This window comes from Pseudomonas sp. QD4 (genome assembly GCF_049199125.1).
In the GTDB taxonomy this organism is placed as follows: domain Bacteria; phylum Pseudomonadota; class Gammaproteobacteria; order Pseudomonadales; family Pseudomonadaceae; genus Aquipseudomonas.
Map to the genome: position 1 here is coordinate 2,313,672 of NZ_JBLZOM010000001.1, position 56,199 is coordinate 2,369,870.

Here is a 56,199-nt window from a genome sequence, read left to right on the forward strand (position 1 = left end):
ACGCTGTCCTTGATTTCCTGCGGCAGGCCGGCGTAGTTCAGCAGCGCCTTGGGGTGCACGCCGATCATGCGGTTGATGATGAACTCCAGGCGGGCCAGGCCGACACCGGCGTTGGGCAACTGGGCGAAGTCGAAGGCGCGATCCGGATTGCCGACGTTCATCATGATTTTGAATGGCAGGTCAGGCATCGCATCGACCGAGTTCTTCTTGACGTCGAAGCCCAGCTCGCCTTCAAAGATGTAGCCGGTGTCGCCTTCGGCGCAGGATACGGTGACGCCCTGGCCTTCCTTCAGCAGTTGGGTGGCGTTGCCGCAACCAACGACCGCCGGGATCCCCAACTCGCGAGCGATGATCGCCGCGTGGCAGGTACGGCCGCCACGGTTGGTGACGATGGCGCTGGCGCGCTTCATCACCGGCTCCCAGTCCGGGTCGGTCATGTCGGACACCAGGACGTCGCCGGGCTGGACTTTGTCCATCTCGGAAACGTCTTTGATGATCCGCACCTTGCCGGCACCGATGCGCTGGCCGATGGCACGGCCTTCCACCAGCACAGTGCCGGTTTCCTTGAGCAGGTAACGCTCCATCACGTTGGCCTGGGTGCGGCTTTTCACGGTTTCAGGACGGGCCTGAACGATGTACAGCTTGCCGTCGTCGCCATCTTTGGCCCATTCGATGTCCATCGGGCACTTGTAGTGCTTCTCGATGATCATCGCCTGCTTGGCCAGCTCGCTGACTTCCGCATCGCTGAGGCAGAAACGGGCGCGTTCGGCCTTGTCGACATCGACGGTTTTCACCGAACGGCCGGCCTTGGCTTCGTCGCCGTAGATCATCTTGATGGCCTTGCTGCCCAGGTTGCGGCGCAGGATGGCCGGGCGACCGGCTTCAAGGGTGTTTTTGTGGACGTAGAATTCGTCGGGGTTGACCGCGCCCTGGACCACGGTTTCACCCAGGCCGTAGGCGCCGGTGATAAACACCACGTCACGGAAGCCCGACTCGGTGTCGAGGGTGAACATCACGCCGGCAGTGCCGGTTTCCGAACGCACCATGCGCTGCACGCCGGCAGACAGGGCGACCAGTTTGTGGTCGAAGCCTTGGTGCACGCGGTAGGAAATGGCGCGGTCGTTGAACAACGAGGCAAACACTTCCTTGGCGGCGCGAATCACGTTCTCGACGCCACGGATGTTGAGGAAGGTTTCCTGCTGGCCGGCGAAGGAGGCGTCCGGCAAGTCTTCGGCCGTCGCAGAGGAGCGTACGGCTACGGCGATATCGGGGTTGCCGGCCGACAGCGCGGCGAAGGCGGTGCGGATCTCGGCGTTAAGTTTCTCGGGGAATTCGGCTTCCATGATCCATTGACGGATCTGTGCGCCGGTCTTGGCCAGGGCGTTGACATCATCGACGTCCAGGGCATCGAGTGCCGCATGGATCTGGTCGTTGAGACCGCTGAGTTCAAGAAAATCACGGTAGGCCTGAGCCGTCGTGGCGAAGCCGCCGGGGACCGATACGCCGGCGCCCGCGAGGTTGCTGATCATCTCGCCCAGGGATGCGTTCTTGCCCCCCACATGCTCTACATCATGGACGCCGAGCTTATCGAGGGAAACTACGTACTCTACCAAGGTGATCTCTCCACTAACTGTGTTGGAAAAGCTCAGAAGCCGGCTGCTCGAAGGAGCAATTGCCCGCTATATGGCCTGGACCTGGAAAATAAGTGAGAATGCGGGCCATTCCAGGCCGGCAAATCGCGCCTATCATATCCAAGATTCGTCACTAGCTTAAGGCCCAAGGTGCAAATGAAACGATCTGCTTTCTTTATTTCCGACGGCACCGGTATTACGGCCGAAACCCTCGGCCAAAGCCTGTTGGCGCAGTTCGAAAACATCACCTTCAGCAAATTCACGCGGCCGTACATCGACAGCGTGGAAAAAGCGCGGGCCATGGTACAACAAATCAACATCGCCGCCGAAAAGGACGGATTTCGCCCGATCATCTTCGACACCATCGTCAATCAGGACATTCGTGAGATCCTCGCGACCTCCAATGGTTTCATGATCGATATTTTCTCGACCTTCCTCGCCCCACTGGAGCAGGAGTTGAGCGAGCACTCGTCGTACTCGGTCGGCAAGTCCCATTCCATTGGCCACAACTCCAATTACATGGAGCGCATCGAGGCGGTGAACTTCGCCCTCGACAACGACGACGGCGCCCGCACCCACTATTACGACAAGGCCGACCTGATCCTGGTGGGCGTTTCGCGCTGCGGCAAAACCCCGACCTGCCTGTACATGGCCATGCAATTTGGCATTCGCGCGGCCAACTACCCGCTGACCGAGGACGACATGGAGCGCCTGCAACTGCCAAACGCCCTGCGCGCGCACCAGCACAAGCTGTTCGGCCTGACCATCGACCCCGACCGCCTGACCGCGATCCGCAACGAGCGCAAACCCAACAGCCGCTATTCGAGCTACGCCCAGTGCGAGTTCGAGGTGCGCGAGGTGGAAAACCTGTTCCGTCGCGAAAATATCCCCCACATCAACTCCACGCATTTTTCGGTGGAGGAGATTTCGGCAAAAATCCTCGTCGAAAAAGGCGTGGAACGCCGCTTCAAGTAAGCCCCTCCCCCGTGGCGAAGGCGTTTGCGCCTTAGCCACGGCGATTTACCAGGCGCTCGCCCCGTCGCCCTGCCCCAGCGCCCGGGCCAAGGCGCCAAACCCCGCCACCAACAACCGATCATCGTCCGAGGTGTTGCAGACGCTGGCGCGAATGTATTGCGGCACGGCCGCCTGCCCCACGGCAAACGCTTCGGCGGTGGCGATCAGGTAGTGGTTGCGCTTGAGTTCAGCCTCGATTTCCGAGGCGCGCCATGGCTCGGGGACCTTGATCCAGAAATGCGGGCTACCGGGTGGACTGCGCCACTCCAGCCCCGCCAACAGGCCTTCGACCAAGGCCTTGCGCCGGCGGATTTCAGCGATCTGCTGTTGCCGCAGGGCCTCGGCCACCGGGCTTTCGATCCAGACACAAGCCAGCTCAAGGGTCAACGGCGTGGCCATCCAGCAGGTCGCGCGTACCGCCGCCGCCAAACGGTCCACCAGCGCCACCGGCGCATGCACGAACCCTACCCGCAACCCGGCCGCCAGCGCCTTGCTCAGGCTGCCGATCAACACCGTGCGCTCGGGGGCGAAATGACTCAGGGGCGCCGGGCGCTGGTCCATCAGCACCGCATGGGCCTCATCTTCGATCAGCAGCAGATTGTGCTGGCGACCCAGTTCGGCGATGGCCTGGCGCCGGGCTGGCGACTGCACCGCGGTGGTCGGGTTCTGCAAGCTCGGGGTGCAATACAGAGCCACCACCCGATGGTTGCGGCAGGCCTCATCCAGGGCCTGCGGGAGCAGGCCCTGCGCGTCCATCTCCAAGCCGATCAGCTTGATCCCGAGCATGCGCGCGGTGCTGATCAGGCCAGGGTAGGTCAATTGTTCGGTGACCAGGGTGTCCCCGGGCTTGAGCAGTGCCATCAACGTAATGTGCAGCCCGTGCTGGGCGCCATTGACGCAAATGACCTGCTCGGCCTGCGCAGTAAAATCCTCTTGCGATAGCCAGCGTGCGCCCGCCGCACGATGACGCACCAGGCCGGCCTCGGCGCTGTAGCGGCTGAGGTCATGCAAAGTCGCAAGGTCCTGGGCCAAGGCGTGCAGCCCCTGCGCCATAAGAGCAATTTCCGGCCCGGGGATATGGGTGTTGCGGCTCATGTCGAAGCTGGCCGGCGGTTCATCGCTGACGTTGCGAAAGCCCGCATCACGCTGGCGCTCCATGCCCTGCTGGCGCACGTAGGTGCCATCGCCGACCCGCGCCACCACCCGCCCCAGACGCTCCAGCTCGCCGTAGGCGCGGCTGATGGTGCCAATGGTCACTCCCAGGCTGTCCGCCAGCAGGCGATGGGGCGGCAATTTGCTGCCCGGGGCAATGGTTCCCTGGGCAATGCCGTCATCGATAGCGCCGGCCAGGCGCTGGTACTTGGGGCCGACCTCCGATTCGAGTGCGGATCGGATCATTGACACCATGTCAATACTTACTTTGACAGCCATCATTTTCCCTAATAGCGTGCTTTACAGGTTCAATTACCGGAACAGACCCGCTCAATATAGAGGTCAATTCCGCTTCATGAAAGGAATCCCAGGTTGACTACCTCAACAGCCATACACAGCAACACCCGTGTCTCGAAGCCCTGGCTGGCCGGTCTGATCACCAGCGTGCTGTTTCTGATCGTCTGCCTGAGCTGGGGCACCACCTGGCTCGGCATCAAGATCGCCGTGGAAAGCGTGCCGCCCCTGACCGCCGCCGGCCTGCGGTTTCTGATCGCCTTTCCGCTGTTTCTCGGCTTCGCCCTGGTACGCCGCGAGCCGATCCTGTTTCCCCGCTCCAAGCGCTGGTTCTTCGTGTTCGTCACCCTGTGCTACTTCAGCCTGCCCTACTACCTGCTGAACTACGGCGAGATGCACGTTTCTTCCGGGCTCACGGCCTTGCTGTTCAGTTGCATGCCGGTGTTTATCCTGATTTTTTCCGCGATCTTCCTGCGGGAGAAAATCTACACCTCGCAGGTAGTCGGGATCGCCATCGGCTTTGCCAGCCTGTACATGATCATCCGCAGTCAGGGCCTGCACCTGGACCACGCCGAGCTGTTTGGCGTGGTGGCGATTCTTACCGCCGCGGTGCTGCACGCCTTGTGCTACGTCATCACCAAGCAGCAAGGCAGCGCCATCAGCGTTATCACCTACAACACCCTGCCGATCGGCATTGCCGGGCTGATGCTGTTTGTGATCGGGCTGTGTGTTGAGAGCCCGAGTTTCGGCACGATCAGCCCGCGCTCCTGGGGCGCGCTGCTGTACCTGGGGCTGGTGGCATCGGTGGGCGGGTTTATCGTGTATTTCCTGCTGCTCAAGCGCCTGAGCCCGATCATTCTGTCGTTCGTGTTTATCATCTTCCCGGTGTTCGCGGTGATGATCGGCGCCTGGTACGAAGGGCAAAGCCTGTCGCGGGAATTGCTGATGTACTCGGCGGTGTTATTGACCGGGTTTGCCATCACCAAATTGCCGGTGGAGAAGTGGTTGTTTAAGGCCAAAGCGCCTCTGTAGCCACCGCCGAGAGGCTCGGGCCGCGTTCGGACGCTGGCCATCTTCAACGCCGTGGGTACACCAGACACGCCACGGCGTTAGGTCGGGCCAGCGCAGCCTCGCAGGCTAGGCATCAGCTACAGGGTGGATGGGCGCAGGTCAGATCACGAACAGGTCGACGAAGCGCTGCACCGGTGTGGCTTCGAGCTGTGCCTGGTCCTTGCACAGGGCGAAGATCTGCGCCGAGCGCTGGGCGGTGAAGCGGGTGGCGAGGTTGGCCTTGAACTTGTCTTCCAGCAGCGGGATGCCTTCGGCGCGGCGCCGACGATGGCCGATCGGGTATTCCACCACCACCTGCTCGGTGCTGGAACCGTCCCTGAAAAACACCTGCAAGGCATTGGCAATCGAGCGCTTGTCGGCCTCCAGGTATTCGCGGGTGTAGCGCGGCTCTTCGACCACCTGCATTTTCTCGCGCAACTGATCGATGATCGGGTGCGCGGCGTGGAATTCATCTTCGTACTGCTCGGCCACCAGGTTGCCAAACGCCAAGGGTACGGCGGTCATGTACTGGATGCAGTGGTCGCGATCCGCGGCATTGGCCAGCGGCCCGACCTTGGAAATGATGCGGATGGCCGATTCGTGGGTGGTGATCACAATGCGCTCGATCTCGTGCAGGCGATTGCGCACCAGCGGGTGCAGGGTCACCGCCGCTTCACAGGCGGTCTGGGCATGGAACTCGGCCGGGAAGCTGATTTTGAACAGCACGTTTTCCATCACATAGCTGGCGTATTTCTGCGACAGGCTGAACCGGCGCTGGCCCTCGGGCTTGAGCGCCAGGTCCTTGTTGGTATGGCTGAACAGCACGTCATAGAACCCCCACTGCGGCGCGCTCAGCACCCCGGGAATCCCCATCTCGCCACGCAGGGCGATATCTGCCAGGCGCACGCCCCGGCTGGAAGCATCCCCCGCAGCCCAGGATTTGCGCGAACCGGCATTCGGCGCATGGCGGTAAGTGCGCAGTGCCTGGCCGTCGACGAAGGCGTGGGACAACGCCGCCAGCAACTGCTCGCGATTGGCACCCATCAACTTGGCACTCACCGCAGTGGAGGCCACTTTGACCAGCAGCACATGGTCCAGACCCACCCGGTTGAAGGAGTTTTCCAAAGCGATCACGCCCTGGATTTCATGGGCCATGATCATCGCCTCCAGCACCGCCCGCACGGTCAGTGGCGCCTCGCCATTGGCCACGCGCTTTTGCGACAGGTGATCGGCCACGGCGAGGATGCCACCGAGGTTGTCCGAAGGGTGCCCCCACTCCGCTGCCAGCCAGGTGTCGTTGTAGTCGAGCCAGCGCACGATGCAGCCGATGTCCCAGGCCGCCTTGACCGGGTCCAGGCGATAACTGGTGCCCGGCACCCGTGCGCCGAAGGGCACCACGGTGCCTTCGACGATCGGCCCCAGGTGCTTGGTGCACTCCGGAAAACGCAGGGCCAGCAGGCCGCAGCCCAAGGTGTCCATCAGGCAATTGCGGGCGGTGTCGAGGGCTTCGGGCGAGTCGACGCGGTAGGTCAGGACGTAGTCGGCAATGTCCTGCAGGACCTGGTCGTAGTCGGGACGGTTGTTGAGGTCAACGTTGGCGCTCATGAGCGATTCACTCCAGTTACAGGGTCGAATGTAGGGTCGATTCCTCAGGCACAGGTCAGGTCAATAACGGCATCGCAGGTCTGCGCCTGCTCAGCTACTCGATAACAACATCACTATCAGCAATCGTGGCGAGGGAGCTTGCTCCCGCTGGGCGGCGTAACCGCCCGTAAGGCGGCCCATGCGTTGCAGCAGGTAAATCGCGTGCTCAGGTTTTACGACCGCTGCGCGGCCGAGCGGGAGCAAGCTCCCTCGCCACGGCAAGCTTCCCCCATCCAAACTCCTCTGCTCTTAGAAACTGTCGCCCGGCACCCGCACCCAGCCTTCCATCAGCACCCGGGCGCTGCGGCTCATGATGGCCTTGACCACCGTCCACTCGCCATTGGCCTGGCTGGCTTCGGCGCCGACCCGCAGGGTGCCCGAGGGGTGGCCGAAACGCACCGCGCTGCGCGCACCGCCACCGGCCGCGAGATTGACCAGGGTGCCGGGGATCGCTGCCGCCGTGCCGATGGCCACCGCCGCAGTGCCCATCATCGCGTGGTGCAGCTTGCCCATGGACAACGCCCGCACCAGCAGGTCGACATCACCGACTTTGACCGCCTTGCCGCTGGACGCGGTGTAGTCGGCCGGCGGCGCGACAAAAGCCACCTTGGGTGTGTGCTGGCGCGTAGCGGCTTGATCCAGGTGCTGGATCAGCCCCATGCGCAGGGCGCCGTGGGCGCGGATGGTCTCGAACATCGCCAGCGCCTTGGGATCGCCGTTGATCTGGCCCTGCAGTTCGGTGCCCTGGTAACCCAGGTCTTGCGCATTGATAAAAATGGTCGGAATCCCGGCGTTGATCATGGTCGCCTTGAACGTGCCGACACCCGGCACTTCGAGGTCGTCAACCAGGTTGCCGGTGGGGAACATCGAACCGCCCGCGCCCTCTTCCTCGGCCGCCGGGTCCATGAACTCCAATTGCACTTCGGCGGCGGGAAAGGTCACGCCGTCGAGTTCAAAATCACCGGTTTCCTGTACCGCACCGTCGGTGATCGGCACGTGGGCGATGATGGTCTTGCCGATGTTGGCCTGCCAGATACGCACCACGGCCACGCCGTTTTGCGGCACCCGGGCTGCGTCCACCAGCCCGCTGCTGATGGCGAAGGAACCGACCGCCGCCGACAGGTTGCCGCAGTTGCCGCTCCAGTCGACGAAGGGCTTGTCGATGGCGACCTGGCCAAACAGGTAATCGACGTCGTGATCGGCCTTGATGCTTTTCGACAGAATCACCGTCTTGCTGGTGCTGGAAGTCGCCGCGCCCATGCCGTCGATCTGCTTGTCGTACGGGTCGGGGCTGCCGATCACCCGCAGCAGCAACGCATCACGGGCCGCGCCGGGCAACTGCGCCGCTTCGGGCAGGTCCTGCAGGTTGAAGAACACACCTTTGCTGGTGCCGCCGCGCATGTAGGTGGCGGGAATCTTGATTTGCGGTACGAAAGCCATGGAAATCTGGTCCTGATAAGGCCGGGGGCGCGACCTTGCAGTCGGCCCCCGGCGCGCCACTTAGGCCGTAGCCGATTCGAGGAAATCCTGGGCAAAGCGCTGCAACACGCCGCCCGCCTCATAGATCGATACTTCTTCTGCGGTGTCGAGGCGGCAGGTAACCGGAACTTCCAGTCGCTCGCCGTCACGCCGGTTGATCACCAGGGTCAGGGTCGCGCGCGGCGTACGCTCGCCGATCACGTCGAAGGTCTCGGTGCCGTCGATGCCTAGGGTCTTGCGGTTGGTGCCCGGCAGGAACTCCAGCGGCAACACGCCCATGCCCACCAGGTTGGTGCGGTGGATACGCTCGAAACCTTCGGCGGCAATCGCCTCGACCCCCGCCAGGCGCACGCCCTTGGCCGCCCAGTCGCGGGACGAACCCTGACCGTAGTCGGCGCCGGCGATGATGATCAGCGGCTGCTTGCGCTGCATGTAGGTTTCAATGGCTTCCCACATCCGCGTGACCTGGCCTTCGGGCTCGATCCGCGCCAGGGAACCCTGCTTGACCTTGCCGTTTTCCTGGACCATTTCATTGAACAGTTTGGGGTTGGCAAAGGTCGCGCGCTGGGCGGTCAGGTGGTCGCCACGGTGGGTGGCGTAGGAGTTGAAGTCCTCTTCCGGCAGGCCCATTTTCGCCAGGTACTCGCCAGCGGCGCTGTCGAGCATGATGGCGTTGGAGGGCGACAGGTGGTCGGTGGTGATGTTGTCCGGCAGCACCGCCAGCGGGCGCATGCCGCTCAGGCTGCGCGCGCCGGCCAGGGCCCCTTCCCAATACGGCGGGCGCCGAATGTAGGTGCTCATCTCGCGCCAGTCGTACAGTGGCTCGACCTTGGGCCCGGTGTCTTCGTGGATGGCGAACATAGGGATGTACACCTGGCGGAACTGCTCCGGCTTGACCGAGGCCTTGACCACCGCGTCGATCTCTTCATCGCTGGGCCAGATGTCCTTGAGCCGCACTTCGTTGCCCTGGGTGTCCAGGCCCAGCACGTCCTTCTCGATATCGAAGCGGATGGTGCCGGCAATCGCATAGGCCACCACCAGCGGCGGCGAGGCGAGGAATGCCTGCTTGGCGTACGGGTGGATACGCCCGTCGAAGTTGCGGTTGCCCGAGAGCACTGCCGTGGCATACAGGTCGCGGTCGATGATCTCTTGCTGGATCACCGGGTCCAGGGCCCCGGACATGCCGTTGCAGGTGGTGCAGGCAAAGGCCACCACGCCGAATCCCAACTGCTCCAGTTCCTTGGTCAGGCCGGCTTCGTCCAGGTACAGGGCCACGGTTTTCGAGCCCGGCGCCAGGGACGACTTGACCCAGGGCTTGCGGGTCAGGCCCAGCTTGTTGGCGTTGCGCGCGATCAGGCCGGCGGCGATCACGTTGCGCGGGTTGCTGGTGTTGGTGCAACTGGTGATGGCGGCGATGATCACCGCGCCGTCGGGCATCTGCCCCGGCACGTCATCCCACTGGCCAGCAATGCCCTTGGCTGCCAGGTCGCTGGTGGCCACCCGTGCATGGGGGTTGCTGGGCCCGGCCATGTTGCGCACCACCGCAGACAGGTCGAACTGCAGGCCACGCTCATAACGCGCGGTCTTCAGACTCTCGGCCCAGAGGCCGGTGTGCCTGGCGTAGCTTTCCACCAGTTGCACCTGCTGCTCTTCGCGGCCGGTGAGTTTCAGGTAGTCGATGGTTTGCTGGTCGATGTAGAACATCGCTGCAGTGGCGCCGTATTCCGGGGCCATGTTGGAGATGGTCGCGCGGTCGCCCAGGGTCAGGGCCGACGCACCTTCACCAAAGAATTCGAGCCAGGCGCCCACCACCTTCTGCTGCCGCAGGAACTCGGTCAGCGCCAGCACCATGTCGGTGGCGGTGATGCCTGGTTGCAGCTTGCCGGTCAGCTCGACGCCGATGATTTCCGGCAGGCGCATCCACGACGCTCGCCCAAGCATCACGCTCTCGGCTTCCAGGCCGCCAACGCCAATCGCGATCACCCCCAGGGCATCCACGTGAGGGGTATGGCTGTCGGTGCCGACGCAGGTATCAGGGAAGGCCACGCCATCGCGCACCTGGATCACCGGGGACATTTTCTCCAGGTTGATCTGGTGCATGATGCCGTTGCCCGGCGGGATCACGTCGACGTTCTTGAACGCCTTCTTGGTCCAGTTGATGAAGTGGAAACGGTCTTCGTTGCGCCGGTCTTCGATGGCGCGGTTCTTCTCGAACGCCTCGGGATCGAAGCCGCCGCGCTCGACCGCCAGGGAATGGTCGACGATCAACTGGGTCGGCACCACCGGGTTGACCAGCGCCGGGTCACCGCCCTGGTCGGCGATCGCGTCGCGCAGGCCGGCCAGGTCCACCAGCGCGGTCTGGCCGAGAATGTCGTGGCACACCACCCGCGCGGGGTACCAGGGGAAGTCGAGGTCGCTCTTGCGTTCGATCAGTTGGCGCAGCGAGGCGCTCAAGGTCGCCGGATCGCAGCGGCGTACCAGGTTTTCCGCCAGCACCCGCGAGGTGTACGGCAGGCTGTCGTAGGCGCCGGGGGCGATCTGATCGACCGCCGCGCGGGTGTCGAAATAATCCAGGCGGCTGCCGGGCAGCGTTTTGCGAAATTCAGTGTTCATCGTCAGGACTCGGTCACGGTAGTTTCAAAGGAAGCGTGCGGCGCTGCATGGAATGGAAGCCTGCCCCCACGGGACTCCCGGCTCATTCAATATCAGCGCCGACACGCTGCCGGTCAGCGACGCTCGATTGGCACGAACTTGCGCTGTTCAACGCCGATGTATTCGGCGCTTGGACGGATGATGCGGTTGTTGGCCCGCTGCTCGAACACGTGGGCGGCCCAGCCGGTCAGGCGCGAGCAGACAAAGATCGGCGTGAACAGCTTGGTCGGGATGCCCATGAAGTGGTACGCCGAGGCATGGTAGAAGTCGGCGTTGGGGAACAGCTTCTTCTGCTCCCACATGGTCTTGTCGATGGCTTCGGAGACCGGGAACAGCACCTTGTCGCCTACTTCGTCGGCGAGCTTTTTCGACCAGCCCTTGATCACCTCGTTGCGCGGATCGTTGTCCTTATAGATCGCGTGACCGAAGCCCATGATCTTGTCCTTGCGCTCGAGCATGCCGAGGGTGCCCTCGACCGCGGCCTGTGGCGAGCTGAAGCGTTCGATCATCTCCATCGCCGCTTCGTTGGCGCCGCCGTGCAGCGGGCCGCGCAGCGAGCCGATGGCCGCGGTGACGCAGGAATACAGGTCGGACAGGGTCGAGGCGCAGACCCGAGCGGTAAAGGTCGAGGCGTTGAATTCGTGCTCGGCGTAGAGGATCAGCGACACGTTCATGACCTTGACGTGCAACTCGCTAGGCTTCTTGCCATGCAGCAGATGCAGGAAGTGGCCGCCGATGGAGGGCTCGTCACTCACGCAATCGATGCGTTTTGCATCGTGGCTGAAGCGGTACCAGTAGCACATGATCGCCGGGAACGCGGCCAACAGGCGGTCGGTGACATCGTGCTGTGCGCTGAAGTCCTTCTCAGGCTCGATATTGCCCAGGAACGAGCAGCCGGTACGCATCACGTCCATCGGGTGGGCGTCGGCCGGGATCCGCTCCAGCACTTCCTTCAGCGCCTGGGGCAGGTCGCGCAGCTTGCCCAGCTTGGCCTGGTAATCCGCCAGTTGGGCCTTGGTGGGCAGTTCGCCGTACAGCAACAGGTAGGCCACTTCTTCGAACTGGGCATCCGCCGCCAGTTCACGCACGTCATAGCCGCGATAGGTCAGGCCGGCGCCCGCCTGGCCCACGGTGGACAGTGCGGTCTGCCCGGCAACCTGGCCACGCAGGCCCGCGCCACTCAATACTTTTGCTTCGGCCATTGCTCTCTCCAATCTTGAATTTGTTAGGGACTTGGCAACTTCATCAACGGTTTGTTCGTGGTTGGCTAATCAACCTTTCTTCTGTGCAAACAGCGCATCGAGTTTTTGCTCGAAGACGTGGTAGTCGATGCGGTCGTACAGCTCCATGCGGGTTTGCATGGTGTCGATCACGTTCTGCTGGGTGCCATCGCGACGGATCGCGGTGAAGACGTTTTCCGCCGCCTTGTTCATGGCGCGGAACGCCGACAGCGGGTACAGCACCAGAGACACGCCCACGGAGCCGAGCTGCTCGGTGGTGTAGAGCGGGGTCGCGCCGAATTCGGTGATATTGGCCAGGATCGGCGCCTTCACCCGATCGGCAAAAATCCGGTACATCTCGAGTTCGGTGATGGCTTCCGGAAACACCATGTCGGCGCCGGCTTCGATGCAGGCGGCGGCGCGATCCAGGGCCGATTCCAGGCCTTCGACCGCCAGGGCGTCGGTGCGCGCCATGATCACGAAGCTGTCATCGGTGCGCGCATCGACGGCGGCCTTGATGCGGTCGACCATTTCCTGCTGCGAGACAATTTCCTTGTTTGGGCGATGGCCGCAGCGCTTGGCGCCAACCTGGTCTTCGATATGGATCGCCGCCGCGCCGAACTTGATCATCGACTTGACGGTGCGCGCCACGTTGAACGCCGAGGAACCGAAGCCGGTGTCCACGTCCACCAGCAATGGCAGGTCGCAGACGTCGGTGATGCGGCGCACGTCGGTCAGCACATCATCCAGGCCGGTGATGCCCAGGTCCGGCACGCCCAGGGAGCCGGCAGCCACCCCGCCACCCGACAGGTAGATGGCCTTGAAACCGGCGCGCTGGGCCAGCAGGGCGTGGTTGGCGTTGATGGTGCCGACCACTTGCAAGGGGTGCTCGCTGGCGACCGCCTCACGGAAACGCTGGCCTGGAGTGCTTTTGTTAGTGGAGCTCATGACTCACCTCTCTAGGGCGCGGACTCTGGAAAGTGACGCGCAATGTTGCGTTTGGAGGCGCCGATATGTCGGCGCATCAGTAACTCGGCCAATTCACCGTCGCGGTCGGCGATGGCATCGAGAATCCGGTGGTGCTCGGCGAACGCCTGGCGCGGCCGATTGGGCGTGGCGGAAAACTGGATGCGGTACATCCGCACCAGTTGATACAGCTCGCCACAGAGCATTTGCGTGAGGGTGCGGTTGCCGGCGCCCTGGATGATCCGATAGTGGAAGTCGAAATCCCCTTCCTGCTGGTAGTAGCCGACGCCGGCCTGAAATGCCGCATCGCGCTCGTGGGTGTCGAGCACCCGGCGCAGCTCGTCGATTTCCTCGGTGGTCATGCGCTCCGCCGCCAGGCGGCAGGCCATGCCTTCCAGGGATTCACGGATTTCGTAGAGTTCGATCAGCTCGGCGTGGCTGAGGGACACCACCCGCGCGCCGACGTGGGGCACCCGTACCAGCAGGCGCTGCCCTTCGAGGCGATGGATGGCTTCGCGCAACGGGCCGCGGCTGATGCCGTAGGTGCGCGCCAGCTCGGGTTCGGAGATCTTGCTGCCGGGGGCGATCTCGCCCTTGACGATCGCCGCCTGGATGCGCCGGAAAACGTTCTCGGACAAGGTCTCGGAATCGTCCTGAAGCAGAACCGGGGGATCGAGTTGATCCAGCATATTGTCGACACCTTTGAAATCAATGTGACAAAAACTAGCCAATTACCCCATTACAGTCAAAGGAAAAATAGACATTGTCGACAATCGTCTAATAACCCTTTGCACCAAAACAACTCAAATGGCCCGCCCCCGGCGCTGGCGCCATAAAACCAGCGTGCTAGAATGCCGCCCGCATTTGCCTGTCATCTTTATATGGCAGGCACACGAGGGAGTTTGCGCAGCAATGCCAGTCGCCTTGAACTGAAGAACCCATGCGACACATCAGGATTTATGAGACTCAAGGCCTTTTCCCTATTGCTCTGCCTCTTGTGCCTGCCCGGCGTGAGCGCTGCCGCCGAAAAGACCGTATACGGTCTCAATGAATACGCAAGGCTGGCCGGTATCGACCTGGAAGTCGCGGCCAAGCTCGACACCGGGGCCAAGACCGCCTCCCTCAGCGCCCGCGACATCAAACGCTTCAAGCGTAATGGCGAGTCCTGGGTGCGTTTCTACCTGGCCATCGATGCCGCCCATTCCCACCCGATCGAACGGCCGCTGGCCCGGGTCAGCAAGATCAAGCGCCGCGCCGGCGACATCGATCCCGAAGACGACAAGAAATACACCTCGCGCCCGGTCATTACCCTTGATGTGTGCATGGGCACGGCCCTGCGCAGCATAGAAGTGAACTTGACCGACCGCAGTGCATTCCAATACCCGCTGCTGATCGGCTCCGAAGCCCTGAAACGCTTCGACGCGCTGGTCGACCCCAGTCTTAAATACGCTGCTGGCAAACCCGCCTGCGCCATCGACGTTCAAACCGCAGAGTAATTCCAATGCGCTCTCTTACCCTTCATCTGAAAGTCCTGATCGCCATCCTGGTGGTGTTGGGTATCTCGATCACGGCCTACCAGATTTTCGTGCTCGGTATTCCGGTGACCGAAGACGCCACCGACGACCTGTGGAACATCGACGCCAAGGTCGAGTTTGTCGCCAACGCCAAGGACCCGATCAAGATCCAGATGTTCGTGCCGCCCCTGAGCCGCGATTACGTCAGCCTCAACGAAAGCTTTATCTCCAACAACTACGGGGTCGCGGTGAACCGCGTCGATGGCAACCGCAAGGTCACCTGGTCGGCGCGCCGGGCCAAGGGCAACCAGACCCTGTACTACCGCCTGGTGCTGACCAAGCGCTACACCGGCGAGAAAGCCAAGGTCAAAGGCCCCACCTTCCGTGACAGCATTGCCGTCGAAGGCCCGGAAAAGATCGCTGCCGAAGCCCTGCTCGCACCTATTCGCCAGCACTCGGCCGACGTCGAGACCTTCATTGGCGAAGCCATCAAGCGGGTCAACAACCTCAACGACGACAACGTGAAACTGCTGCTGGCCGGTGACCCGTCCACCCCGCACAAGGCCAAGGTCGTCGAACTGCTGCTGTCCATCGCCCACGTACCGATCGAAAAGGTGCACACCATCCGCCTGGTGGCCGACCAGCCGCAAACTCCGGAGCTGTGGCTGCGCAGCTTCAATGGCAACGATTGGCTGTACTTCAACCCGGAAACCGGTGAGCAAGGCCTGCCCACCGACCGCCTGCTGTGGTGGACCGGCGACGACAACCTGATCACCGTCGATGGCGGCAAGAAAGCCAACGTCACCTTCAGCCTCAACAACAGCGAAATGAACGCCATTCGCCTGGCCAAGCTGACCGACGAGAACACCGACGCCAACTTCCTCGAGTATTCGCTGTACGGCCTGCCGCTGCAGACCCAGCAGACCTTCATGATCATGGTGATGATCCCGATTGGCGTGCTGGTGATCCTGATCCTGCGCAACCTGATCGGCCTGCAGACCCTGGGCACCTTCACTCCGGTGCTGATCGCCCTGGCCTTCCGCGAGACCCAGCTGGGCTTTGGCATCGTGCTGTTTACGGTGATTACGGCGCTCGGGCTGTCACTGCGCTCCTACCTCGAACACCTGAAGTTGCAGATGCTGCCGCGGCTGTCGGTGGTGCTGACGTTCGTGGTGGTGCTGATTGCCGCCATCAGCCTGTTCAGCCACAAGCTGGGCCTGGAACGCGGGCTGTCGGTGGCGCTGTTCCCGATGGTGATCCTGACCATGACCATCGAGCGCCTGTCGATCACCTGGGAAGAGCGCGGTGGCGGCCATGCCATGAAAGTGGCGATCGGCACGCTGTTCGCAGCCTCCCTGGCGCACTTGATCATGAGCGTGCCGGAGCTTACGTACTTCGTCTTCACCTTCCCGGCGATCCTGCTGATCCTGGTGGGCTTCATGCTGGCCATGGGTCGCTATCGCGGCTACCGCCTGACCGAGCTCGTACGCTTCAAAGCCTTCGTCAAGGCTGACTCCTGATGTTCGGCCTGTGGAAGACCTGGAAAGCCCTGGAAGCGCGGGGAATCATGGGCATCAATCGGCGTAACGCCGATTACGTGCTCAAGTACAACAAGCGCAGCCTGTACCCGATCGTGGATGACAAGATCATCACCAAGGAACGGGCGATCAAGGCCGGCATCCATGTGCCGGAGCTGTACGGGGTGATCTCCACCGAGAAGGAAATCGACAAGCTCGACGAAATCATCGCCGGGCGCAGCGACTTCGTGATCAAGCCGGCCCAGGGCGCCGGCGGTGACGGCATCATCGTGATTGCCGACCGTTTCGAGGACCGTTATCGCACGGTGTCGGGCAAGATCATCAGCCACGAGGAGATCGAGCACCATATCTCCAGCATTCTCACCGGCCTGTATTCCCTGGGCGGCCACCGCGACCGTGCACTGATCGAATACCGGGTGACCCCGGACCAGATCTTCAAGAGCATCAGCTACGAGGGCGTGCCGGACATCCGCATCATCGTGCTCATGGGCTACCCGGTAATGGCCATGCTGCGCCTGCCGACCCGCCAGTCCGGGGGCAAGGCCAACCTGCACCAGGGCGCCATCGGCGTCGGTGTCGACCTGGCCACCGGCCTGACCCTGCGCGGCACCTGGCTGAACAACATCATCACCAAGCACCCGGACACCACCAACGCGGTGGACGGCGTGCAACTGCCCTACTGGGACGGTTTCATGAAGCTCGCGGCGGGCTGCTACGAGCTGTGCGGCCTGGGTTACATCGGCGTGGACATGGTCCTGGACCAGGAAAAAGGCCCGCTGATCCTCGAACTCAACGCCCGCCCCGGCCTCAACATCCAGATCGCCAACGACTGCGGCCTGACCTTGCGCACCCATGCGGTCGAGGCGCGCCTGGAAGAGCTGAAGGCACGCGGCATCGAAGAAAGCGTCGAAGACCGGGTGAAATTCGCCCAGGAACTGTTCGGCCATATTCCGCCGGTCGAAGGCTAGGCCTGTCGGCGCGGCTACCGCTCTCTGTAGCCGCAGCCAAAGGCTCGGGCCGCGTTCGGACGCCGGCCGGCAAAGGCAGCGCAAAAATGTCATCCCCTCCTTAAATCACCGCACGCCGAATACGCCACGAACGCCGCAATCGCCGACATCCCTCTAGGAGCAACCCTGGCAGAGGACTACAATCGCCAGCCGCGCTTCGATGACTGATCTGCCCCGCATGCCAACCTGTTCCGTACACCCACTGCCCTACCGCGCCGACCCTGCCGCCTACTTTGCAGCGATTCAGCATGCCCCGGGGGCCGTGCTGCTCGACAGCGGCCGCCCGAGTGCCGAGCGCGGTCGCTACGACCTGCTCAGCGCCTGGCCCCTGGCTGAATTGACGGTGCAGGCCGGTGAAAGCGGGGCCGAGTTCCTGCAACGCCTGCGCAGCAGCCTCCAGCAACTGGGCCCGGCCAACCTTCCGACCCACTGCCAACTGCCCTTTGCCGGCGGCTTGATCGGCTACCTCAGCTACGACTTCGGCCGGCGCCTGGAACGCCTGCCCAGCCAGGCCGCGGACGACCTGCATCTGCCGGACGCACGCCTGGGCCTGTACCCCTGGGCCCTGATCAGCGACCACCAGCAAGCCAGCAGCCAACTGGTGTTCCACCCCAGCCTCGGCGGCGACCAGCGACAACGCTTGATCGACCTGTTCAGCCAAGCGCCGGCCCCTACCGTGGACCGCTTCACCCTGACCGGCACCATGACCGCCGACCTCAGCGCCGAGGACTACCGCCAGGCGTTCCAGCGTATCCAGCAGTACATCCAGGCCGGCGATTGTTACCAGGTCAACTTTGCCCAACGCTTTCGCGCCGGATGCCAGGGCGACCCCTGGAGCGCTTACCGCGCACTGCGCCTGGCCTGCCCGACGCCGTTCTCGGGTTTTCAGCGCCTGCCTGATGGCGGCGCGGTGCTCAGCCTGTCGCCGGAGCGCTTTGTCAAAGTCAGCCAGGGCCAAGTCGAGACCCGCCCGATCAAAGGCACCCGACCACGCAGCCAGGACGCCAGCGAAGACGCGGCCAACGCCGCCGAACTGCTGGCCAGCCCCAAGGACCGTGCGGAAAACCTGATGATCGTCGACCTGCTGCGCAATGACCTGGGGCGCACCTGCCGGCTCGGCTCGGTGCGCGTTCCGGAGCTGTTCAGCCTCGAGAGCTACCCCAATGTGCATCACCTGGTGAGCAGCGTTACCGGTGAGCTGGCCACGGGCAAAGATGCCCTGGACCTGATTGCCGGCAGCTTCCCGGGCGGCTCGATCACCGGCGCGCCGAAGATCCGCTCGATGCAGATCATCGACGAGCTGGAGCCGACCCGGCGCGGCCTGTATTGCGGTTCATTGCTGTACCTGGACGTACGCGGGGAAATGGACAGCTCGATCGCCATCCGCAGCCTGCTGGTCAAGGACGGGCAGGTGTGCTGCTGGGGCGGCGGCGGAATAGTCGCCGATTCGGATTGCGAGGAGGAATACCAGGAGTCCATCACCAAGGTCCGAGTCCTGCTGGAAACCCTGCAAAACCTTTGAATTCGGCAGCCGCTAAACGCCGTGGGGTGTCATCGCCAGCGCCGCCTGCGGCAGCAGCTACACCGTTGTAGCCGCTGCCGAAGGCGACGCTGGCCGGGACAGACGCCGGAATTCCCTCGGCGATTACAGACTCAGCGCCCGATTCGAGGCCTTGATGAACTCCTGCTTCAACTCGGCAAAGGTATGCACGGCCGGGAATTGCGGGAACTCGCGGATCACATTGTCCGGTGCATGGAACAGAATCCCCGCATCCGCCTCGCCCAGCATGGTGGTGTCGTTGTACGAATCCCCTGCGGCAATCACCCGGTAGTACAGGCTCTTGAACGCCAGTACCGATTGACGCTTGGGGTCTTTCTGGCGCAGTTGATAGCTGCTGACCCGCCCTGTGTCATCCGTGATCAGGCGATGACAGAGCAGCGTCGGGAAGCCCAGTTGGCGCATCAACGGCTGCGAGAACTCGTAAAAAGTGTCAGAGAGAATCACCACCTGAAACCGCTCGCGCAGCCAGTTGACGAACTCCACTGCGCCGTCGAGCGGCTTGAGGGTGGCGATCACTTCCTGGATGTCGGACAGCTTCAGGCCGTGCTCGTCGAGAATCCGCAGGCGCTGCTTCATCAACACGTCGTAATCGGGAATATCCCGCGTGGTTGCCTTGAGGGATTCAATCCCGGTTTTTTCGGCAAAGGCGATCCAGATTTCCGGGACCAGCACACCTTCCAGATCGAGACAGGCAATTTCCACAAGACACTCCCATTTGTATTGGTTATTGAGTTGAGCGAGCAAAAGGACTGGCGAACTCTAGCGATTCGCCCTGAGAGGTGCAACGCAGAGGAGCGCGCCAGGGCCGGCCGGTTTTTGTTAAGATCGCCCCCCTATAGAGCGCACAGCGCCACCGACCTGTAGGAAAACGCCCTGATGAGCCAACCGTTCGACGTCGCTGAACTCGCCGCGACCTATGCCAACAAGTCCCCCCAGGACATCCTCAAGCTGGCATTTGCCCATTTCGGCGATGACCTGTGGATCTCCTTCAGCGGCGCCGAAGACGTGGTGCTGGTGGACATGGCCTGGAAACTCAACAAGAACGTCAAAGTCTTCAGCCTCGACACCGGGCGCCTGCACCCGGAGACCTATCGCTTCATCGATCAGGTGCGTGAGCACTACAAGATCGAGATCGAACTGATTTCGCCGGACCACAGCAAGCTCGAACCCTTCGTCAAGGAAAAGGGCCTGTTCAGCTTCTACAAGGACGGTCACGGCGAATGCTGCGGCATCCGCAAGATCGAGCCCCTGCGGCGCAAACTGTCCACCGTCAGCGCCTGGGCCACAGGCCAGCGCCGCGACCAGAGCCCGGGTACCCGCAGCCAGGTGGCGGCACTGGAACTCGACGGCGCGTTCTCGACCCCGGAGCGCCCGCTGTACAAGTTCAACCCGCTGGCCCAGATGAGCAGTGAAGAAGTCTGGGGTTACATCCGCATGCTCGAACTGCCCTACAACAGCCTGCACGAGCGCGGCTTCATCAGCATCGGCTGTGAACCCTGCACCCGCCCGGTACTGCCTAACCAGCACGAGCGCGAAGGCCGCTGGTGGTGGGAAGAAGCCACGCAAAAAGAGTGCGGCCTGCACGCCGGCAATATCATAAGCAAGGCCTGATTCACACGGCGGCGCCGGCCCTGAAAAGAGCCGGCGACCCAGGCCGGCGAGCGCGCCGCCCGCCCCCTCCGCAACGCCCCCTCTCCCCCTGGCCGCCGCGACCGCGCTAAACACCGGCCATGTTGCGGAGCGCCAACGGCCAAAATCCTGTACACACTCCATGTCACCATCGGTGTCATTCCTGTATGCACTTCACAATAAACCGCCCATAAAAGTTACATCCCACGCTTTATTAAAAATAAGGCTGATGGCTGTATGACGACTTATAAAAATAAATAGCTGTTCAATTGGTCAACTTATAACTGTTCAAATTCATAAAGTTATAAATTGAACAGATAAAAAGGAAATTAAAACCCGGCGATATAGATAAATATCTGGCACAGAAGTGGCTTAAGTGAATTCGTGTTTTGTATACAATTATTGAAAAACATACATACACTTTATATCCGCAAGCCTGTCCAGCGAGCCAGGCTGCAGATGCCCCGAACCCAGTGACTTACGGGGCCTTGCGACGAAGATTGTCGAGCATGAGCTCAAGCACAGTCATCGCGGGCCACGCAGTCAGGAGCCTGCCGGAATGCGTACAAATACCTCTAACAACATCGCACTCGAACTGCCCTCCTCGCGCCCCTCGACCTACCCTGACCCGTCCCCTGGAGCATTACCGGCCCTGAGCCCGCGCCTGCACAACAAAGACCTGGCGCCCACCAGAATCGAAGGCCGGCGTTGGGGTCGCTACAGCATCTTTGCCCTGTGGACCAACGATGTGCACAACATCGCCAACTACTCCTTCGCCATCGGGCTCTACGCCCTGGGCCTGGGCGGCTGGCAGATCCTGCTGTCGCTGGGGATCGGCGCGGCGCTGGTGTACTTCTTCATGAACCTCTCCGGCTACATGGGGCAAAAGACCGGTGTGCCCTTCCCGGTGATCAGCCGCATCAGTTTCGGTATCCACGGCGCGCAGATTCCGGCGCTGATCCGAGCGGTCATCGCCATTGCCTGGTTCGGCATCCAGACCTACCTGGCGTCGGTGGTCTTTCGCGTGTTGCTGATCGCCATCCACCCGGGGTTTGCCGAGTATGACCAACAGCTGATCCTCGGCCTGTCGGGCCTGGGTTGGGCCTGCTTCGTGGTGATCTGGCTGGTGCAGTTGGTGATTCTGGCCTACGGCATGGAAATGGTCCGGCGCTATGAAGGGTTTGCCGGGCCGGTGATTCTGCTGACCGTCGCCGCCCTGGCCCTCTGGATGTACACCCAGGCCGACGCGCGCATTGCCTGGTCGATCCGCGAGCCCCTGAGCGGCGGCGAGATGTGGCGCCAGATCTTTGCCGGTGGCGCGTTGTGGCTGGCGATCTACGGCACCCTGATTCTCAACTTCTGCGACTTCGCCCGCTCGTCGCCCTGCCGCAGGACCATCCTGGTGGGCAACTTCTGGGGCCTGCCGGTGAACATCCTGGTGTTTGCCGTCATTACCGTGGTGCTCTGCGGCGCGCAGTTCCAGATCAACGGACGGGTGATTGAAAGCCCCACCGAAATCATTGCCTCGATTCCCAACACCGGGTTCCTGGTCCTGGGTTGCCTGGCCTTCCTGATTGTCACCGTGGCGGTGAACATCATGGCCAACTTCGTCGCCCCGGCCTTCGTCCTCAGCAACCTGGCGCCCAAGTACCTGACCTTCCGCCGCGCCGGACTGATCAGCGCCGCCATCGCGGTCCTGATCCTGCCGTGGAACCTCTACAACAGCCCGCTGGTGATCGTGTACTTCCTGTCCGGGCTCGGCGCCCTGCTGGGGCCGCTGTACGGCGTGATCATGGTCGACTACTGGCTGGTGCGCAAAGGCCGGATCAACGTGCCCGAGCTCTACAGCGAAGACCCGCAAGGCGCGTACTTCTATAGCCGCGGGGTCAACCTGAGGGCCGTGGCGGCCTTCGTTCCCGCCGCACTGATCGCCATTGTCCTGGCGCTGGTGCCGGGGTTTGCCAGCGTCTCGCCCTTCTCCTGGCTGTTTGGCGCCGGGATCGCCGCCCTGCTGTACCTGCTGATCGCCCGGCGCGAGGCCTTTTACGCCGACATCAGCGGCGAATCCATCGCGGTCGACAACGTCAGCCACTGACCGCTAGCCGGCCGTCACCACGGCCCCCTTGAAGCAAACGTGCAAGGAATGTTCATGCGTATTCTCGTGATCAACGTCAACACCACCGACTCCATCACCCAGGCCATCGCCCGCCAGGCCCAAAGCGTGGCGGCCCCCGGCACCGAGATCGTCGGCCTGACCCCGTACTTCGGCGCCGAATCGGTCGAAGGCAATTTCGAAAGCTACCTGGCTGCCATCGCGGTGATGGACCGGGTGCTGGCCTACGACCAGCCCTATGACGCGGTGATCCAGGCCGGCTATGGCGAACACGGCCGCGAAGGCCTGCAGGAACTGCTCAATGTGCCAGTGGTGGACATCACCGACGCCGCCGCCAGTACAGCGATGTTCCTGGGCCACGCCTACTCGGTGGTGACCACCCTGGACCGCACCGTGCCGCTGATCGAAGACCGGCTCAAGCTCTCCGGCCTCTACGACCGTTGCGCCTCGGTACGGGCCAGCGGCCTGGCGGTACTGGAGCTGGAACAGGACCCACAGCGCGCGGTGCAGGCCATCGTGCGCCAGGCGGAGCTAGCGGTCAGCGAAGACAAGGCCGAGGTCATCTGTCTGGGTTGCGGCGGCATGGCCGGTCTCGACGAGCAGATTCGCCAGCGCACCGGCGTGCCCGTGGTGGATGGGGTAACGGCGGCGGTGACCATCGCCGAGTCCCTGGTGCGGCTCGGGCTGTCCACCTCCAAGGTGCGCACCTACGCCACGCCGCGCCCCAAGACCATTGTCGGCTGGCCGCTGCGCTTCGGGCGCTGAGTGGCATGACGCTTGGGCCGGCCCCGGCTTCGGGGCCGGCCATCACACAGCGCTGAATGCCTGCGCCAACCCCTGCTCGGCGAACTGCTCAAGCACAAAGTCGACAAAGGCCCGGGTCTTGCCCGGCAGCAGCTTGTGCTCGGCGTAATAGATCGAGGTAAAGCCGTCATCCACGTACCAGTCCGGCAACACCCGCTGCAAGGCACCGGAACGCAGGTAGTTGACGGCAAACGGCATGCTGACCAGCGCCACCCCCAAACCCTGAGCGGCCGCAATGCACGCCGCCTGGGAGTCGCTCATGGTCATGCCGGCCTTGAGTTCCAGAGGTTGCATGGCCCCGGCACGCCCGGTCAGTTGCCAGGTGCGGATTCGTCCGGTCTGCGGCGAGCGAATCAGGATCCCCCGGCAATGGTGCAGATCCTCGGGCTGGTCAATGGCTGCGCAGCCTTGCAGGTAACCCGCACTGGCCACCAGCACGCGATGGGCCGGTGACAACTTGCGCGCGACGACCCCCTGGGGTAACTCGAAGCCACCGCCGATGGCCGCATCGAAGCCCTGGCCGATCAGATCCACCTGCCGGTTGTCAAAATGCCAGTCCGGGTGGATTTCCGGGTAACGCTGCAGAAACTCCCCCAGCATCGGCACGATGTACAGACAGCCAAAGACCGTGCCCACACTGACCTTGAGCGTGCCGGCCGGACGCCCCTGGGCATTGGCCAAGGTACTCACGGCATTCTGGATGGTCTGCAGGCTGTCGCTGACTTCAGCAAGAAACAGGCGCCCGGCTTCGGTCAGCGTCAGGCGCCGGGTGCTGCGCTGGAACAATCTGACCCCAAGCCGGGCTTCCAGCTTGGCTACACTCTTGCCGACCGCGGCGGGGGTCAGGCCCAGCCGCCGTGCAGCTTCGGCAAAACTCCCGACTTCGGCACTGCGGACAAAACATTCGATGCTGCTGAAGGCTTCCATTAGCGGCAACTCTAAACTTTTGGTTTACACAGAGTATAGGGATTACCCGCTACACAGCTGCTAATCAGCGGTCGATACTCGGCTCCATTCACAAGGCAACCCGCCTTGAACTTCAGGAGAACGACATGAACACCTCATCCCTCAACGGCAAAGTGGCACTGATCCAGGGCGGTTCCCGCGGCATCGGCGCCGCCATCGTCAAACGCCTGGCCGCCGAAGGCGCAGTGGTTGCCTTCACCTACGTCAGCTCGACCGCCAAGGCTGAAGAGCTGCAGAACGCGATCATTGCCAGTGGCGGCAAGGCCCTGGCGATCAAGGCCGACAGCGCCGACGCAGCCGCCATTCGCCAGGCTGTCAACCATACCGTCGAGACCTTTGGCCGCCTGGACATCCTGGTCAACAACGCCGGGGTGCTGGCCGTAGCACCTCTGGAGGATTTCAAACTCGAAGATTTCGACCAGACCCTGGCCATCAACGTGCGCAGCGTGTTTATCGCCACCCAGGAAGCCGCCCGCCACATGGGCCAGGGCGGGCGCATCATCAACATCGGCAGCACCAACGCCGATCGCATGCCCTTCGCCGGTGGCGGCCCGTATGCCATGAGCAAAGCCGCGCTGGTGGGCCTGACCAAAGGCATGGCCCGCGACTTGGGTCCGCGAGGCATCACCATCAATAACGTGCAACCCGGCCCGGTAGACACCGACATGAACCCGGCCGACAGCGATTTCGCCGAATCCCTGATGGGCTACATGGCGGTCGGCCGCTACGGCAAGGTCGAAGAGATCGCCAGTTTCGTCGCCTACCTGGCCGGCCCTGAAGCGGCCTACATCACCGGGGCCAGCCTGACCATCGACGGTGGTTTCGGCGCCTGATCCGCCAGCCACACAAAAACGCCGGGCAACCCTGTCATCAGGTTGCCCGGCGTTTTGCTGTCACGCGGTCAAGCGGCGTTGAACGGTGTCACGTCCATTGCAGCGAAGGCAAGCCGCAGGCGCCGGGCTGGAACGCTTTCAGCGAACGGATAATGGCATCGGCATGGGCATAGCGCTCATCAGCCATGGCCGGGTCCGGCACCGCAATCGCGGTCATGCCGGCGGCCTTGGCGGCGGTCACGCCAAACGGCGAATCCTCGAACACCAGGCAATCTTGCGGCGCCACCCCCAGGCGCCGAGCGGCGGTGAGGAAGATATCCGGCGCCGGCTTGGCCGCGCCAACCTCGGGGTCATCGGCAGTGACCACGGTGTCGAACAGGGCGAACCAGTCCGTATGCAGCGTGGTTTTCTGGCCGAAGGACTGGCGTGACGAACTGGTGCCCACGGCAATCGGGACCTTATGCGCCTTCAGATGCTGCACCAGCTCCCGGGCGCCCGGCATGGCCAGGGCACGGGGGAAACGCTCGCGCATCAGCGGTTCGCGGATGACCAGGAACTCCTCGGCGCTGATCGGCAGCTCCAGTGCTTCGACCACATAGCGCGCCAGGTCACCGGCGCCACGGCCAATGATGTTCTGTTTGATGCTCCAGTCGAACGTGCGACCGTAGCGATCGGCAATCAGCTGGGTGACCTCGGTGTAAATGCCCTCGGTGTCCAGCAGCAACCCATCCATATCGAAAATAACGGCCTTGATCGGGCCCAATTCATTCAACCGTGCATTCATCGCGTCTGCTCCGTTAACAAAAAACATCCAGGGAGCGGCTCAGGTACGCCCAGTTTTTTGCTCGATTAATGGGTTCAGCAGCATAGCGGCGTGCACGAGCCAGGGGCAACGGGCAGTGATTCTCGGGCGCGGTGAAAAGCGCCACGGAGGGCGGCGCGACGGGCGGCTCAACGCCAAGGGAGGGGGCGAATCTCAGTAACTGTCGTCGGGATCCGGCTCGTCGTCTTCATCCAGCGCTTCGTCGGCGTCGTTGAGTGGCACCTGCGCATCATCCATCAGCGAACCCGGATCTTCGTTGCCCGGATCGTTGATAAAGGGCAGTCCGCTTGGGCCTTTCTCTTCATTGCCTGCAGTTTCGGGGGTCATGGCAGTCTCGATTTTCGCGGGGGAGGTAAAATTTCGAATCGAAAAACCGCAAAACGTTCAACCCTAAAAAAGCCCGGCAAATTGCCGGGCTTTTCAACGACCGCTGATGCTCAACGATGTTTGTGCTTGTGACCCTTGTTACCCATGCTGCTGCCCAGCGCGCCACCGGCTGCACCACCCAGGCCGGCACCGATATTCGAACCGGTGCTGCCGCCCAGCTTGCTGCCGATGACCGAACCGCCCGCCGATCCGATACCGCCGCCTACCGCAGCCTGGACCCGGCTACCCTTGCGCGCGCCCACGGCACTGCCGGCCGCACCCGCTACACCGGCGCCGATCGCCGCGCCAGTGCTGCCACCCATCTGCTGGCCGACCACATTACCCAAGACGCCACCCAGGCCGCCGCCAATCGCCGCAGTGCCGTCGCCAGCCATCGCACCTTGAGCGACCAGAAGCCCTACAACCAGAGCAGGCAGTGTTAAACGCATGACATAAACCTCAAAAAAAGAAGATCGAAGACCCACGTGCAGATCGGAATGGGGCGCACGACAGAGCGCCCCACACCTGATATCGCGTGAGTTGGACAGCTTATACACAAAGAGTTTTAAGGCAGGCAAAAAAAAGCCCGCTGGGGTAACGGGCCAATGGATTGCTTTCTAACGGATGAGCTGAGCCTACTGCCCCGGATGTGAAGATTATGTGAAAAAAACGCCGCCGCCCTATCCCACACGATTCAACCCACCGCAGCCCCTCCCCAACCCGCCCAATAAAAAGCCCCGCTGGCTGGCGGGGCTCAATCAACACTCGAGTCATTTGCGCAACGGCAGCGCCTTGGGGAAAAACTTCGCTCCACCGACCTTCAACGGAGCACGCGACGGGCTCCTGCCCGCCACAACCTTGGCCAGGGATTCACCCGCCTCCACATCAAACGCTGCCTGACCGCAGCGCACCAGATTGTTGATGGGGAACTCATCCCCGTTGTCCTCGATATAAGGAACACTCATAAGCCCAGCTCCTATCAACAACCAGCCAGCACCGGCAAGCACCTGATTGCCTTGGAAATACTGACCATCACGGCGCTTCAGACTAGTTGGTCATTTACAGACCTGCCCGTTCAGAGGCACAAGGCACCGACGAACGGCCGCGGGCTTTTGTCGCAGGCCACTCAACCAGCAATCGCTGACAGGACCCGCTGCAACAACAACTCGGTCGGCAGCGCACCGTCGACCCGCAGCCAGGGCAGCGGCAACTGATCGAGCCAGCGCTCATGTCGCGGTCGATTGCGTCCGGCCCGGCTGCCCGACTCATAGCTTTCGGCCCAGGCGAGGAACGCCAGGTGATTCTCATGCATGTCCCCGCCCGGAAGAATGCGCTCACCGTGACACTGCAATTCCCGCGCCTTGATCCGCTCAATGCGCAGCGCCGTCGGCGTGTCGACAAACACCACCCAGTCAACGCCTTGAATCACCTCGTCGCCCCAGCCATCCAGGGAACCGGAAAGCACCCAGTCACCCTCAGCCGGAACCCCACGAAGCAGACTCACACGCTCCAACACAGGGCGCGCCTGCACAAAAGGTGGCTCAGTCGGGTACCAGTAGTAATCATCGACATCCACATGCGCTACCCCAAGCCTCGCCGCCAACGCGGCACCCAGGGTGCTGACGCCGGCACCGGATGCGCCGCTGATGTAAATCCGCCTCCCCATCTTCAGGACTCCCTTGCCCAATCCGACATTCGCCCAGCCACCGAGGTCATCAATGCCGCAGGCGGGTGAATTTTCAAATGCCAGAAACCACAAAACCCCTGGCTTCTCAAGGAAACCAGGGGTTTTGTGTACATCGAATATGGCGGTTGAGGAGGGATTCGAACCCTCGATACAGTTTCCTGTATACACACTTTCCAGGCGTGCTCCTTAAGCCTCTCGGACACCCAACCGTGTCTCGTCAAACTGATTCAGTCTGTCGAGGCGCGCTAATGTAGTCGAAAGCTTTTCCGATGGCAAAGGTTTTTTTGAGAATTTTCATGCGCTTAAGGCATTTCTGTAGATTGCCGGGCTCAGGACTGGGATTGGGCCATGGCAAACCGGCCAATCTCTGGCCTGGCGCCCTTCTATATAGAAGGGGTGATGCACGGTCTGTGTGGCCGGCTAGGCTTGTCGAGCGCTGAAAGGCTGACTCATCAGTCAGTCACAGCGCTTTACCTGACCTACGGTGGTGGGTAACGTCTGCCCCACTTCAATACAAGGAATTGCGTCATGAGTGAATTGATTTCTTACCATCTCGAAGACGGTATCGCGACCCTGACCTTGAGCAATGGCAAGGTCAATGCCATTTCCCCGGACGTGATTGTCGCCTTCAATGCCGCGCTGGACCGTGCGGTCGCCGACCGTGCCGTAGTGATCATCACCGGTCAGCCGGGCATTCTGTCAGGCGGCTATGACCTGAAGGTCATGACTGCCGGCCCCAAGGAGGCCGTGAGCCTGGTGACTTCGGGTTCGACCCTGGCGCGGCGCCTGCTGTCGCACCCGTTTCCGGTGATCGTTGCCTGCCCTGGGCACGCAGTGGCCAAGGGCGCATTCATCCTGTTGTCGGCCGACTACCGGATTGGCGTCGACGGCCCGTTCAGCATCGGCCTCAACGAGGTGCAGATCGGCATGACCATGCACCACGCCGGGATCGAACTGGCCCGTGATCGCCTGCGCCGGTCGGCGTTCCATCGCTCAGTGATCAACGGCGAGATGTTCAACCCGCAAAGCGCGGTGGACGCAGGCTTCCTCGACAAGGTGGTAAGCCCCGATGAGCTGACCAGCGCCGCGCTGGAAGTTGCACGTCAGTTGAAGAAGATCAACATGACCGCTCACAAGAACACCAAGCTGAAGGTGCGCAAGGCACTGCTGGACACCCTGGACAACGCCATCATTCAGGATCAGGAGCACTTGGGCTAACTCCCCGGAATTTGCCCGGCAAAAGCCCGACCTCAGCGTCGGGCTTTTTCTTGCCCGAGCCCGGTCACCTACGGCAACCGCTCTAAACCGCAGCTGAGCCCTTCTGCTGGAAACATGCGCTTAAACATCGGCCATCTCCAGTGAATGGCAGCAATTGCCGAAACCAGTGCACATCCGTACACTGCGCCACCTTTTGTCCCAGGTGGGCCCGTAGATGCTGTATTTGTTTCGTATGTTGTTGATGGGGCTGCACTTTATGGCTGCGGGGGTGCTTGGCGTGCTGATTGGCCTATGCCGCCCGTTCAACCCGGACAACAGCCGCCTCTGCGCGCGCCTCTATGCGTGGCCGGCGATGTGCATCCTGCGCCTGCGGGTCAAGGCTGACGTTGGCTCGCTGATGGACAAGCCACAGAGCTGCGTGATCATTGCCAACCACCAATCCAACTACGACCTGTTTGTGTTTGGCAACGTGGTGCCGCGCCGTACCGTGTGCATCGGCAAGAAGAGCCTGAAGTGGGTGCCTTTGTTCGGCCAATTGTTCTGGCTGGCGGGCAACGTGCTGATTGACCGTGGCAACGCACAAAAGGCCCGGCGCTCAATGCTGACCACCACCCACACCTTGCAGCACGAGGACACCTCGATCTGGGTGTTCCCCGAGGGCACGCGCAACTTCGGTGAAGACCTGCTGCCATTCAAGAAAGGCGCGTTCCAGATGGCGATAGCGGCCGGCGTGCCCATCGTGCCCGTGTGTGTCAGCAGCTATATCAAACAGATGAATCTGAGTCGCTGGCGCAGCGGAAAAATCCTGATCCGCTCGCTGCCGGCCATTCCCACTGCCGGTTTGAGCATGGATGACATGCCGCTGTTGATTGCCCAGTGCCGTGAACAGATGCGCGAATGCATCGCCTCGATGGATCGCCAGCTGCAACCGGGCTGATGCTGGCGCCCCCTCTTTTGCCCCGAATGGCCCGCCTTGTGCGGGCTTTTTATTAACGGCGAACTCCGCCGATTCTGCTGACTCTGATCAGGTATTGCAGGCTAAGCTGGTGCAGGTCTGTCTCGATCATGTTGATAAGAAGAAGCGAACAAGAACTATGGGTAGAGTTGTTGCTGCTGCCGTTTACAGCGCCGGTAAGAAAGTCACTGATATCACCCTCGACGAAGGGGCCGCCTGGGCGGCCAAACCCGGTCACTTTGTCTGGATCGGCCTGGAAGAACCCAATGCTCACGAACTGGCCAACCTGCAACGCCAGTTCAACCTGCATGAACTGGCCATTGAGGACGCCCTGGAAAAACACAGCCGGCCGAAGCTGGAAACCTTCGGCGACGCGCTGTTTATCGTCACTTATTCCCCGGTGCGCGAGGCCGGCAAGCTGGAGTTCATCGAAACCCACATCTTTGCCGGCAACGGCTACATCATCACCGCCCGCAACGGCCACTCCAAATCCTACGGCTACGTGCGCCAGCGCTGCGAAGCGCGGCCACTGCTGCTGGAGCATGGCGAAGACTTCGTGCTCTACGCCCTGCTGGATTTCGTCACCGAGAACTACCAGCCGGTCAGTGAGGCGATCCACGCCGAGATCGACGAACTGGAACGCAATGTCCTGTGCGACTCATTGAACGAGCGCGACATCCAGAACCTTCACGGCCTGCGTCGTGACGTCCTGCGTCTGCGGCGACACGTGGCGCCGATGGTGGAGATCAGCGAGGAGCTACAAAAGCTCAGCTTCCCGTTTATCGACAAGAACATGCGGCCGTACTTTCGTGACGTGCAAATTCACGTCACGCGGCAAATGGAAGACTTGTCGACCCTGCGCGACATCGCCAGTCAGACCATCGAAATCGGTGTGCTGCTGGAGGCCTCGCGGCAAAGCGTGGTGCAACGCAAGTTCGCGGCCTGGGCGGCGATCCTGGCGTTTCCGACCGCGGTGGCGGGGATCTACGGCATGAACTTCCAGAACATGCCGGAGCTGAGCTGGCATTACGGCTACTTTGGCGTACTGGGGTTCATCAGTGTCGGCTGCGTCAGCCTGTGGGCCAGCTTCAAGCGCTCGGGATGGTTGTAGGCCTGGCCCCTGTTGCAGGAACCGGGCTGAGCCGCTTCAGGCCGACTTGACCTCAGGGGTGTGAGCCACAAAGCGCATCATCCATTCCGCGACCGTGGCGCCATGGTGGGCGTGATCGAGGCTGGCCACGCCTTTCTGGTAGATCTGCTCGCCCAGGTGTTGCTGGCGAATCTCCAGCAGCGCTCGGGAATAGTCGTGGATGAACTCCGGATGCCCCTGGAAGCACAGCACCTGGTCATTGATGTGATAGGCGGCGAACGGACAGAAGTCGCTGGAGGCGATCACCGTGGCGTTTTCCGGCAATGCGGTGACCTGGTCCTGGTGGCTGATCAGCAGAGTCAGCTCTTCCACCAGCGGGCTCATCCAGGGGGCCTTGGCGGCCAGCTTGTAGTTGTGGGTGCCCACGCCCCAGCCCTGACTCGCCCTTTCGCTCTTGCCGCCCAGCAGCAGCGCCAGCAATTGATGGCCGAAGCAGATACCCAGCAGCTTGTCGCCGCGCTCGTAGCGCGCCAACAAGTAAGTCTTGAGGGTTTGAATCCAGGGATCGGTGCCGAAGGAATCGGCCTTGCTACCGGTGACCAGGTACGCATCGAAGCTCAGATCATCACTCGGGTAATCGCCCTGCATCACGTTATAGACGGTGAATTCGGCGGCGATCGGTTGCTGTGAAAACAGGCGCTGAAACATCTGCCCGTAACCCTGATATTGATCGACCAGTTCGGGACGCAGGATGTCGGTTTCCAGAATGCAGATGCGTAGCGACATAAAAAATACCTGACACGATGATGGGAATAATGAACAGCCCAGAGCCTGCCTTGAAACACTGGGTCAAGGCAAGCCCCGGAAAGGTTCACTGCACGCCGTTCAGCATCAGAAGCATTGGCCCTGGGCGGCCTTTTCCAGAAGCAGGGCCGGTGGTGCGAAACGCTGGCCGTATTGCTCCGCCAGGTAGTGGCTGCGGGCGATGAAATCCCGTAAGCCGTACTGGTTGATGAACTGCAGGGCACCGCCGGTCCAGGCGGCGAAACCGATGCCGAAAATCGAACCGACGTTGGCATCCGCCGTCGAGTGCAGCACGCCCTCTTCCAGGCAACGCACGGTCTCGATGGCCTGGATGAACAGCAACCGGTCACGCACGTCCTGCGCAGAAATCTGCCCCTCGGCTTTTTCCAGGCGCACCTTGAGCTCCGGCCACAGGTGCTTCGGCGCCCCCGCCGGGTAATCGTAGAAACCGCCGCCCGCCGCCTTGCCAGGGCGCTTGTATTCGTTGAGCAGCAGATCGATCACGGCAAAGGCCGGGTGCTCGATGGGCGGCTTGCCTTCGGCCTGCAGGTCCTTGGTGGTCTGCTGGCGAATGTGGCTCATCAGGCTCAGCGATACTTCGTCGGAGATCGCCAACGGGCCAATGGGCATGCCGGCCTTGCGCGCCTCGGTTTCGATCATCGCTGCGGCGATACCTTCGCCAAGCATGGCGATGCCTTCATTGGTGAAGGTACCGAATACCCGCGAAGTAAAAAATCCGCGACTGTCGTTGACCACTATCGGGGTTTTCTTGATTTGCAGTACGAAATCAAAACCTCGGGCCAAAGTTTCGTCGCTGGTGCGAGCCCCCTTGATGATTTCCACCAAGGGCATTTTGTCCACCGGGCTGAAGAAGTGCAGACCGATGAACTTGTCCGGATTCGGCACCGCGCTGGCCAGGCCGCTGATGGGCAAGGTGGATGTGTTGGAGGCGATCACCGCCTCCGCGCCGACCACCCGCTGCGCCGCCGAGGACACCTTGGCCTTGAGCTCGCGGTCCTCGAAGACCGCTTCGATGATCAGGTCGCAGCCCGCCAGATCGGCGTCCTGCCCGGTGGGGCTGATTCGCGCCAGTACCGCATCACGCTGCAACGCACTGAGTTGCCCGCGAGCGACCTTTTTCTCGAGCAGGGCCGCCGAGTGCGCCTTGCCCTTCTCGGCCGCCGCCAGGTCGATGTCCTTGAGCACCACCTGGATACCCGCCAGGGCGCTGACGTAGGCGATTCCCGCGCCCATCATCCCGGCGCCCAGCACCCCGACCTTGTGCGTCACATGGGGCGCAATGCCTTGCGGGCGCGAACCGCCGGCGTTGATCTGATTGAGCCCGAACCAGAAGGTGCCAATCATGTTCTTCGCCACCTGGCCGGTGGTCAGCTCAGTAAAATAGCGGGTCTCGATCAAGTGCGCAGTGTCGAAATCGACCTGGGCGCCCTCCACCGCTGCGCACAGGATCTTCTCCGGCGCCGGCATGCAGCCATGGGTCTTGCTGCGCAAAATCGAGGGGGCAATGGCCAGCATCTGCGCGACCTTGGGGTTCGATGGCGTGCCTCCGGGGATCTGGTAACCCGCCACATCCCAGCGCTGTTTGACCGAGGGGTTGGCCAGGATCCAGGCCCGGGCCTTGGCCAGCATCTGCTCACGGTCGCTCGCCAGCTCATCGACCAGCCCGGCCTGCAACGCTTGCTGCGGCCGTACTTTCTTGCCCTCAAGCAGGTAGGGCAAGGCCTTTTCCAGGCCCAGCATGCGGACCATGCGCACCACGCCGCCACCGCCCGGCAACAGGCCGAGGGTCACTTCCGGCAGGCCAATCTGCAGCGTCTGATCATCCAGCGCAATGCGGTGGTGGCAGGCCAGGCAAATCTCCCAGCCGCCGCCCAGCGCCGCGCCGTTGATCGCAGCGACCACCGGCTTGCCCAGGGTTTCCAGGGCGCGCAGCTGCGCCTTGAGGCTCAGCACCATGTCGTAGAAAGCCTTGGCCTCGGGCTTGCCCACCTTGATCAGTTCGTTGAGATCACCGCCGGCAAAGAAGGTCTTTTTCGCCGAGGTAATGATCACCCCGGCCAGGCTGTCGTCCTCGGCCTGCAGGCGCGCGACGTTGGCGGCCATGGCTTCGCGGTACTGCGCGTTCATGGTGTTGGCGCTCTGGCCCGGCATATCGATGGTCAGCACCACAATCTGGTCCTGGCCTTTTTCGTAACGGATGGCATCGGTCATGACGAGGTTTCCTTGAAGTCGGGGCTCAGAGGCGTTCGATGATGGTGGCGATACCCATGCCGCCGCCGACGCACAGCGTCGCCAGGCCGTAACGCTGGTGCCGGGCCTCCAGCTCATCGAGCAGGGTGCCGAGGATCGCGCAACCGGTGGCGCCCAGTGGGTGGCCCATGGCGATCGAACCGCCATTGACGTTGACCTTGGCCGGGTCGATGGCCATGTCCTTGATGAATTTCAACACCACCGAGGCAAACGCTTCGTTGACTTCGAACAGGTCAATGTCCTCGATGCGCAAACCCGCCTTGGCCAAGGCTTTGCGAGTGGCCGGTGCTGGCCCGGTGAGCATGATGGTCGGATCGGTACTGGTGACCGCAGTGGCAACGATCCGCGCCCGAGGCGTCAGCCCCAGGTCCCGGCCCTTGGCTTCGGAGCCGATCAGCATCAACGCCGCGCCATCGACGATCCCCGAACTGTTGCCCGGCGTGTGCACATGGTTGATGCGCTCGACATGGCTGTAGACGCGCAAGGCAGTGGCGTCAAAACCCATTTGCCCCATCATCTCGAAGCTCGGCTTGAGCTTTCCCAGGCCTTCGAGGGTCGAGTCGCCACGGATGAACTCATCCTGCTCCAGCAGGAGGATGCCGTTCTGGTCCCGGACCGGCACCAGGGACTTGTCGAAGGCCCCATCCGCCCTCGCCCGCGCGGCCTTTTGCTGGGACTGCAGGGCGAAGGTATCGACGTCTTGCCGGCTGAAGCCTTCCAGGGTCGCGATCAGGTCGGCGCCGATACCCTGCGGGGTGAAATGACTGTGCAGGTTGGTCTGCGGATCCAGGACCCAGGCCCCGCCGTCGCTGCCCATGGGCACCCGGGACATGGACTCGACACCGCCGACCACCACCAGGTCCTCGAAACCGGAACGCACCTTCATCGCTCCCAGGTTGACCGCCTCCAGGCCCGACGCGCAAAACCGGTTGATCTGCACCCCAGCCACGCTGATGTCCCAATCCGCCACCAGGGCTGCGGTCTTGGCAATGTCGGCGCCCTGGTCGCCCACCGGCGTGACACAGCCGAGTACGATGTCATCCACCTGGCTGGTATCGAGCTCAGTGCGCCGTTGCAGCGCATAGAGCAACCCGGCCAGCAGGTTCACCGGCTTGACGCTGTACAAGGCGCCATCGGCCTTGCCTTTGCCACGGGGCGTGCGTAACGCGTCGAATATCAAAGCTTCAGTCATGACGTCCTCGAACCGCTGTACGGGAGAGAAAAAAAGGCAGAGCGCTCACCTTAGGCCGGGCGGCGCCGGATTCAATGACCGATGCGCTCAGCGGCCTTGACCCACGCGCTCAGACGAACGGTAGCGAGCTAATAGATGCCACCGACAACGACGGGGAACTGTCTAGCCAACGGGCGCCGACGCAGCTGGCAATAAGCCTCATAACCGTTGAAAAGCTTTACATGACAACTTGATATGAATTGGATCTAAGCCAAGTGTTACAAGGCCCCTAAGGTAGAAACAGCAGGCAGTAAATCGTTGCCGCCGGGGATTTCCCGGGCACGTGTAAGAAAAGGGACACATGGTCGGGTCATCGTGAAGTCGACAGACGCATGCATCAGATGTTCAGGAATAACAACAAAAGGCACACAGCCATGTTCAAGCATTCGAAAGTACGTCAAGCCGGGCTCATTCTTTTCGCTACCACCTTGCTCTTGATCTTGCCCAACCTCACCAAAGTGATCGGCTAGTCATTGTGGCTGTTCCAGCGCCATGCAGCACATTGCGCGCCGATGCGCTTTCGGCGTGCGAAGTTGTGTGCCAACCTTCCTGACGCAGCGCCGCTGAGCCAGCCTATGGCCGCGCCGCTGCCCATCATCAGGCAGGCTTCTTGCGGAGCGCCCGGGCACTCATTTTCAGCAATAGAACGGCGATCAATTGAAACCTCTTATCCTCTGGAGCACCCTGCTCCTGTGTACGCCATTGCAGGCTGCGCAACTGGTCCTGGAGCTGGGCGCAGGCAGCCGCACCTGGCAGACCGCGCAGTTGCTGGCACACCCTGAAGTGCAGACCATCACCATCAGCGACGACGTCTCCTACAAACGCGACATGATTTATCGCGCCGTGCCACTTGAGGCGCTGCTGGAAGGGGTCAAGGCTGACGATCACTTGCAGGCAGTGGCCCTGGACGGGTTTGCCGCCGAACTCTCCGCCGCGCCCCTGCTCAATCGCGACGGCGCCCGAGCCTGGCTGGCCATCGAGGACCCGTCAAGGCCCTGGCCGAAACTGGCTCAGGGCAAACCCAGTGCAGGGCCGTTCTACCTGGTCTGGACCAACCCCCAGGCCGGCCACATCAGCCCGGAGCAATGGCCGTTCGAGCTGGCCAGCATCAAGCGCCTGGCGCCGGTTGCCGAGCGTTTCCCAGCCTTGCGGCCAGACCCGGCCCTGGCGAGCGACGACCCGGTGAACCAGGGGTTTGCCTTATTCCAGAAGAACTGCCTGGCCTGCCATCGCCTGAATGCTGCGGGCGACTCGCAGTTCGGCCCCGACCTGAACATCCCCTACAGCCCGACCGAGTACTTCGGTGAAGTCTTTCTCAAGCGCTATATCCGCGATCCGCAAAGCTTGCGCCGCTGGCCCCAGGCGAAGATGCCGGGGTTCTCCAGCAGCGTCCTGCCGGACACGGAGCTGGAGTTGCTGCTCGGCTATCTGAAACATATGGCGGGGCGTAAACAGCAGCCTTGAAGACTGCTGCCAGATAAACGCCTGACAGGCCGCCCCTGGGCCCGCGGCGTACAACCTACTGCTGCTGTACCAGGATCACCGGCGGGGTCGGTGCAACCAGCACCTTGGCGTGCATCTGTTCGCCACCACCGCCGCGCCGCATGCCACGCACCGGGCAGGCATCCAGGTAGTCCAGGCCCACCGCCAGTTTCAGGTGGCGCTCGGGGCGCGCCAGCTCATTGGTCACGTCAAAGCTGTACCAGGCGTCATCCAGCCAGGCTTCGGCCCAGGCGTGGCTGGCCAGGTGCTCGCTGTTCTCGCTGTACAGGTATCCCGATACGTACCGCGCCGGCACCCCGAGGCTGCGAGCGCAGGCGAGAAAGGCGTGGGTGTGGTCCTGGCAGACGCCGGAGCGCCCGGCAAAGGCTTGGGCCGCACTGGTGTCCACTGCAGTAGAACCCGGTGCATAGGTCATGTACTGGTTCAGCGCGTGCATCAGGTCAATCAGCCCGCTGCGATCACGACGCTTGCGGCATTGTTTGTCGGCAAAGGCACGCAGGGCTTGGTCGGCCTCGGTGAGCCGGGTAAAGCGCAGGAACGGTAGCGGCGACTGGCTCTCATGCTCAGCCTCGCGCAACTCGTCGATATCCACCTGCCCGCGCGCGCCGATGATGATCGCCTCGTGAGGCTCGTCCAGGGTCAGCACGTGCAGAATGTTGCCGAAGGGATCCAGTTGCGCGCGCACCGGACGCGGCAGATCAAGCTGCCAACTGAGCACGTGCTGGCGCTCGCTGTCGTGGGGCGTCAGGCGCAAGTACTGGATGCTGGCTCGCACCTGGTTTTCATAGTGATAGGCGGTTTCGTGACTGATGGAGAGTCTCATACAGCCTCCAGGTAGGAACTGTGAATGGCGTTGCCCAGCTGGCGCACCAGCGGGATGAACTCGGTCAGCCAGGCGTGCAGGCCTTCTTCGAGGATTTCGTTGATGCCGGTGTAGCGCAGGCGCGCATCCATTTCGGCCGCCAGGCGCTGCGCCGGCCGGCCGTTGGTTCCCGGCAGGCTGGCGAGGATCTGGTCGATCTCTTCGGTGCAGGCGCGCAGGGAGCGCGGCACGTCGGCGCGCAACAGCAGCAGCTCGGCCACATGCCTGGCGCCCGGTGCGTCGCGGTAGATCTCGGTGTAGGCCTCGAACGACGACAAGGCGCGCAGCAAGGCGCTCCACTGGTAATAGGCATGGGCCGTGCCGTCGCTGACGGCGTCGGCCTGATCGCCGGCCATCTCGTAGCGCGCGTCAAGCAGGCGCAAAGTGTTGTCGGCGCGCTCGATAAAGGTGCCCAGGCGAATGAAGCGAAAGGCGTCGTTGCGCATGATGGTGCCGTAGGTAGCGCCTCGAAACAGGTGTGAGCGCTCCTTGATCCACTCGCAGAACCGGCTCATGCCGTAACGGCTCAGGCCCTGTTCGGCAATGCCGCGAATCTCCAGCCAGGTGGCGTTGATGTTTTCCCACATATCGGCGGTGATCCGCCCACGCACCGCGTGGGCACTGGCACGTGCCGAGCCCAGGCAGCTGTAGATACTGGCCGGGTTGGCGGCGTCCAAGGCGAAGAAATGCAACAGGCGCTCGGCGTGCAGTTCGCCGTGGCGCTCCAGGTAGTCATCCAGGGTGCCGGTAATCAGCAGCGGCATGGCCAGTTCGTGCAAGCCATCGCCGCGACCGTCCTGGGGCATCAATGACAGTGAATAACTGACGTCGAGCATCCGCGCGAGGTTTTCCGCCCGCTCCAGATAACGCGACATCCAATACAGGTCCGAGGCGGTTCTACTCAACATGGCAAGCTTCCTTAATCCTCGACCACCCAGGTGTCCTTGGTTCCACCACCCTGGGAGGAGTTCACCACCAGGGAGCCTTCACGCAGCGCCACACGGGTAAGACCACCGGGCACGACACGGGTTTCACGGCCAGACAGGACAAACGGACGCAGATCGATGTGCCGCGGAGCGATGCCGTTTTCGACAAAGGTCGGGCACGTGGACAGCGACAAGGTGGGTTGCGCGATATAGGCGTGAGGCTTGGCCTTGATCCGCGCGCGGAAGGTCTCGATTTCCGCTGCGGTAGCGGCCGGTCCCACCAGCATGCCGTAGCCCCCGGAACCCTGGGTTTCCTTGACCACCAGTTCCGGCAGATGAGCCAGCACATGGGACAATTCGTCGGGCTTGCGGCACTGCCAGGTCGGCACGTTCTTCAGGATCGGCTCTTCATCCAGATAGAACCGGATCATGTCGGTGACAAAGGGATAAACCGACTTGTCGTCGGCTACGCCGGTGCCGATGGCATTGGCCAGCACGACATTGCCCGAACGATAGGCAGACAGCAGGCCCGGAACGCCGAGCATGGAGTCTGGGTTGAAAGCCAGCGGGTCGAGGAAGGCGTCATCCAGGCGGCGGTAGATCACATCCACCGCTTTGGGGCCGTCGGTGGTGCGCATGAAGACCCGATCGTCACGCACGAACAGGTCTGCGCCTTCCACCAGTTCCACGCCCATTTCCCGCGCCAGGAACGCATGTTCGAAGAACGCGCTGTTGAAACGCCCCGGTGTCAACACCACGACACTCGGGTCATCCAGCGCGCTGGAGCTTTTCAGGGTATCGAGCAGCAGGTTCGGGTAATGGTCGATTGGCGCGATGCGTTGGGCGGCAAACAGCTCGGGGAACAGACGCATCATCATCTTGCGGTCTTCGAGCATGTAGCTCACGCCGCTGGGGGTCCGCAGGTTGTCTTCGAGTACGTAATAGGTACCGTCGCCGTCGCGCACCAGATCGACTCCGGAAATATGCGAGTAGATATCGCGGTGCAGATCCAACCCCTGCATCGCCAACTGGTATTGCTCGTTCGCCAGCACCTGTTCGGCAGGAATGATCCCGGCCTTGATGATCCGCTGGTCGTGGTAAAGATCGGCCAGGAACATGTTCAGTGCCTTGACCCGCTGGATGCAGCCGCGCTCGACGATCCGCCACTCACTGGCCGGAATGCTGCGGGGAATGGTGTCGAACGGAATCAGGCGCTCGGTGCCCTGCTCGTCGCCATAGAGCGTGAAGGTGATGCCGGCGCGGTGAAACAGCAGGTCGGCCTCGCGTCGCCGCTGTGCCAGAAGCTCGTCAGGGGTTTCGGCAAGCCAACGGGCAAACTCCCGGTAATGCGGGCGAACCTGGCCGCCAGCATCGTACATTTCATCAAAATAGGTGCGGATCATGCCGTACTCCTTGTCACCCGGACATCTAGGCATCGCAAGGCCCGTGCCACTGGCATAAACGCTTTGATTTCAATTAGTTGGATTAACTTCTCGGTCACACCGCACCATTGCCGTGCAGCAAACGCCCCAACTTGATTGCCCCCGCTCCAATGCGAGGCAATGGCTGTGACTATCACCAGCATAGTCAGAGTTGATTTCACTGCCCGGGCAAGGCCCTGGATAATCCGCCCATCGCGCAAAACTTCGTAACCCGGCGTGACGAAGTCGATGCCTTAAGCTTCAGGGCGTTGCCGCTGATGGGTGCTCACCACCCCGACGGCATTCCCTAATACCGCTCTTCCCTTTTGGCCACCCCTTGCAGGTGGCCTTTTTTTGCCTTGCGGAAACCAAATCGGCCAACCCGAGGGTCAGCCGATGCTGTCTTGACGCTATTCATATGCGCTATACGAGTAACCCTCGAACCTCCTGCTTCACGCCCCAACCTTCGATGATGCCGCCCAGAGGCTCGACCACCGCCTCAAAGTCCTGCTCGAAGTCGCCGATGCCGCCGTAGGTGGCGTACATCACCTTGCTTAGCTCCAGGTACCACGCGCCATCGTCGCGCACGCTGATCTGGGCATTCAAGGATTCACCGCGGAAATGTCCTGCCGCCCTGCGCGCCCGCTCCTCATCCGGGAAAATGGCGTAGAACTCGATGGGATGGAATCGTGAAAAGTCGAAGCCGCCCTCTTTCATGCGGCGCAACACGCTGGTGCTGATGTCTTCTTGATAGGCTGTGCTCATGAAACGTCCTCCTAGAACCAATGGATAGACTTTCCGTACTCCCTGTCTGCACCTCGAGGCTGCAAACGTTGCGGCAAACAGCACCGCCAGGACACAAGCATGTAGCTGACAAGACCAGACCTTAGCGATTCATTCGCTGATCTCGTTTGCAGAGTAGCGCCAAGAACCGGGCGCTGCCAAGGTCTGGTTGAGGATCAAGCGGGCGGGTGACTAAATTGCAGTAATGCCGAGGATTTGAATGCTGTTCTGTTCTTTCAGACTTTTGACTGTCGGGTCGTCGGTACGCCCCTCCAGGTCATTGAGATCCAGTTCGGCCGAAACCGGCAACAGCTTTGCGCGAATCATTCGTGCCGCCTGCTCCATGCTGGGCTGCTGTTCACAGTCGAACTGCTCCACTGACTGGACACCATGATCGTCAACGAAAGTGATTTGCCACTTTTGCATCAGTGCCTCCTCGATAAAGCCCGTGGATGGGCCTACAACATCTCGACCCTGAGGCCCGGGAAATCGTTCCACCGCTGTTGCGCATAAAAAAGACCGCCCGAAGGCGGCCTTTGGCGTGAGGCCTGGTGATGATCAAGGCTTCTCGGCGCGCTCTTTCAGCGCCTTGAGGGTATTGAACGGTGCATCGACCACGAACTTGTTGGCCAGCCAGGACGGCACGCTGCCGCCAGGCTCGGTGTGCACTTGGTAGGTCACTTCAATCTGGTCGGCACCTTTGGGCACCATTTTCCAGAAGCCTTCGACCTGGGCCACACGAACAAACCCCTTCTCTTCGGGAATGTAGGTCGGCACGCCTTCAAGCTTGCGCGTCAGGCTACCGTCAGCGCCTTCGGTGGTGGTGATATGCAGCACCGAATCACGAGCCGTGACCGGCCACGGCGTGTTGAACTGGGTGTAGGTCCAGCTCTGGTTACCTTCGTGCTTGAGCAGCTTCTGCGATTTGCACTCGTGGATCCAGCTGCAGGCGCCCGCTACGTCTTCCTGCAGGCTTTGCAGTTTGGCCATCGAGGTTTTGATCACGGTAACGCCGCGGTAAGCCTTGTATTTGGAACCCGCCACTTCGCTCAGGGAGACCTTGATCCCGTCCTGATCCTTGGCCGTTTGCCAATCTTCGGCCTGAGCCGTTGCTGCCAGTAACACCGTCAAACCACAGAGCGCAGCCATTCGTTGCAGCGAACCCATTGTCTTATTCCTTATTGTTGAAGTTCCGTTCATTGAAAACACTCAAGCCGCCGTCATTTGTTCCCACCAGCCAATCAACTTGATGGCTTGCTCACGGCTGTCGCCACAGACTTCGATATCCGCATGAAACGCCCCACACACGGCCGGACGCTCGGGCAGGCCGAACAACGCACACAAATGTTCGACCGACAGATGCACGCAACGTTCTCCGGCAGGCTTGCCCTGGGGCATGCCCGGAATCGGTGTGCTGATGGAAGGGGCAATGCAGCAAGCGCCACATCCTTCACGGCAGTTCATGGTGAAACGCTCCTCGCGACGAGCAAAGTATTGAAAATGACGCACAGCAAGAGTAACCGCTAAAACAGCCGTTTAAAATTACTCTAAGAACGGTTTTTGCACTGAAAGCTGTGTGACTGACCAGCCTCCGACAAAGTGTCGTTGTCAGGGGTCACACACGGGGAAGGAATTTATTGCTTGAACTCGAAATCCAGGGCCGCGCCCTCGACGTCACGCCGCTCTTCATTGCGCAACTGCAACTGCATTTCGTTGCTCAACAAACGGCCGTTGAGCTGAAACGGGCTGCTTTCCTTGGGCTTCTCACCAAACATCTGCGGCAGCAAGGGTTCGCGCTTGGGCATGGCTACCGTGCCGATGGGCTGCAGGTGCTTGACCATTTCCGGTGGCAGGCTCAGGTCGAGCTTGGCGGGCGGCAACGGGGTCTTGGCAATCTCACGCGCGGACTTGGATTTGGAAGCAATAGGCGCACGTTTTTTGGGCTTGGCCGCTTTTTTGGGCTTGGCTGCGGGTTTGGCGGCCGCAGGTTTTTTGCTCGCAGAAGGCGTATTCGCAGCCGGTTTTTTTGACTCGGAAGCCGCGCTCCGGGCACTTTCGTCCTGCGTCGGTGCCGCCAGCAGCGGGCCGGCGCCCAAGGCCGTCGACAGGCAGATCAACAGGCAGACAGCAGGATAAAAAGCTTTCATAGACAAAAAAGGGCGCAGTGAAAGGTGCCATATGCTCGCTTGTCGACAGCTTCATGACAAGCGTTGCAACCGGCGCCCCTCAAAAACCGCCAGCGGTCTCCTGACATAATTGACTGGCCAACATACCCAGCGTCATTAACGCTCGCTCGGCCTCGCGATTCCATGGCGTACCGCAATTAAGGCGGATGCAGTGGTTGAATTGCTCGGTATTACTGAAGATCAGCCCTGGCGCAATGCTGATTCCCTGCTGCAACGCACGCACGTGCAACTCTTGCGTGTTGACTCGCCCCGGCAGGCTGACCCAGAGAATGAAACCGCCAGTTGGCCGGGTAATCTGCGTGCCTTCGGGGAAATACTGCTGCACCGCCAACTGGAAGGCACTGAGATTTTTGCGGTACTCCTGACGGATATAACGCAGATGGCGATCATAACCACCGTTCTCCAGGTACGCCGCCACCCCCATCTGCGTCACGCTGCACGCCGAATGGGTGCTGAACGTCTGCAGCCGCTGGATCTCCTGCTGGTACTTACCCGCGATCATCCAGCCGATGCGCACCCCCGGTGACAGGGTCTTGGAGAAGCTCGAGCAGTAGATCACCCGGTCCAGGCGGTCATAGGCCTTGAGGGCCTTGGTACGCCCTACTTCGAACATCAGTTCGCCGTAGATATCGTCCTCGACCACCTGAATGTCAAAATCAGACGCCAGGCGCAGCAACTGTTTCTGCCGCTCTTCGGGCATGGTCCCACCCAGCGGGTTACTCAGGCGCGTCGTCAGCACCAGGGCCTTGATCGACCACTGATTGGCCGCCAGTTGCAGGGCCTCCAGGCTCATGCCCGTCGCCGGGTCACTGGGGATCTCAATAACCTTGAGCCCCAGCAGATCGGCCAGTTGCAACAGGCCGTAATAGGTGGGCGACTCCGCGGCAATCAGGTCGCCGGGCCGGGTCAGCACCCGTAACGACATCTGCAAGGCATCGACACAACCGTGGGTGATCACCACTTCGGAAGGGTCCACCACCACACCGGCATCGCGCATGCGAATGGCCACCTGGCGGCGCAGCGGTTCGAAACCCGGGCTGAACATGTAGCTGAACGCCCGTGGGCTATGAAATCGGGTGACCTTGGCCAACTGCTGATGCAGGGCGCGCACCGGCAGGTAATCGACACTGGGCACCGCTGCGCCGAGCGGGAACACCCCTTCGCGGCGCGACTCCACCAACACCTGTTGAATAATGCTGCTGCGGGTGACCAGTCCCGGGCGCTCAACCCGGGCAATGTCCGGGGTCGGCGCGGTCAGGGCCGGAGTCTGGTGCACGTAATAACCGGACTGCGGCCGGGCGCGGATCAGCCCCTGATCCTCGAGATTGGCATACGCCTGCAACACTGTGGCGTGGCTGACATTGAGCTGCGAGCTCATCTTGCGCACCGAGGGTACGCGCTCACCGGGCTGGTACACACCCCGACGAATATCCTCAGCCAGTTGCTGAGCGATACGTTGATACAGCAAGAGATTGGTCATGACGCAGCACTCGATTTCACGGGCATTTTATTCTTGTGTGAAACACTACCGGAACAGTTTGGAAGTGTACGGGGACAGTTGTCACAATAGTCGACGATACACCGCAGTGTCAGCAAAAACTGTACGGTTTTTTGTGAGGCTATCGGCAGGTATAAAAAAACCCGGCACCTTGAGGTAACCGGGTTCCGGTGTTGCTCAGGCCTTAGCGAGCGGCGCCGAGCTGGCCTTTCTCGTCGGAAAACACAATTTCCACTCGACGGTTCTGCGCGCGTCCGCGTTCAGAAGCATTGGCCTCGACCGGGTAATCGTCGCCATAACCTTCGACCTTGATGCGTTTTTCGTCGATGCCCAGGTCTACCAGCATATCGGCCACGGCTTGTGCCCGGTCGCGGGACAATTGCAGGTTGCTTTGCTTGTCGCCGGTGTTGTCGGTGTAGCCCTCGATCCGCACTACCCGCTTGGGGTTGAGCTGAAGGAACTGCACCACTTTGAGCACCGTACGATTGGCCGAGCTTTTCAGCTCCGCCTCACCGGTATCGAACAACACATCGCCCAGGGTCATGACCAGACCACGGTCGGTCTGGGTCGTGGCCAGGCTGATAATCTGCTCTTCCAGCCACTTGCCCTGCTGCTGCACGCTGAGCAACTTGGCTTCACGCAGGGCCAATTGCAGGCGCTGGCGCTCCAGTTCGAGCTTGGCTGCACGCTCTTCATTCAACACTTGCTCGGTGTGCTCGCGGGCGATTTCGCTGTAGCGCCGGCTGAGGTAGGCGTAATGCACCACGTCGGAGCCGCTGCCCCAGTAGCTGGACAAGCGATCGGCACGCGCCAGGGACTCGCCGGCCCGAATCACGTCCTTGGGCGCGATGCGCAGCACATTGGAGTCTTCCTTGACCTTCTGGAAGTCGTTACCGGCCTGTTGCAAGACCTCTTCGCTTTGCTGACCGGCACAGCCATACAAGCCCGCACAGGCCAGCACCAGGGCACCGCTGAATACTCGGGTGATCAGGTTCATTGGGCATCCCCCAGTTGCTTGCGCAGGCGAGTGATGCGGCTCTGCAGTACGTTCAGCTGTTCCTGGCTTTTCAGGGTCAGGACCCGTGCCTCGGCCAGGCGCGCGTCCAGCTCGGCCTGTTCGGCGCGCATGCGCGCATGCTTGTAGGACTCATCCTGCATATTGCCCTGGGCTCGCTTGAACTTGTCTTCGGCGAGTTTCAGTTCCGGCACATCTTCTACCGTGGCCCCAACGGCCTTGGCCTGTTCCAGGGCCTGTTCAGTCAGGCGCATCTGTTCAATGGGCGCCGGATCGGTTGCACAACCCGTCAGGGCCACAATGGCCATGGCAGCGAAAAGAGGTCGAATACTCACACAAAATCCCTACTGTTTTGAGGTGCCGGCGGGTTGCTGTAACTGGGCTTTCCAGCGCTCAAGATTGCGCTGCAGCAAGGCCTCGGTCAGGCCGGACGCGGGCAATTCTGTCATCTTTTTCGCCAACTGTCCGCGCAACCATGGGTCATTGCAGGCCGAGTCATGGGAGACCGCCAGGAATAGCCCCGGCCGGTCGACCGGCTGCCCAGCGGCCACCAGGTCGTTGGCCATGCCCAGGGACTGCGCCAGCGCCATCCCGGCATAACGCCCGGCCAATACATATTCGACGTCACCCAGCAGCAGTTTCTGCAAGGCTTCGGTGAGGTTGGTCGTGCGCCGCAGGGTAAACTGATCCTTGGCGAAGGCTTCGAACGGCTGGGTCAGGCGGGCCTTTTCCGAAACAGCGCCACGGTGCCCATGCAAATCAGCCAACTGGTTGTAGACCAGCGTTGACCCCTTGCGCGTCCACACCAGGTAATCGTTCTGCACCAGGGGTGGGTGGATGTAGTCCAGCGACTCCAGCTCGCTCAGGGTCAGCGGCGCATCGGCCAGCATATCCATGCGTCCACTGCGGACTTCGGCCAGGGCTTCGGAGCGCTTGCCGGCATAGAGCAATTCGACCTTGAGCCCCAGCTCCCCCGCCACCTGCTGCAGCAGGTCGGCGCTGGCGCCTATGAGGTGTTTCGGATCCTGCGGGTCGCGCCACAGATAAGGCGGCGCATCGGGGCTGCCAGTGACTACCAGGCGCTCGCACTTGCCGGCGGCCAGCACCCAACCAGGCGCCAGAACCATTCCCAGCAATACCGCGCATCCACTCAAGCAGCGCAGAACCATGGCGAAACTCTCCCGCAATTAATTCAGACAATAAAAAAGCCCGGCCAAAAGGCCGGGCTCTTTATAAGTGAAGCAGCCGGATTAGACCAGCTTCTCCAACTCGGGTACGGCTTCGAACAAGTCCGCCACCAGGCCGTAATCAGCCACCTGGAAGATCGGTGCTTCTTCGTCCTTGTTGATCGCAACGATCACTTTGGAGTCCTTCATGCCCGCCAGATGCTGGATCGCGCCGGAGATACCGACGGCGATGTACAGCTGTGGCGCAACGATCTTGCCGGTCTGGCCGACCTGCATATCGTTGGGTACGAAACCTGCGTCGACCGCAGCGCGGGAAGCGCCGACAGCAGCGCCCAGCTTGTCGGCCAGGGCGTACAGGTGCTTGAAGTTGTCGCCGTTCTGCATGCCGCGGCCGCCGGAAACGACGATCTTGGCAGCGGTCAGTTCCGGACGATCGGACTTGGCCAGTTCTTCACCGACGAAGCTGGATTTGCCAGCGTCGTGAGCAGCAGCAACGGCTTCAACGGCAGCCGAACCACCTTCAGCGGCGACCGGGTCGAAACCGGTAGCACGCACAGTGATCACTTTGACCGCTGCGGTGGACTGCACGGTAGCGATCGCGTTACCGGCGTAGATCGGGCGCTTGAAGGTGTCAGCGCTTTCTACGGAGATGATCTCGGAGATCTGGTCAACGTCCAGCTGGGCGGCAACCCGCGGCAGAATGTTTTTGCCGTTGGAGGTAGCGGCAGCCAGGATGTGGCTGTAACCAGCACCGAGTTCGACGACCAGGAGCGCGACGTTTTCCGGCAGCTGGTGCGCGTAGGCGGCGTTGTCGGCCACCAGCACTTTAGCCACGCCAGCAATTTTCGCAGCGGCTTCAGCCACGGCGCCAGCGCCCTGACCTGCAACCAGCACGTGGATATCACCACCGATTTTGGCGGCGGCAGCCACGGTGTTCAGTGTGGCCGGAGCCAGCACTTTGTTGTCGTGTTCGGCGATTACCAAGATAGTCATGATTAGATTACCTTCGCTTCGTTTTTCAGTTTCTCGACCAGTTCAGCCACCGACTTGACCTTGATACCTGCGCTGCGTGCAGCCGGCGCTTCGACTTTCAGGGTCTTGTTGGTGGAGGCGGTGGAAACGCCCAAAGCATCCGGAGTCAGCACTTCAAGCGGCTTCTTCTTGGCTTTCATGATGTTTGGCAGGGACGCATAACGCGGCTCGTTCAAACGCAGGTCGGTGGTGATGATGGCCGGCAGTTTCAGCGAAACAGTCTGCGCGCCGCCGTCGATTTCGCGAGTCACGGCAACGTTGTCGCCACTGACTTCGACTTTCGAGGCGAAGGTGCCCTGACCGTAGCCGCTCAATGCAGCGAGCATCTGGCCAGTCTGGTTGTTGTCGCTGTCGATGGCTTGTTTGCCGAGGATCACCAGCGATGGCTGTTCCTTGTCGACAACCGCCTTGAGCAGCTTGGCAACCGCCAGGGAAGTCAGGTCTTCGGCAGATTCGACGAGGATGGCACGGTCGGCACCCAGAGCCAGCGCAGTGCGCAGTTGCTCTTGAGCGGTGGACGGGCCGATGGAGACGACGACGATTTCAGTCGCAACACCTTTCTCTTTCAGGCGTACGGCTTCTTCCACTGCGATTTCGCAGAAAGGGTTCATCGACATCTTGACGTTAGCGAGGTCTACGCCGGAGTTGTCCGCTTTGACGCGAACCTTGACGTTATAGTCGACCACTCGTTTGACAGCTACAAGAACCTTCATGGATTCCTCGTTACTCTCCGGTGAAAAGAAAGTCGCCTAGGCGAGAACCTGGCGGTTGATGCTCATCGGCACAAGGGCACCTCTAAAAACGCTGGCATGGAACAGGCGACCTTGCTCACGGGGATGATGACCGTTCGTCAGTGGTGACCGACGAGTCATTCTTTATCGCGGCGTGTAAACTGCGCGCTTGCGCGGCGCACTGCGTCACCTTGTACAGCCTTCGCCCTGTCTTTAGAGGTGCTCTTGAAACCAACAGTCAGCCTACGGCGAGCGCAAAACCGACCGTATCTTGACCGGAACGCCTTTTCCGGTCAATACGGCAAAATGGCCAGTCATAAGCCGCGCTTCTTTGATTTACCTGGCTTCCAGCAAATTCAAACAAACGTTTGTATTGGACGCTGAGAGTGGTGTAGATATAATGCGCCGCCCAGAGAGAAAGGCGGGTCATCCATTGTCCCCTCCCCCCTGTTGAGGAGGAAATAATGGATGCAGCGCCAAACCTCCAATTAGAAAAAAACCGTTGAGCCTTGAGTAGGAGATAGCCTAGTGGAACGCGAATTTATGGAATTCGACGTGGTCATCGTCGGTGCCGGCCCCGCGGGCCTGTCCGCCGCCTGCCGATTGAAGCAGAAGGCCGCCGAAGCCGGTAAGGAAATTAGCGTCTGCGTGGTCGAAAAAGGCTCCGAGGTCGGTGCTCATATCCTGTCCGGCGCCGTATTCGAGCCGCGGGCCCTGAACGAATTGTTCCCGAACTGGAAAGAACTCGGCGCACCGCTGAACACCCCGGTCAAACGCGATGACATTTATGTCCTCAAGAGCGCCGACAGCTCGATCAAGGTTCCAGACTTCTTTGTGCCCAAGACCATGCACAACGAAGGCAACTACATTATCTCCCTGGGCAACCTGTGCCGCTGGCTGGCCCAGCAGGCCGAGAACCTGGGCGTGGAAGTCTACCCAGGCTTCGCCGCCCAGGAAGCCCTGTTCGACGAGAACGGCGTGGTCCGCGGGATCATCACTGGCGACCTCGGCGTCGACCGTGAAGGCCAGCCAAAAGAAGGCGTCTACACCCCGGGGATGGAACTGCGTGGCAAGTACACCTTGTTCGCTGAAGGATGCCGCGGCCACATCGGCAAGCAATTGATCCAGCGCTTCAACCTGGACAGCGACGCCGACGCCCAGCACTACGGCATCGGTCTGAAAGAAATCTGGGAAATCGACCCGGCCAAGCATCAGCCAGGCCTGGTGGTGCACACCGCCGGTTGGCCGCTGGACATCATGAGCGCCGAGAACACCGGCGGCTCGTTCCTCTATCACTTGGAAAACAACCAGGTGGTGGTCGGCCTGATCGTCGACCTGTCCTACAGCAACACCTTCCTGTCGCCATTCGATGAGTTCCAGCGCCTCAAGCATCACCCGGTGCTGGCCCAGTACCTGGAAGGCGGCAAGCGCATCAGCTACGGCGCTCGCGCCATCTGCAAAGGTGGCCTGAACTCGCTGCCGAAGATGGTCTTCAAAGGCGGCGCGCTGATCGGCTGCGATCTGGGCACCCTGAACTTCGCCAAGATCAAAGGCAGCCACACCGCCATGAAGTCCGGCATGCTCGCCGCAGATGCCGTGGCCGATCGCCTGTTCGCCGAATCCGAAGGCGGTGATGAACTGACCGCCTACGTCGACAGTTTCAAGAACAGCTGGCTCTACGAAGAACTGTTCGCCTCCCGCAACTTCGGCCCGGCGATGCACAAGTTCGGCCCGATCATCGGCGCCGGCTTCAACTGGTTCGACCAAAACATCCTCGGCGGCAAAATGCCGTTCACCCTGCACGACACCAAGCCAGACTACGCCTGCCTCAAGCTGGCCAAGGACTGCAAGAAGATCGACTACCCGAAACCCGACGGCAAACTCAGCTTCGACAAACTCAGCTCGGTGTTCATCTCTGGTACCAACCACGAAGAAGAACAGCCGTGCCACCTGAAGCTGAAAGACCCGAGCATCCCCATCGGCACCAACCTGCCGCTCTACGATGAACCCGCGCAGCGCTACTGCCCGGCTGGCGTGTATGAAGTGATTACCAAGGAAGACGGCGAGAAGCGCTTCCAGATCAACGCCCAGAACTGCGTGCACTGCAAGACCTGTGACATCAAGGACCCTTCGCAGAACATCACCTGGGTCACGCCGGAAGGCGCGGGCGGACCGACTTACCCGAACATGTAAGCCGCCCGCTTGAACATCAAGGCTCCCATCTGGGGGCCTTTTTGTTGCCCGAAAATCTAGCGTGCCCGCTCCCGCGGGGCGATCAGGCCGCCCGCTCCTCCCCCGGGCTGCGCTCGAAGTAGCGCTTGTACTCGCGGCTGAACTGCGACGTGCTCTGATAGCCCACGCTGTGCGCCGCCTGCGCCACCCCCATGCCTTCTACCAGCAGCAACTGCTGGGCCTTGAGCAGCCGCAGGCGCTTGAGGTACTGCACCGGCGAGAGCAAGGTGCAGCGCTTGAAGTGCTCATGAAAGGTCGAGGCACTCATGTGTGCATAACTGGCCAGGGTCTCGATATTCAGCGGCTCGGCGTAATGGGCGTGCAGATGACTCAACGAGGTCGCGACCCGGGAAAACTGCCCCTGCTGTTCCACCAGCGCCCGCAGCACATCGGCCTGGGGCCCGCGCAAGGCCGTGAACAGTAACTCCCGGACCCGCGCCGGCCCCAGGATCCGGCTCTCCAGCGGATCGTGCAGGCACTGCAACAGCCGCTCGACGCAGCCACGCATGGCGTCATCCAGTACCACCGAGCTCATCGACTCCAGGGTCTGCGCCGCCGGCGGTGGCCCGGACTGAATGCCCATCGCCATCACCAACTCCCCGAGTACCACCCGATCAATGCCGACGGTCACGCCGTACAAGGGTGCATCAGGCAGGGCAAAGGTCTCGCATTCGAACGGCACCGGCATCGCCTGGATCAGGTAATGCCCGGCGCCATATTCCAGGGTGCGTGGGCCCAGGTACGCGACCTTGCTGCCCTGGGCCACGATCATCAGGCTCGGCTCATAGATCTGCGGCCCACGCGCCACGTCGCAACTGGCGCGCAATACCTGCACACCGGGCAGGTGGGTCGGGGAAAAACCGTCGCTGGACGTCAGCCCCTCGATCAGGGAAACCAGCGTGGCGTTAGCGTCGAGATGGCGGGTCAGGAGCATTGGAGCACTTCTCGGAGTGTGGGGAGCGGCAAGCCACAAGCGATTAGCTGTAAGCGGCGAACGTGGGCGCACAGTTTATAGCCTGCAGCGCGTCGCTTGCCGCTTTCCACTGCTCCCCCGGAGCTTTAGGCATAAGACTCGGAGCAATCGCCATGGCCGCGCCCAGGCTCGATGGGGAGAATGGCCCGCCTCACCTGTTCCTGCTTTTGCGAGGTCTTTTTATGTACACCGCCATCGGTTATGCCGCCCAATCGGCCACCACTCCCCTCGCCCCCATGTCCTTCGAACGCCGCAGCCCGCGTGCCGATGACGTGGCAATTGAGATTCTCTACTGCGGCGTCTGCCACTCCGATATCCACCAGGCGCGCAACGAATGGGGCATTGCCGTGTACCCGCTGATGCCGGGCCACGAGATTGTCGGCAAAGTCACCGCCGTCGGCGCCAGCGTCACTGCGCACAAGGTCGGCGACCTGGTGGGCGTGGGCTGCATGGTCGACTCATGCCGCCATTGCGACGCCTGCAAATCGGACCTGGAGCAATACTGCCTCGAAGGCCCGACCATGACCTACGCCACCCCGGACCGGGTCGATGGCAGCAACACCATGGGCGGTTACTCCGACAGCATCGTGGTCAGCGAACACTTCGTGGTGAAGATCCCGGCCAAGCTCGACCTGGCCAGCGCCGCGCCGATCCTCTGCGCCGGCATCACCACCTATTCGCCCCTCAAGCACTACGGGGTCAAGGCCGGGGACAAGGTCGGGATTCTCGGCATGGGCGGCCTGGGCCATATGGGGATCAAGTTCGCCAAGGCCATGGGCGCCGAGGTCACGCTGTTCACCCGCTCCGCGAGCAAGGCCGAGGAAGGCCGGCGCCAGGGCGCCGATCATGTGATCGTCTCCACCGACGCCGAGCAGATGAAGGCCGCTGCCGGGCACTTCGACTTCCTGCTGGACACCATTCCGGTGCAGCACGATCTGAACCCCTATCTCGATACCCTGCGCTTTGACGGCGTGCATATCCTGGTGGGCCTGATCGAACCGGTCGACCCACCCGTCAACGCCGCCAAGCTGGTTCTGGGGCGTAAGGTACTGGCCGGCTCGCTGATCGGTGGCATTGCCGAAACCCAGGAAGTCCTGGATTTCTGCGCCGAGCACGGCATCACCTGCGACATCGAAATGCTCGACATCCGCCAGATCAACGAGGCTTACACCCGAATGATCAAAGGCGATGTGAAGTACCGCTTCGTGATCGACATGGCCACTCTGAAAGCCTGATTCAGGCCTTCGCGCCCAACTCCGCGGAAAGCCGGGCGGCCGCCTGTTTCACCAGGGGGATCAGCTCGGCCATTTTCTCCAGCGGCATGTAGGGCACGGTACTGGCGACACTGATGCCGGCCACGATACGTGCGCTGGCATCCCGTACCGGCGCCGCGACACAACGAATCGAGGGCTCGTTGTCTTCCAGGTCAAACGCATAACCGCCCTTCACATACTCCAGCATGCGCTGCTGGAACTGCTCCCAGGACGGCTCCTCGTGCTGCGGCCAGAGCACATTGCGCCCCCCCACCGGCAAACTGATCTGATACAACCGCTGCCAGTCCTGCTGGCTGTCGTCGAGCATCAGCGCCTTGCCGATCCCGGTACGGGCCAACGGCATCCGATGCCCAACCCGCGAACGCATCTCCGGGCCATTGCGCCCCGGGTTCTTGTGCAGGTACAGCACGTCATCGTCCTCGCGAATCGCCAGGTGAATGGTGTCGCCGGTCAGTGCCGACAACTCATCCAGGATCGGCGTGGCCAGGCTGACCAGCGGCAGCGCTTCGCGCGCCTGGAACCCCAGCTCGATCAACTTTGGTCCCAACAGATAACCCACTTGCGGTACCACGCGCAGGTAGCGCTCTTCCACCAGGCAACTGGCCAGGCGGTGGGTGGTGCTACGGGTGGTGCCGATCAGCCGGGCGATTTCCTTGAGGTCGCGGGCACCGCTGGCCACGGCCTGGACCACGCCCAGGCCACGCAGCAGCGTCTGGGTGCCGGTCGGTGCGGCGTCCTTGGCGATCTTTGGCGCGTCTTCCTGCATATCCAGCCTTCCGAGGGAGAGAACGGGCGGCATTATGGTCGCCCACCCGCCTTGACCACAACTTGCTGCGCGCCACCTCGGCCACCCGCCACAGGGAGGCCCGGGCGCGCGCCTACCACTCGGCGAAACTGCCGTCGGCGTGGCGCCAGATCGGGTTGCGCCAGCGATGACCGACGGCCGCGCGCTCGACCACGTATTCCTCGTTGATCTCGATGCCCAGGCCCGGGCCGTTGGGGATCTTCACGTAGCCCTGGTCGTAGTCGAACACCTGCGGATGCTTGAGGTAATCCAGCAAGTCGTTGCTCTCGTTGTAATGGATACCCAGGCTCTGCTCCTGGATAAACGCGTTGTAGCAGACCGCGTCCAGTTGCAGGCACGCGGCCAGGGCAATCGGGCCCAACGGGCAATGCAACGCCAGGGCGACGTCGTAGGCTTCGGCCATGTTGGCGATCTTGCGGGTTTCGGTGATGCCACCGGCGTGGGAGGCATCCGGCTGGATGATGTCAACGTAACCTTCGCTGAGCACCCGCTTGAAATCCCAGCGCGAAAACAGGCGCTCGCCGAGGGCGATCGGGGTGCTGGTCAAGGGCGCCAGTTCCTTCAGCGCTTCGTAGTTTTCACTGAGCACCGGCTCTTCGATAAACATCAGTTTGTAGGGGTCGAGTTCCTTCATCAGCACCTTGGCCATGGGCTTGTGCACCCGGCCATGGAAGTCGACGCCGATCCCGACATTGGGCCCGACCGCATCGCGCACGGCCGCGACGTTGGCCAGGGCCAGGTCAACCTTGTCGTGGGTGTCGAGAAATTGCAGCTCCTGGGTGCCGTTCATTTTCACGGCGGTAAAGCCCCGTGCTACCGCTTCCCTGGCCGCCTGCGCCGTGTCGGCCGGGCGGTCGCCGCCGATCCACGAATAGACGCGGATCTTGTCCCGCACCTGGCCGCCCAGCAGGTCACTGACCGAGACCCCGAGGTCTTTGCCCTTGATGTCCCACAGTGCCTGATCGATACCGGCCAGGGCGCTCATGTGCAGCGCTCCACCACGGTAGAAACCGCCGCGATAGAGTACGGTCCAGATGTCTTCGATATTGCGTGGGTCCTTGCCGATCAGGTAGTCCGAGAGTTCCTCGACCGCCGCTGCCACGGTGTGGGCCCGCCCCTCCACCACCGGCTCGCCCCAGCCGGTCACGCCCTGATCGGTCTCGACCTTGAGAAAGCACCAGCGCGGCGGAACGATGAAGGTGGTCAGTTTGGTGATTTTCATCTGCTTGTCTCTCTGGTTTGAGGCTGCGCGCGCGGCGCCGGAAAAAGCTTAAGCCAAGGCATGCCACGCGGCGACATAAGCCTTGGCCCGCAGGGCCACATCAGTGCTGCTCAGCCCGGGCTTGAACAGCCCCGAGCCGAGGCCGAAGCCCTTGACGCCGGCCTCGACGAACACCCGCATGTTGTCCGGGGTAATGCCGCCCACGGGCAACAGCACAGTGCCGACCGGTAACACCGCGAGCCAGGCTTTCACCACCGCCGGGCCCATTTGCTCGGCGGGGAACATCTTCAATACATCCGCACCTTCAGCCAGCGCGGCAAAGGCCTCGGTCGGCGTGGCGACACCCGGCGCCAGGTACAGCCCGGCGGCCTTGGCTGCGCGCAGGACCTTGGGGTCGCTGTGGGGCATGACGATCACCTGTCCGCCTGCCGCCTGCACCTGGGCCACCTGCGCAGGCTCCAGCACAGTGCCGGCACCAATCAGGCAATCGGGCGGCAAATGGCTGCGCAGGCTGCGGATACTGTCAAAGGGCTGGGGCGAATTGAGCGGCACCTCGATCACCCGAAAACCCGCCTCGTACAGGGCCTCGCCGATGGCCAGGACCTCGTGCGGACGCACGCCCCGAAGGATCGCCACCAGGCCGTTTTGTGCCAGTGCTTGCTTGAGCATTGCAAACCTCTTCTATGGTTGAACGCCAGGGAGCAGCCCGGCCGCCTCGGCCAACAGCCACAAGCCGCGTTCGGTGGCCTGCTCGGCCAGGGTCACGCGGGCGAACCCACAGGCAGGAAGAGCCCGGCTGTAGCGGGCGCAGAGTTGGGAATTGCCGACCAACAGGATTGAAGGCAGGTGGGCGCTGTTGCGGCGGCGGTGCTGCACCTGGGCCAGGGCCGTCAATTCATGGCCGATCAGCAGCCCCGACAGATAATCGGGCTGGGCACTGGCGCCAAGTTCAGCCGTCAGGCCCAGGCTGCGGGCGCTGAACAGGGTCGACAGCGGGCCGATCTGCCCCTCCACGGACTGCGCCACCTGAACCCCAC

At 61.9% G+C, this 56,199-nt stretch carries 54 protein-coding genes and 1 tRNA gene (2 of these 55 running past the window's edge); 16 read left to right on the plus strand and 39 right to left on the minus strand.

Annotation, left to right across the window (positions count from 1 at the left end):
• A protein-coding gene (ppsA, locus tag ACOZJV_RS10445) for a phosphoenolpyruvate synthase (RefSeq protein ID WP_020300348.1) crosses the window boundary here: on the minus strand, positions 1–1,613 show its 5' portion. 763 nt of this gene lie to the left of the window's left edge; only the first 1,613 of its 2,376 coding nucleotides appear in the window; the start codon lies at positions 1,611–1,613; its stop codon lies off the left edge, out of view.
• A gap of 174 nt (positions 1,614–1,787) precedes the next feature.
• Here ppsA and ppsR point away from each other — a divergent pair, with 174 nt between their 5' ends.
• Complete coding sequence (gene ppsR / locus ACOZJV_RS10450; RefSeq protein WP_020300346.1) at positions 1,788–2,606, plus strand: posphoenolpyruvate synthetase regulatory kinase/phosphorylase PpsR; 819 nt, start codon at positions 1,788–1,790, stop codon at positions 2,604–2,606.
• Between the two features lie 45 nt (positions 2,607–2,651).
• Here ppsR and ACOZJV_RS10455 read toward each other — a convergent pair whose 3' ends face one another.
• Positions 2,652–4,076 (minus strand): PLP-dependent aminotransferase family protein, encoded by a 1,425-nt coding sequence (locus ACOZJV_RS10455; protein ID WP_421547543.1) that lies wholly within the window; start codon positions 4,074–4,076, stop codon positions 2,652–2,654.
• Positions 4,077–4,220: 144 nt separating this feature from the next.
• On the opposite strand from ACOZJV_RS10455, the gene ACOZJV_RS10460 reads away from it, so the two are divergent.
• Positions 4,221–5,123 carry a DMT family transporter gene (locus tag ACOZJV_RS10460; RefSeq protein WP_421547607.1) on the plus strand — a complete coding sequence of 301 codons (903 nt, stop codon included), beginning with the start codon at positions 4,221–4,223 and terminating at the stop codon, positions 5,121–5,123.
• A gap of 138 nt (positions 5,124–5,261) precedes the next feature.
• On the opposite strand, the gene prpD is transcribed toward ACOZJV_RS10460, so the two are convergent.
• The 6 genes from prpD to ACOZJV_RS10490 all read right to left on the minus strand — a co-directional run bounded on the left by prpD (position 5,262) and on the right by ACOZJV_RS10490 (position 13,791).
• Positions 5,262–6,746: a 2-methylcitrate dehydratase gene (gene prpD / locus ACOZJV_RS10465; protein WP_201130170.1), complete on the minus strand. Its 1,485-nt coding sequence runs from the start codon at positions 6,744–6,746 to the stop codon at positions 5,262–5,264.
• 288 nt (positions 6,747–7,034) lie between these two features.
• Positions 7,035–8,225 carry a 2-methylaconitate cis-trans isomerase PrpF gene (gene prpF / locus ACOZJV_RS10470; RefSeq protein ID WP_020300342.1) on the minus strand — a complete coding sequence of 397 codons (1,191 nt, stop codon included), beginning with the start codon at positions 8,223–8,225 and terminating at the stop codon, positions 7,035–7,037.
• A 60-nt stretch (positions 8,226–8,285) separates the two neighbouring features.
• Positions 8,286–10,877: a Fe/S-dependent 2-methylisocitrate dehydratase AcnD gene (acnD, locus tag ACOZJV_RS10475; protein ID WP_421547544.1), complete on the minus strand. Its 2,592-nt coding sequence runs from the start codon at positions 10,875–10,877 to the stop codon at positions 8,286–8,288.
• 113 nt (positions 10,878–10,990) lie between these two features.
• Positions 10,991–12,118, minus strand: coding sequence for a bifunctional 2-methylcitrate synthase/citrate synthase (prpC, locus tag ACOZJV_RS10480; protein ID WP_078471140.1), 1,128 nt, complete (start codon positions 12,116–12,118; stop codon positions 10,991–10,993).
• 69 nt (positions 12,119–12,187) lie between these two features.
• On the minus strand, positions 12,188–13,084 hold the full coding sequence (prpB, locus tag ACOZJV_RS10485; RefSeq protein ID WP_020300339.1) for a methylisocitrate lyase: 897 nt from the start codon (positions 13,082–13,084) through the stop codon (positions 12,188–12,190).
• A gap of 11 nt (positions 13,085–13,095) precedes the next feature.
• Positions 13,096–13,791, minus strand: a complete 696-nt coding sequence (locus tag ACOZJV_RS10490) for a GntR family transcriptional regulator (protein WP_078471138.1) — start codon at positions 13,789–13,791, stop codon at positions 13,096–13,098.
• Between the two features lie 270 nt (positions 13,792–14,061).
• Between ACOZJV_RS10490 and ACOZJV_RS10495 the strand changes: the two genes are divergently transcribed.
• The 4 genes from ACOZJV_RS10495 to pabB all read left to right on the plus strand — a co-directional run bounded on the left by ACOZJV_RS10495 (position 14,062) and on the right by pabB (position 18,683).
• Complete coding sequence (locus tag ACOZJV_RS10495; protein WP_020300337.1) at positions 14,062–14,598, plus strand: ATP-dependent zinc protease; 537 nt, start codon at positions 14,062–14,064, stop codon at positions 14,596–14,598.
• Between the two features lie 5 nt (positions 14,599–14,603).
• The gene (locus tag ACOZJV_RS10500; RefSeq protein WP_201130167.1) at positions 14,604–16,136 is read left to right on the plus strand and encodes an inactive transglutaminase family protein; all 1,533 of its coding nucleotides are present in this window, start codon (positions 14,604–14,606) and stop codon (positions 16,134–16,136) included.
• A complete protein-coding gene (locus ACOZJV_RS10505; protein ID WP_421547545.1) occupies positions 16,136–17,122 on the plus strand; it encodes an alpha-L-glutamate ligase-like protein in 987 nt (328 codons plus the stop codon). Before ACOZJV_RS10500 ends, ACOZJV_RS10505 begins: the two co-directional genes overlap by 1 nt.
• 217 nt (positions 17,123–17,339) lie before the next feature.
• A complete protein-coding gene (gene pabB, locus ACOZJV_RS10510) occupies positions 17,340–18,683 on the plus strand; it encodes an aminodeoxychorismate synthase component I (protein ID WP_421547608.1) in 1,344 nt (447 codons plus the stop codon).
• 123 nt (positions 18,684–18,806) lie between these two features.
• Here pabB and thrH read toward each other — a convergent pair whose 3' ends face one another.
• Complete coding sequence (gene thrH, locus ACOZJV_RS10515) at positions 18,807–19,424, minus strand: bifunctional phosphoserine phosphatase/homoserine phosphotransferase ThrH (RefSeq protein ID WP_020300333.1); 618 nt, start codon at positions 19,422–19,424, stop codon at positions 18,807–18,809.
• Between the two features lie 174 nt (positions 19,425–19,598).
• On the opposite strand from thrH, the gene ACOZJV_RS10520 reads away from it, so the two are divergent.
• The 3 genes from ACOZJV_RS10520 to ACOZJV_RS10530 all read left to right on the plus strand — a co-directional run bounded on the left by ACOZJV_RS10520 (position 19,599) and on the right by ACOZJV_RS10530 (position 23,229).
• Complete coding sequence (locus tag ACOZJV_RS10520; protein ID WP_020300332.1) at positions 19,599–20,333, plus strand: phosphoadenylyl-sulfate reductase; 735 nt, start codon at positions 19,599–19,601, stop codon at positions 20,331–20,333.
• Between the two features lie 577 nt (positions 20,334–20,910).
• Positions 20,911–22,446, plus strand: coding sequence for an NCS1 family nucleobase:cation symporter-1 (locus ACOZJV_RS10525; RefSeq protein WP_421547546.1), 1,536 nt, complete (start codon positions 20,911–20,913; stop codon positions 22,444–22,446).
• 54 nt (positions 22,447–22,500) lie between these two features.
• On the plus strand, positions 22,501–23,229 hold the full coding sequence (locus ACOZJV_RS10530; protein ID WP_078471135.1) for an aspartate/glutamate racemase family protein: 729 nt from the start codon (positions 22,501–22,503) through the stop codon (positions 23,227–23,229).
• Positions 23,230–23,271: 42 nt separating this feature from the next.
• Here ACOZJV_RS10530 and ACOZJV_RS10535 read toward each other — a convergent pair whose 3' ends face one another.
• Positions 23,272–24,195, minus strand: a complete 924-nt coding sequence (locus ACOZJV_RS10535) for a LysR family transcriptional regulator (RefSeq protein WP_078471134.1) — start codon at positions 24,193–24,195, stop codon at positions 23,272–23,274.
• Between the two features lie 125 nt (positions 24,196–24,320).
• Between ACOZJV_RS10535 and ACOZJV_RS10540 the strand changes: the two genes are divergently transcribed.
• Positions 24,321–25,067 (plus strand): 3-oxoacyl-ACP reductase family protein, encoded by a 747-nt coding sequence (locus ACOZJV_RS10540; RefSeq protein ID WP_421547547.1) that lies wholly within the window; start codon positions 24,321–24,323, stop codon positions 25,065–25,067.
• A gap of 88 nt (positions 25,068–25,155) precedes the next feature.
• On the opposite strand, the gene ACOZJV_RS10545 is transcribed toward ACOZJV_RS10540, so the two are convergent.
• The 6 genes from ACOZJV_RS10545 to ACOZJV_RS10570 all read right to left on the minus strand — a co-directional run bounded on the left by ACOZJV_RS10545 (position 25,156) and on the right by ACOZJV_RS10570 (position 28,152).
• On the minus strand, positions 25,156–25,851 hold the full coding sequence (locus ACOZJV_RS10545; RefSeq protein WP_421547548.1) for an HAD-IA family hydrolase: 696 nt from the start codon (positions 25,849–25,851) through the stop codon (positions 25,156–25,158).
• Positions 25,852–26,043: 192 nt separating this feature from the next.
• Positions 26,044–26,217, minus strand: a complete 174-nt coding sequence (locus tag ACOZJV_RS10550; protein WP_178102954.1) for a hypothetical protein — start codon at positions 26,215–26,217, stop codon at positions 26,044–26,046.
• 110 nt (positions 26,218–26,327) lie between these two features.
• Complete coding sequence (locus ACOZJV_RS10555; protein WP_043230875.1) at positions 26,328–26,705, minus strand: hypothetical protein; 378 nt, start codon at positions 26,703–26,705, stop codon at positions 26,328–26,330.
• 321 nt (positions 26,706–27,026) lie between these two features.
• The gene (locus ACOZJV_RS10560; RefSeq protein ID WP_421547549.1) at positions 27,027–27,221 is read right to left on the minus strand and encodes a hypothetical protein; all 195 of its coding nucleotides are present in this window, start codon (positions 27,219–27,221) and stop codon (positions 27,027–27,029) included.
• Between the two features lie 161 nt (positions 27,222–27,382).
• Complete coding sequence (locus ACOZJV_RS10565; protein WP_421547550.1) at positions 27,383–27,922, minus strand: adenylate kinase; 540 nt, start codon at positions 27,920–27,922, stop codon at positions 27,383–27,385.
• A gap of 140 nt (positions 27,923–28,062) precedes the next feature.
• Positions 28,063–28,152 (minus strand) — tRNA-Ser (locus ACOZJV_RS10570).
• Positions 28,153–28,471: 319 nt separating this feature from the next.
• Here ACOZJV_RS10570 and ACOZJV_RS10575 point away from each other — a divergent pair.
• From ACOZJV_RS10575 to ACOZJV_RS10585, 3 genes are all read left to right on the plus strand, one after another.
• On the plus strand, positions 28,472–29,161 hold the full coding sequence (locus ACOZJV_RS10575; RefSeq protein ID WP_078471130.1) for a crotonase/enoyl-CoA hydratase family protein: 690 nt from the start codon (positions 28,472–28,474) through the stop codon (positions 29,159–29,161).
• Between the two features lie 214 nt (positions 29,162–29,375).
• A complete protein-coding gene (locus tag ACOZJV_RS10580) occupies positions 29,376–30,098 on the plus strand; it encodes a 1-acylglycerol-3-phosphate O-acyltransferase (protein WP_078471129.1) in 723 nt (240 codons plus the stop codon).
• Between the two features lie 157 nt (positions 30,099–30,255).
• Complete coding sequence (locus ACOZJV_RS10585; RefSeq protein ID WP_020300321.1) at positions 30,256–31,227, plus strand: magnesium and cobalt transport protein CorA; 972 nt, start codon at positions 30,256–30,258, stop codon at positions 31,225–31,227.
• Positions 31,228–31,263: 36 nt separating this feature from the next.
• Here ACOZJV_RS10585 and ACOZJV_RS10590 read toward each other — a convergent pair whose 3' ends face one another.
• The 3 genes from ACOZJV_RS10590 to ACOZJV_RS10600 all read right to left on the minus strand — a co-directional run bounded on the left by ACOZJV_RS10590 (position 31,264) and on the right by ACOZJV_RS10600 (position 35,473).
• Entirely contained in the window at positions 31,264–31,992 is a 729-nt protein-coding gene (locus ACOZJV_RS10590) for an amidotransferase (protein WP_078471128.1), read from the minus strand.
• 105 nt (positions 31,993–32,097) lie between these two features.
• Positions 32,098–34,242: a 3-hydroxyacyl-CoA dehydrogenase NAD-binding domain-containing protein gene (locus tag ACOZJV_RS10595; protein ID WP_421547551.1), complete on the minus strand. Its 2,145-nt coding sequence runs from the start codon at positions 34,240–34,242 to the stop codon at positions 32,098–32,100.
• A 25-nt stretch (positions 34,243–34,267) separates the two neighbouring features.
• Positions 34,268–35,473 (minus strand): acetyl-CoA C-acetyltransferase, encoded by a 1,206-nt coding sequence (locus ACOZJV_RS10600; protein ID WP_421547552.1) that lies wholly within the window; start codon positions 35,471–35,473, stop codon positions 34,268–34,270.
• 696 nt (positions 35,474–36,169) lie between these two features.
• Here ACOZJV_RS10600 and ACOZJV_RS10605 point away from each other — a divergent pair.
• The gene (locus tag ACOZJV_RS10605) at positions 36,170–36,976 is read left to right on the plus strand and encodes a c-type cytochrome (protein ID WP_421547553.1); all 807 of its coding nucleotides are present in this window, start codon (positions 36,170–36,172) and stop codon (positions 36,974–36,976) included.
• A 55-nt stretch (positions 36,977–37,031) separates the two neighbouring features.
• Here ACOZJV_RS10605 and ACOZJV_RS10610 read toward each other — a convergent pair whose 3' ends face one another.
• The 15 genes from ACOZJV_RS10610 to ACOZJV_RS10680 all read right to left on the minus strand — a co-directional run bounded on the left by ACOZJV_RS10610 (position 37,032) and on the right by ACOZJV_RS10680 (position 49,086).
• Positions 37,032–37,838 (minus strand): transglutaminase family protein, encoded by an 807-nt coding sequence (locus ACOZJV_RS10610; RefSeq protein ID WP_078471124.1) that lies wholly within the window; start codon positions 37,836–37,838, stop codon positions 37,032–37,034.
• Positions 37,835–38,785 (minus strand): alpha-E domain-containing protein, encoded by a 951-nt coding sequence (locus tag ACOZJV_RS10615; RefSeq protein WP_078471123.1) that lies wholly within the window; start codon positions 38,783–38,785, stop codon positions 37,835–37,837. The genes ACOZJV_RS10610 and ACOZJV_RS10615 overlap by 4 nt, the downstream gene beginning before the upstream one ends.
• 11 nt (positions 38,786–38,796) lie before the next feature.
• The gene (locus ACOZJV_RS10620) at positions 38,797–40,206 is read right to left on the minus strand and encodes a circularly permuted type 2 ATP-grasp protein (protein WP_078471122.1); all 1,410 of its coding nucleotides are present in this window, start codon (positions 40,204–40,206) and stop codon (positions 38,797–38,799) included.
• 441 nt (positions 40,207–40,647) lie between these two features.
• Positions 40,648–40,989: a ribonuclease E inhibitor RraB gene (locus tag ACOZJV_RS10625; protein WP_020300312.1), complete on the minus strand. Its 342-nt coding sequence runs from the start codon at positions 40,987–40,989 to the stop codon at positions 40,648–40,650.
• A gap of 210 nt (positions 40,990–41,199) precedes the next feature.
• The gene (locus ACOZJV_RS10630; protein ID WP_078471121.1) at positions 41,200–41,433 is read right to left on the minus strand and encodes a hypothetical protein; all 234 of its coding nucleotides are present in this window, start codon (positions 41,431–41,433) and stop codon (positions 41,200–41,202) included.
• 132 nt (positions 41,434–41,565) lie between these two features.
• Entirely contained in the window at positions 41,566–42,174 is a 609-nt protein-coding gene (locus ACOZJV_RS10635) for an START domain-containing protein (RefSeq protein ID WP_078471120.1), read from the minus strand.
• Between the two features lie 42 nt (positions 42,175–42,216).
• A complete protein-coding gene (locus tag ACOZJV_RS10640) occupies positions 42,217–42,471 on the minus strand; it encodes a YkgJ family cysteine cluster protein (RefSeq protein WP_020300309.1) in 255 nt (84 codons plus the stop codon).
• Between the two features lie 170 nt (positions 42,472–42,641).
• On the minus strand, positions 42,642–43,154 hold the full coding sequence (locus tag ACOZJV_RS10645; protein ID WP_421547554.1) for a translation initiation factor 2: 513 nt from the start codon (positions 43,152–43,154) through the stop codon (positions 42,642–42,644).
• 79 nt (positions 43,155–43,233) lie between these two features.
• The gene (locus tag ACOZJV_RS10650; protein ID WP_020300307.1) at positions 43,234–44,673 is read right to left on the minus strand and encodes a PLP-dependent aminotransferase family protein; all 1,440 of its coding nucleotides are present in this window, start codon (positions 44,671–44,673) and stop codon (positions 43,234–43,236) included.
• Positions 44,674–44,875: 202 nt separating this feature from the next.
• Entirely contained in the window at positions 44,876–45,688 is an 813-nt protein-coding gene (locus ACOZJV_RS10655; protein WP_421547555.1) for an OmpA family protein, read from the minus strand.
• On the minus strand, positions 45,685–46,041 hold the full coding sequence (locus ACOZJV_RS10660; RefSeq protein WP_421547556.1) for a DUF4398 domain-containing protein: 357 nt from the start codon (positions 46,039–46,041) through the stop codon (positions 45,685–45,687). Before ACOZJV_RS10660 ends, ACOZJV_RS10655 begins: the two co-directional genes overlap by 4 nt.
• 9 nt (positions 46,042–46,050) lie before the next feature.
• A complete protein-coding gene (locus ACOZJV_RS10665; RefSeq protein ID WP_421547557.1) occupies positions 46,051–46,875 on the minus strand; it encodes a substrate-binding periplasmic protein in 825 nt (274 codons plus the stop codon).
• A gap of 81 nt (positions 46,876–46,956) precedes the next feature.
• Positions 46,957–47,886: an electron transfer flavoprotein subunit alpha/FixB family protein gene (locus ACOZJV_RS10670; RefSeq protein WP_421547558.1), complete on the minus strand. Its 930-nt coding sequence runs from the start codon at positions 47,884–47,886 to the stop codon at positions 46,957–46,959.
• Positions 47,887–47,888: 2 nt separating this feature from the next.
• Positions 47,889–48,638 (minus strand): electron transfer flavoprotein subunit beta/FixA family protein, encoded by a 750-nt coding sequence (locus tag ACOZJV_RS10675; RefSeq protein ID WP_020300301.1) that lies wholly within the window; start codon positions 48,636–48,638, stop codon positions 47,889–47,891.
• A 256-nt stretch (positions 48,639–48,894) separates the two neighbouring features.
• A complete protein-coding gene (locus ACOZJV_RS10680; RefSeq protein WP_102047915.1) occupies positions 48,895–49,086 on the minus strand; it encodes a hypothetical protein in 192 nt (63 codons plus the stop codon).
• Positions 49,087–49,184: 98 nt separating this feature from the next.
• Here ACOZJV_RS10680 and ACOZJV_RS10685 point away from each other — a divergent pair, with 98 nt between their 5' ends.
• Positions 49,185–50,849 (plus strand): electron transfer flavoprotein-ubiquinone oxidoreductase, encoded by a 1,665-nt coding sequence (locus ACOZJV_RS10685; protein WP_078471115.1) that lies wholly within the window; start codon positions 49,185–49,187, stop codon positions 50,847–50,849.
• An 82-nt stretch (positions 50,850–50,931) separates the two neighbouring features.
• On the opposite strand, the gene ACOZJV_RS10690 is transcribed toward ACOZJV_RS10685, so the two are convergent.
• Entirely contained in the window at positions 50,932–51,822 is an 891-nt protein-coding gene (locus ACOZJV_RS10690) for an AraC family transcriptional regulator (protein WP_078471114.1), read from the minus strand.
• A gap of 221 nt (positions 51,823–52,043) precedes the next feature.
• Between ACOZJV_RS10690 and ACOZJV_RS10695 the strand changes: the two genes are divergently transcribed.
• Positions 52,044–53,096, plus strand: a complete 1,053-nt coding sequence (locus ACOZJV_RS10695) for an NAD(P)-dependent alcohol dehydrogenase (protein ID WP_201130145.1) — start codon at positions 52,044–52,046, stop codon at positions 53,094–53,096.
• Position 53,097: 1 nt separating this feature from the next.
• Here ACOZJV_RS10695 and ACOZJV_RS10700 read toward each other — a convergent pair whose 3' ends face one another.
• The 4 genes from ACOZJV_RS10700 to ACOZJV_RS10715 form a co-directional block, all read right to left on the minus strand.
• Complete coding sequence (locus ACOZJV_RS10700) at positions 53,098–53,901, minus strand: IclR family transcriptional regulator (protein ID WP_078471112.1); 804 nt, start codon at positions 53,899–53,901, stop codon at positions 53,098–53,100.
• Positions 53,902–54,013: 112 nt separating this feature from the next.
• A complete protein-coding gene (gene dgoD / locus ACOZJV_RS10705; protein ID WP_421547559.1) occupies positions 54,014–55,162 on the minus strand; it encodes a galactonate dehydratase in 1,149 nt (382 codons plus the stop codon).
• Positions 55,163–55,210: 48 nt separating this feature from the next.
• On the minus strand, positions 55,211–55,831 hold the full coding sequence (locus ACOZJV_RS10710; RefSeq protein WP_078471110.1) for a 2-dehydro-3-deoxy-6-phosphogalactonate aldolase: 621 nt from the start codon (positions 55,829–55,831) through the stop codon (positions 55,211–55,213).
• A gap of 12 nt (positions 55,832–55,843) precedes the next feature.
• Positions 55,844–56,199, minus strand: partial view of a 2-dehydro-3-deoxygalactonokinase gene (locus ACOZJV_RS10715; RefSeq protein ID WP_421547560.1) — the 3' portion only. The gene runs 634 nt beyond the window's last position; only the last 356 of its 990 coding nucleotides appear in the window; the start codon falls outside the window, past its right edge; it ends in the stop codon at positions 55,844–55,846.

Bases quoted from the DNA above. Each gene is read 5' to 3' on its own strand.
- ACOZJV_RS10560 (WP_421547549.1), bottom strand. From the start codon at position 27,221: ATGAGTGTTCCTTATATCGAGGACAACGGGGATGAGTTCCCCATCAAC.
- ACOZJV_RS10585 (WP_020300321.1), top strand. From the start codon at position 30,256: ATGGGTAGAGTTGTTGCTGCTGCCGTTTACAGCGCCGGTAAGAAAGTC.
- ACOZJV_RS10700 (WP_078471112.1), bottom strand. From the start codon at position 53,901: ATGCAGGAAGACGCGCCAAAGATCGCCAAGGACGCCGCACCGACCGGC.
- ACOZJV_RS10710 (WP_078471110.1), bottom strand. From the start codon at position 55,831: ATGCTCAAGCAAGCACTGGCACAAAACGGCCTGGTGGCGATCCTTCGG.
- ACOZJV_RS10635 (WP_078471120.1), bottom strand. From the start codon at position 42,174: ATGGGTTCGCTGCAACGAATGGCTGCGCTCTGTGGTTTGACGGTGTTA.
- prpD (WP_201130170.1), bottom strand. From the start codon at position 6,746: ATGAGCGCCAACGTTGACCTCAACAACCGTCCCGACTACGACCAGGTC.
- ACOZJV_RS10500 (WP_201130167.1), top strand. From the start codon at position 14,604: ATGCGCTCTCTTACCCTTCATCTGAAAGTCCTGATCGCCATCCTGGTG.
- ACOZJV_RS10670 (WP_421547558.1), bottom strand. From the start codon at position 47,886: ATGACTATCTTGGTAATCGCCGAACACGACAACAAAGTGCTGGCTCCG.
- ACOZJV_RS10695 (WP_201130145.1), top strand. From the start codon at position 52,044: ATGTACACCGCCATCGGTTATGCCGCCCAATCGGCCACCACTCCCCTC.
- ppsR (WP_020300346.1), top strand. From the start codon at position 1,788: ATGAAACGATCTGCTTTCTTTATTTCCGACGGCACCGGTATTACGGCC.
- ACOZJV_RS10680 (WP_102047915.1), bottom strand. From the start codon at position 49,086: ATGACCCGCCTTTCTCTCTGGGCGGCGCATTATATCTACACCACTCTC.
- prpF (WP_020300342.1), bottom strand. From the start codon at position 8,225: ATGGCTTTCGTACCGCAAATCAAGATTCCCGCCACCTACATGCGCGGC.
- ACOZJV_RS10625 (WP_020300312.1), bottom strand. From the start codon at position 40,989: ATGAGCACAGCCTATCAAGAAGACATCAGCACCAGCGTGTTGCGCCGC.
- ACOZJV_RS10645 (WP_421547554.1), bottom strand. From the start codon at position 43,154: ATGAAAGCTTTTTATCCTGCTGTCTGCCTGTTGATCTGCCTGTCGACG.
- ACOZJV_RS10520 (WP_020300332.1), top strand. From the start codon at position 19,599: ATGAGCCAACCGTTCGACGTCGCTGAACTCGCCGCGACCTATGCCAAC.
- ACOZJV_RS10575 (WP_078471130.1), top strand. From the start codon at position 28,472: ATGAGTGAATTGATTTCTTACCATCTCGAAGACGGTATCGCGACCCTG.
- ACOZJV_RS10615 (WP_078471123.1), bottom strand. From the start codon at position 38,785: ATGTTGAGTAGAACCGCCTCGGACCTGTATTGGATGTCGCGTTATCTG.
- ACOZJV_RS10600 (WP_421547552.1), bottom strand. From the start codon at position 35,473: ATGACTGAAGCTTTGATATTCGACGCGTTACGCACGCCCCGTGGCAAA.
- ACOZJV_RS10540 (WP_421547547.1), top strand. From the start codon at position 24,321: ATGAACACCTCATCCCTCAACGGCAAAGTGGCACTGATCCAGGGCGGT.
- ACOZJV_RS10455 (WP_421547543.1), bottom strand. From the start codon at position 4,076: ATGGCTGTCAAAGTAAGTATTGACATGGTGTCAATGATCCGATCCGCA.
- ACOZJV_RS10665 (WP_421547557.1), bottom strand. From the start codon at position 46,875: ATGGTTCTGCGCTGCTTGAGTGGATGCGCGGTATTGCTGGGAATGGTT.
- pabB (WP_421547608.1), top strand. From the start codon at position 17,340: ATGCCAACCTGTTCCGTACACCCACTGCCCTACCGCGCCGACCCTGCC.
- ACOZJV_RS10580 (WP_078471129.1), top strand. From the start codon at position 29,376: ATGCTGTATTTGTTTCGTATGTTGTTGATGGGGCTGCACTTTATGGCT.
- ACOZJV_RS10550 (WP_178102954.1), bottom strand. From the start codon at position 26,217: ATGACCCCCGAAACTGCAGGCAATGAAGAGAAAGGCCCAAGCGGACTG.
- ACOZJV_RS10545 (WP_421547548.1), bottom strand. From the start codon at position 25,851: ATGAATGCACGGTTGAATGAATTGGGCCCGATCAAGGCCGTTATTTTC.
- ACOZJV_RS10530 (WP_078471135.1), top strand. From the start codon at position 22,501: ATGCGTATTCTCGTGATCAACGTCAACACCACCGACTCCATCACCCAG.
- ACOZJV_RS10595 (WP_421547551.1), bottom strand. From the start codon at position 34,242: ATGACCGATGCCATCCGTTACGAAAAAGGCCAGGACCAGATTGTGGTG.
- ACOZJV_RS10565 (WP_421547550.1), bottom strand. From the start codon at position 27,922: ATGGGGAGGCGGATTTACATCAGCGGCGCATCCGGTGCCGGCGTCAGC.
- ACOZJV_RS10555 (WP_043230875.1), bottom strand. From the start codon at position 26,705: ATGCGTTTAACACTGCCTGCTCTGGTTGTAGGGCTTCTGGTCGCTCAA.
- ACOZJV_RS10675 (WP_020300301.1), bottom strand. From the start codon at position 48,638: ATGAAGGTTCTTGTAGCTGTCAAACGAGTGGTCGACTATAACGTCAAG.
- dgoD (WP_421547559.1), bottom strand. From the start codon at position 55,162: ATGAAAATCACCAAACTGACCACCTTCATCGTTCCGCCGCGCTGGTGC.
- acnD (WP_421547544.1), bottom strand. From the start codon at position 10,877: ATGAACACTGAATTTCGCAAAACGCTGCCCGGCAGCCGCCTGGATTAT.
- ACOZJV_RS10655 (WP_421547555.1), bottom strand. From the start codon at position 45,688: ATGAACCTGATCACCCGAGTATTCAGCGGTGCCCTGGTGCTGGCCTGT.
- ACOZJV_RS10640 (WP_020300309.1), bottom strand. From the start codon at position 42,471: ATGAACTGCCGTGAAGGATGTGGCGCTTGCTGCATTGCCCCTTCCATC.
- ACOZJV_RS10620 (WP_078471122.1), bottom strand. From the start codon at position 40,206: ATGATCCGCACCTATTTTGATGAAATGTACGATGCTGGCGGCCAGGTT.
- prpC (WP_078471140.1), bottom strand. From the start codon at position 12,118: ATGGCCGAAGCAAAAGTATTGAGTGGCGCGGGCCTGCGTGGCCAGGTT.
- ACOZJV_RS10590 (WP_078471128.1), bottom strand. From the start codon at position 31,992: ATGTCGCTACGCATCTGCATTCTGGAAACCGACATCCTGCGTCCCGAA.
- ACOZJV_RS10525 (WP_421547546.1), top strand. From the start codon at position 20,911: ATGCGTACAAATACCTCTAACAACATCGCACTCGAACTGCCCTCCTCG.
- ACOZJV_RS10505 (WP_421547545.1), top strand. From the start codon at position 16,136: ATGTTCGGCCTGTGGAAGACCTGGAAAGCCCTGGAAGCGCGGGGAATC.
- ACOZJV_RS10535 (WP_078471134.1), bottom strand. From the start codon at position 24,195: ATGGAAGCCTTCAGCAGCATCGAATGTTTTGTCCGCAGTGCCGAAGTC.
- ACOZJV_RS10630 (WP_078471121.1), bottom strand. From the start codon at position 41,433: ATGCAAAAGTGGCAAATCACTTTCGTTGACGATCATGGTGTCCAGTCA.
- prpB (WP_020300339.1), bottom strand. From the start codon at position 13,084: ATGAGCTCCACTAACAAAAGCACTCCAGGCCAGCGTTTCCGTGAGGCG.
- ACOZJV_RS10610 (WP_078471124.1), bottom strand. From the start codon at position 37,838: ATGAGACTCTCCATCAGTCACGAAACCGCCTATCACTATGAAAACCAG.
- ACOZJV_RS10490 (WP_078471138.1), bottom strand. From the start codon at position 13,791: ATGCTGGATCAACTCGATCCCCCGGTTCTGCTTCAGGACGATTCCGAG.
- ACOZJV_RS10650 (WP_020300307.1), bottom strand. From the start codon at position 44,673: ATGACCAATCTCTTGCTGTATCAACGTATCGCTCAGCAACTGGCTGAG.
- ACOZJV_RS10495 (WP_020300337.1), top strand. From the start codon at position 14,062: ATGAGACTCAAGGCCTTTTCCCTATTGCTCTGCCTCTTGTGCCTGCCC.
- ACOZJV_RS10690 (WP_078471114.1), bottom strand. From the start codon at position 51,822: ATGCTCCTGACCCGCCATCTCGACGCTAACGCCACGCTGGTTTCCCTG.